Raw genomic sequence first — 57,671 nt, 5'->3', positions numbered from 1 at the left:
TACAATTCCTCATCATGTTGAGTAATATCTAATCCAAGTTCTTCTTCCACTTCATGTACACGAAGCGGCGTAATTAAATCCGTTACTTTAATTAAAAGAAGTGATCCAAAAAATGCAAAAACAGACACAGCAATGAGTGCTACGACATGTGCTATAAACAAACCCGTTTCACCGAAATATAAACCATTGGTCGTCACCACACTGTTAACACTGCTATTAGCGAAAACACCTGTAAGGATCATACCAACCATACCACCGACTCCATGACAAGGAAATACATCTAAGGTATCGTCAATACTTGTTTTGCTACGTAAGAACACAACTAAATTACTCACCAAAGCAGCTACAAGTCCAATAACAATGGAATGTGAAATGGTAACAAAACCCGCTGCTGGTGTAATGGCCACCAATCCAACAACAGCTCCAATACAAGCGCCCATAGCAGATGGTTTTTTGCCACGAATGATATCGACAAATATCCAAGCAATAGCCGCTACAGCTGATGCAGTTGTTGTTGTAGCAAAAGCATATGCCGCAAGACTATTTGCACCACCGGCAGAACCAGCGTTAAATCCAAACCAGCCAAACCACAGCAAAGCTGTCCCTAAAATCACATAACTAATACGAGCTGGAGAATGTGTTGGTTTTTTTCGTCCCTTGAGGTATATGGCAGAAGCTAATGCAGCCCATCCAGCAGACATATGCACAACAGTACCACCGGCAAAATCCAAAACGCCAAATTTGGCCAAGATACCTTCCGGGTGCCATGTTGCATGTGCTAAGGGCATATAAATAAAAACACTGAACAAAATAATGAATACCATAAACGAATTGAAGCGAACACGTTCAGCAAATGCCCCTGTAATAAGTGCAGGTGTGATAATGGCAAATTTCAGCTGGAACATCGCAAATAATACCAAAGGAATCGTAGGAAGAGCTGACCACGAAACATTACCTAACATGCCCTTCATCATATAAAAGGTTCGAGGATCTCCAATAATACCGCCAATATCATCTCCAAAGGCTAAACTAAAGCCGAAGATCACCCAGAGGACAGAAATAATACACATGCAGATGAAACTTTGCATCATCGTGGAAATCACATTCTTCTTACTGACCATCCCACCATAAAAGAATGCTAAACCTGGGGTCATAATCAAAACCAAAGCCGAGGAAGCCAGCAACCAAGCCGTATCACCTGTGTCAATCTGCACACCTGCTACATTAATGACTTCTAACGACGGTGTAAGTAAGCCGATAATCGCTAAACATACCAAAATAATAAGAGGAATGAATTTTTTCATAATATTCAAAGATTTAAGTTTAATAATTTCATAAATAATACTATTTTTTGTTACAAAATAACCAAAAACAAATGTAATTGATTTTATTTTATTCAAATATAAGTTCAAATAATTAAAAAATCAATAAAATATAAAAAAAATCATATATTTACAGTAGGATCCTAAACATAATCAACCTAAAAACACAAAAACAACTAGAATAAATGCTAAAAACAATAAATTTTAATTAAAAAAATATACATGCAGCACAAATACATATAACAACTAGAGGTTTTAGTGATTTTAAATGAGAAAAAAATTAAAACAAACATTTAAAAACATTAAAAAATGAAAAAAATCATCTCAACAACACTATTTTTAGTTATATTTTTCGGTAAAATATACGCACAAAGTAAAAAATATGACTTATTAGACTTGGAAATATCAGGTTCTGTAGACACTTATTGGAAGTATGATTTTCAAAAACAACCGAATATCAACACCTATTTTACGGAAGACAACAATTCTGTATCCATTGGAATGGTCGACCTTGCGCTTAAAAAAACTACTGGAAAAGCATCTTTTGTTGGTGAGTTATCCTTTGGACCAAGAGGTCAATATCGATCTATATTGAATGGAGATGGCCAAGCTGGAGATGACAAAAACAGTTTTCATATTCAAAATCTATACATATCGTATGCACTCACGGAAAAACTTAGTCTGACAGCTGGATTTATGGGTACATTTGTGGGGTACGAAGTCATTTGTCCTTCATTCAATTTTCACTATTCTACTTCTTATCTATTTGGCGCCGGACCTTTTCAAGATGCAGGATTAAAAGCTCAATATGCTTTTTCTGACAAAGTGGGACTTATGGTTGGCATCTTTAATGACTGGAATGTCTATCAAGATCTAAATGGTGTATCGCACATTGGATCACAATTATCCGTGACACCCAATGAAAAATCAAGTTTTTATCTAAACTTTCTTACAGGTTCTTCACAAGGAGGCGCAGCTAATTATAGCTCGGGAACCTTGATTGATTTTGTAGGAAATTATTCATTCTCCCCTTTGTTTTCATTAGGAGCAAATGCGACCAATTACGATAGAAAAGGAGAAGGTGGTTATTCGGGAGTAGCGTTATATCCAAAAGTGAATATCAATGAGAATATAGGTATAGGCATTCGTGGGGAATACTTCAAAACAAAGGAAATGCCCACAACAGAAACCAGCAGCAATAAAATTATCGCGACCACTTTAACAGCCAATTTCAAGCATCATGGATTTACATTTATCCCCGAAATTAGATTAGATAATAGCGACTCGCAAATGTTTGTGAAACAAGATCTTTCTCCAACAAAAAATGCTGGACAATTTTCACTAGCACTCGTATATGCTTTCTAAAAAAATAGGAACCAATAGCCTATTGTAGGATCAGAAAACAACTCTTATTTAAACGACAAATCATATTTATCTGAATAAATCAGGTATAGGACAAAATAAATGTACTTGATCGATAGGAAATCTGATTTGACAATGAGATACGAGCAAAATTAACACAAGAGGGATTGTCCATTTTCTTTGTTCAATCCCTTTTGTATTAAAAAACTCAGCAGAATAATCCAATACGATTACTAAAAAAAACAAACTCATTAGCCAACTCTTGGGATTTGAATAGTAACAGGCCCAGTATAAATCTGAAAACACACAGCAGTGACTAAGCGGTCACACAGGCTCAGCACAGTAAATAATCTTTCTATACAGCTTCTATGTATAGGAAACAAACAGTAAATATCTTACAGAGCTTAAAGGATGACTACAGAAAAATCATCTTTTTTTGAAATGATTAAATCATATCCATAAACATATTTGATCATTATACAATCAAAAATATCATCATGGTCCAATTTTTCAATTTTACACAACAGATCTCCATATTGTTTTTTAATAAAAACATCATTACATTCATTTCTTTTATAAAATGATTCTATAACACACCTGTTATATCATACAAAACACGCATATGAAAGAAATGGCAAAAACGAATGCTGCTCGGATACTGGACAACCTACACGTTACTTATAACTTAAAAACTTACGAAGTAAAGGATGAGCATCAAAGCGCAACCAATGTTGCTGAAACTTTAGGAATTGAACCAGAATTGATTTACAAAACCTTAGTGCTGACAGGACAAAAAGATCCCTATATCGTCGCTGTAATACCAGGCAATGCACAGGTAGACTTAAAAAAATTAGCTCATATTTCTGGTAATAAAAAATGTGAAATGCTCCCAATGAAAGACCTGTAGCATGTAACGGGCTATATCAGAGGTGGCTGTTCTCCTATAGGAATGAAAAAATCATTTCCAACATACCTGGAAGAACTCGCCTCCTTAGAAAACAAAATAATCATTAGCGCTGGCAAAAAGGGGCTACAGATTGAGATCAATCCCCATGACTTGATTAGCGTGACACATGCTAATTTTGCTGACATCATCTGTATCGCATAAAGCAATTCAACTGTATAAAAATACAATTCAAAAAATTATTGAAGGATTTCATTTTAAACCCTCATTAGCAACTAATACATACAATTCATTCCGAAAAGAATAGCAACCTTTTCAATTATAAATTCCTATTTTCGTGACTTCACCTTTGATTTCTGCGACAGGAAAACGGGATAAATGAATAGATATATACATGTAGACGGACTTGACAGCTGCATCATAGCTGACAAAAGCTAAGACAATTTCCGTAAAATAAGATATAGAAGTCATATGATATGGTTGCATTTATTTTGTTTACCGCTATAAAAAGAATAATGCTACTTCTTTCCGTTATGATCAAGGCAAGGTGAATGGATGAACTAAAATGAAGTCAGGCTCAATTGAGCTTGCGAAAGCTTACAATAAACACATATTATTTTACATACTATAAAAGTAAACTGCACCATATAATCATTAATCAAATGAAAAAAATTACTGAGAATCTTCTCTTTAAAGTAATCATTGCTATTATCTCCGGAATTCTACTAGGACTTTATCTCCCCGAATCACTAGGGCGCATATTGACAACATATAACTTTCTCTTTGACCAATTTTTGAAATTTTTGATCCCATTAATTATCGTTGGATTAATTATCCCATCAATTGCCCAACTTGGAAAAACAGCAGGAAAACTATTACTAACGACTGTACTGATCGCATACGGGTCTACTTTATTTGCCGGACTTTTTTCTTATACGGTCAGTATGAGCATATTTCCATCTTTGCTCCAAAATCAGATCAATACCGATCTCATTACCGAAACAACAAAGACGCTTAGCCCATATTTTACCATTGAATTTCCACCGCTATTTGACGTCATGTCTGCATTGGTGCTTGCATTCTGTATTGGCATCGGTTTATCAAAATTGGAAAATTCAGCATTAGAAAAAGTATTTATTGATTTTGAAAAAGTAATTAGTTTTATCATTGAAAAAATGATCATCCCGCTACTCCCCTTTTTTATTCTTGGTATTTTTTACGATATGACTTATACCGGTAAAGTATTCACGATATTGCATGTCTTCATTAAAATCATCGGTATTATATTCGTCATTCATATTCTTTTACTTGTCATTCAATTTATCATAGCAGGTATCGCTTCTAAACAAAATCCATTCAAATTATTGATCGGTATGTTACCTGCTTATTTCACTGCCTTAGGAACACAATCTTCCGCTGCAACGATTCCCGTAACGCTAAAACAGGCAAAAAAACTAGGTGTTGATGAGGATATAGCCAATTTCAGTATCCCTTTATGCGCGACAATACATCTTGCAGGTAGCACACTGAAAATAGTTGCTTGTGTACTTGCACTCATGATGATGCAAGGCATTGCTATAGATTTTGTACAGATGATGGGATTTATCTGTATGCTGGGTGTCACGATGATTGCAGCTCCAGGTGTACCAGGTGGAGCTATTATGGCTGCCATAGGAATTATTGGCAGTATGCTCGGATTCAATGCCGAAAATCAAGCTTTAATGATAGCTTTATATATCGCTATGGATAGTTTCGGCACTGCCTGCAACGTAACTGGAGACGGCGCAATAGCAATTGTATTAAATGCCATCTTTAAAAAAGAAAAAATAGACCAAGCACAGGAAGCAACTACTTAAAAAAAATAACGCTTTCAAAAAGTGGGACATGGATGTTTTAAAGATCAATTCAATATAATTACAACTTTAAAGATAATCCAATTGCATGCTAATAATAGCTGAATTAAATATTATTAGCACAAGCTAACAAAAATGTTAGAAATATATTTGTTAGTTCAATCTAACTTATTACTTTTGTCAAATACCATCGAAGACTGACTAAACTTTTGATACTTGAACTTTTAAAATATAGTTAAACTAAAATGGTCAGCAAAATCAATAGATTTCTGCCTTGTTAAAGCGATATCGCACCAATATAGGAATAGATCTTAAGATGGATAAAATAAAGAATTAGTATATATTATGATTGAATCAATTATCTCCTACCTTGAAAGCATCGACCCGATTGTAGCAGCTCTGTATGCAACATTGTTTACTTGGCTAGTCACTGCTTTAGGAGCTGCCTTTGTGTTTCTTTTTAAAGAAATGAATAAGAATGTTTTGGACGGCATGTTGGGGTTTACGGGCGGGGTCATGGTAGCTGCAAGTGTTTGGAGTCTCCTGATACCTGCTATCGACATGAGTGAGGGAACAGGTTTTATACAAGTTGTCCCAGCTGTCGTTGGATTTCTCATTGGTGCCGCATTCCTATTTAGCATAGACAAGGTTTTACCGCATCTCCATATTAATTTTAAAAAAGTAGAGGGTGTAAAGACCCCATGGCAAAAAACGACACTCATGATTTTAGCCATTACACTTCATAATATTCCGGAGGGACTTGCTGTGGGTGTTCTTTTTGGGAGTGTTGCTGCAGGTGTTCCAGAGGCGACAATTGCAGGCGCAGTGATATTGGCAATAGGAATCGGTCTGCAAAATTTCCCAGAAGGTATTGCTGTCGCTATGCCTTTAAGAAGAATGGGCATGAGCAGACGTAAAAGTTTTTTCTATGGACAAGCATCGGCAATTGTAGAACCGATTGCCGGCGTCTTGGGGGCAATGGCTGTCGTTACTTTTACACCTATACTTCCTTATGCATTAGCATTTGCAGCAGGAGCTATGATTTTTGTCGTGGTAGAAGAGGTAATTCCTGAAGCACAACAAAATAAAAATTCAGATATTGCAACAATTGGATTTATAGGTGGATTCATTTTAATGATGACTTTGGACGTAGCCTTGGGATAAAATATCATAAGGATGCATAAACGATCAACACAACCTACGGAAAAGTAACATCATTCGGGAGACCTCATTAAATAGCACATCTGGCAACAAAAAAGATCAGAGCTTATCAGCCTGATCTTTTTTATTTAATAGGGACAACATAAGTGTTCAATAATATCCAAGATTTCTTAATCAAGAATGCACACCTATACCAACATTCCTGATTTCTTTCAGAATTTCTATTATTAAACAACAGAATCGAAACTGCAACATTTTACCAACTCAATCACTTACATGGTACAGTTCAACTTTTATAAAAAATATTAAAATTATTATATCTATTCATATAAAGACTTGTTTCATACAAATACTCTATTACACAAATGCACTGAAACCAGTTATGCTTCGCCCAACGATTAGGGAATTAATCTCTTTCGTTCCCTCATAAGAATATATCGCTTCAGCATCTGCCAAGAATCGTGCAACATTATATTCTAATAAAATTCCATTTCCGCCCATTACTTCTCGTGCTTTGGACACAATATCTCGTGTTCTTAATGAACAAAAAACTTTAGCTAGAGAAGCATGTTCATCTTTTAAATCACCATTATCTTGCATTTCAGATAAACGATAAACCAAGGTTTGCATTGCCGTTAAATTAGAGAGCATTTCGACCAAATGATTTTGAATCAATTGAAATGAGGCAATCGGTTTTCCAAATTGTTCACGCTTCCGGGTATAATCAAGTGCATTCTCGTAAGCTCCCCGCGCACAGCCTACCGCCATCCAAGCCACACCGGCTCGTGTCATCTGCAACACTTTAGCTGTGTCTTTGAAACTATTGGCGTTTTGCAATCGGTCGGATTCTGGAACGAGACAACCAGTCAGCGTAATCAAGCCATTCTGAACAATACGAAGGGCCATTTTTCCTTTTATCTTTTCTACGGCAAAACCTGGATTTTCCTTACGCACGATAAAACCCTTCACCTGTCCATCATCCAGATCTCGTGCCCAAATAATAGTAATATCAGAAAAAGTACTATTTCCAATCCACTTCTTTTGGCCATTTAAAACCCAACCAGATTCGGTTTTTTTACAAGTACAGGTCAATCCTCCGGCTGCACCTGATCCAACTTCGGGTTCTGTTAAACCAAAAGCACCGATGACTTTCATTTGCTGCATACGCGGCAACCATTCTTCTTTCTGTGCTTCTGAACCACAGATATAAATCGATCCCATCGCTAATCCACTTTGCACACCGAAAAATGTCGCTATCGACGCATCTACTCGTGCAATCTCTGCAGCAATCACCCCCTCCATTAAAGAACTCCCTCCTGCACAACCATACCCATTATAGGTATATCCGCAAATATTTAATGCTGCAAACTTTTCAATAATTTCAAACGGAAATTCATCTCTCAACCAATAATTATTAACAATAGGGCTGATTTCCTTCTCCATGAAATCACGAACTTTCAACTGTACGATTCTGTCTTCAGTCGATAACTTATCTTCAATATGATAGAAATCTCCATTAATCGGAGGTAACTCTTTTTTCTTACCTGTTGCGGTTAGCAGCTTCATCGCTCCCTTCAATTGATTATCATCCATCTTAGATACCGCATTCAATACCTGACCCAAATCAATTTTTTGAGAAATCTCATTCAGTTTTTCTAAATCAACGACCTTTAAGAGGTCTATCATATTTTTCATTTTATCAAACATAGTCTCCTTCTTTAAAATTAACGATCAACAATTTGCCTTTTCAATATACGCTATTTAAAATAAAAAGTTCTTTAAACAGAAAATAGGGAGATAAATTTTAAAAATAATAAAATTTAAACAACTGATAATCAGCATTTAAATATTAAATAAAAAAATAATTGATTTTGAAGGTTACCTTTTAACATTCTAAGTATTAATGTTTAAATAACAATTTTGTTTCCATTAATTTAGAAAAATCAAAATGAAAAATTCATTCAAATTCGCTTTCTTAGGATTAGCTTTAACTGTAGCTTTCGCTTCTTGTGGTGGTGCTGAAACTAAAACTAACGCTGCTGCTGATTCAGCTGCTGCTTTAGTTGATTCTGCTGCTACTGTATTAGATTCAGCTGCTAACAAAGTTGACTCTGCTGCTGCAAAAGTTGATTCTGCTGCTGCGAAAGTTGATTCTGCTGTTACTAAAAAATAATTTAGTACTGTTGACAACATAAAAGCTTACATTTTAGTGATGTAAGCTTTCTTTTAAAAAAAATAAAAATAAATGGGTTACCTTTTCATATTTAAGGTATAAACCTATGAATAAAAAAATTTAATAAAATTTAATAACATCAAAATGAAAAATTCATTCAAATTCGCTTTCTTAGGATTAGCTTTAACTGTAGCTTTCGCTTCTTGTAATGGTACTGCTAACAAATCAGAAACTACTTCTGATTCATTAGCTATCGATTCAGCTAACACTGTAATTGATTCAGCTAACACAGCTATCGATTCAGCTAAAACTGTAGTTGATTCAGCTAAAGTTGCTATTGATTCAGCAAAAGCTGCTCACTAATTTCAGGGAACTGATTTTAAAAATATTAAAAGCTCCACTTGTTGGAGCTTTTTTTGTTATATACCTCTGATTTAAATTGATAAGCTCCCCTCATTTTTTTACCTTTGCACAAACAAAAACGTATTATGGCCTTATCATCACTTACCGCCGTATCTCCAGTAGACGGTCGTTATCATAACGCAACTCAAGAATTAGGGGCTTATTTTTCAGAATTTGCCTTAATCAAATATCGAGTTTTAGTAGAAGTTGAATATTTCATCGCACTTTCTGAATCAGGAATTGAACAATTAAGTCATTTTGATGGTTCGTTAAATGAAAAATTACGCGACCTTTATAGAAATTTTACAGAAGAAGATGCTACATGGATTAAAAATACTGAAAAAGTAACTAACCATGATGTAAAAGCAGTAGAATACTTCTTGAAAGATAAATTTGAGAAATTAGGATTACATGATTCTTTGGAATTTATCCACTTCGGATTAACTTCACAAGATATCAATAACACAGCCATCCCTTATTCATGGAAAGATGCAATTGCACATGTTTACACACCTGCGATTGAAGAATTGATTCAAGAATTAACACAATTGTCTACAGATTGGTCAAACGTATCCATGTTGGCACGCACACACGGTCAACCAGCTTCCCCAACTCGCCTAGGTAAAGAAATCAAAGTTTTTGTAGAACGTATTGAACGTCAGTTTGAGCAACTGAAAGCAGTGCCTTACTCGGCTAAATTTGGTGGAGCAACGGGTAATTTTAATGCGCACCATGTCGCATATCCACAAACAGACTGGGTAGCATTTGGAAATAAATTTGTCAATGAATCACTAGGTTTGAGCCGTTCGCAAACTACCACTCAAATTGAACATTATGACAATTTTGCTGCAAGTTGTGATGCATTCAAACGTATTAATACAATTCTGATCGATTTGTGTCGCGATATTTGGACCTATGTATCCATGGAATATTTTAAGCAAAAAATTACTGCTGGTCAAATTGGATCTTCAGCAATGCCACATAAAGTAAATCCTATTGATTTCGAAAATGCTGAAGGAAACTTAGGAATTGCAAATGCACTATTTGAACATTTAGCTGCAAAATTGCCGATCTCTCGCTTACAACGTGATCTAACGGACTCAACCGTATTGCGAAATATTGGTGTTCCATTTGCGCATACGTTAATCGCAATAAAATCTACACTAAGAGGTTTACGCAAATTGATTTTAAATGAAACGGCTTTACAAGCGGATCTAAACAATAATTGGGCAGTCGTTGCTGAAGCGATACAAACAGTGTTGAGAAGAGAAGGATATCCAAAACCTTATGAGGCTTTGAAAGATTTGACGCGAACTAATACACATGTAACAGCAGTAACAATTGCAGAATTTGTGGACAACTTAAAGGTCACAGACCAAGTAAAGGCAGAATTAAAATCAATCAGCCCTACTAATTATACTGGCGTAAGTCTATAAGCTTTTACGCTTTAATGACTAACATCATCTGATATTTAGCTTATATTTGTTATTTGAAATAGACACTGATTAATATGGCAACAATTAACGTATATACAGAATCCACTCCGAATCCATCTACGATGAAATTTTTGGTCAATAAATTATTGATCAACGGTAGTTTGGATTATCCGGATAAGGATAAAGCACAAGAATCTGCTTTCGCAAAGGAATTATTTAAATTCAACTTTGTAAACGGCGTATTCTTTGCAAGTAATTTTGTGACCATTACAAAAAGTGATGATGCTGAGTGGACGGATATCGAAGCGCTATTAAAAGACTTCATAAAAGGTGCTATAGAATCTGAACTTGCTGTAAAACCAATTGAACATACGGAAGATGTCACTTTTGAAGGATCAGATATCGAAATTAAGATCCAACAGGTATTACATGATTATGTGCGCCCTGCTGTAGAGCAAGATGGTGGTGCTATTGCTTACAAATCATTTGATAGTGGAGTTGTAACGGTAGAATTGCGTGGCTCATGTAGTGGTTGCCCTTCTTCAAGTATTACCTTAAAATCTGGTATAGAAGGTTTGCTTAAACGTATGGTCCCAGAAGTTGAAGAAGTTGTCGCTGAATCCATGTAAGGATAAAACGATATGAAGCAAAAGCCGTTCCACAGTGAACGGCTTTTTTTATACATTCGAATCTGCTATACAGATGTTATTGAGCTCGCTATAAACCCTAAATAATTGCCGCTTTAATATGAACAAGTACAACTATACTGATCAATCAATCAGACTAATAGCTATTCACATTACTCCTATTGAGATGTCTTTGGAGTACTTTCTCAAAGCATGCCCTCAGAAAAAATAGCTATTCTCATGACCACAGTATGAAGCAAGTTATTTGAATAGCTATTTTGTCCCTAAAATTTACAATTTATAACCCCTACTCTATTAAAAATGACTAACTTTACGGCTAATTGTGAAATCAATATATTAAAATGAGTGCAGATATCAATAAACTAGAACAAATTGCATCACAAGTAAGACGTGACATCGTACGCATGGTACATGCTTGTCAATCTGGCCACCCAGGTGGATCATTAGGTTGTACGGACTACTTAGTTGCTCTTTATTTCAATGCGATGAAACGTAATCCATCTTTCCATATGGATGGCATCGGAGAAGATTTATTTTTCTTATCAAATGGTCACATTTCGCCTGTCTTCTACAGTACACTTGCTCGTGCAGGATACTTTGAAGTTAGTGAATTAGCAACTTTCAGAAAAATCAATTCTCGTCTTCAAGGACACCCGACTACTCACGAAGGCCTTCCTGGTATTCGTATTGCTTCTGGATCTTTAGGTCAAGGACTTTCTGCTGCAATTGGTGCCGCTCAAGCTAAAAAATTAAACAAAGATACCAATTTGGTATATGTTTTAATGGGTGATGGTGAATTGCAAGAAGGTCAAGTATGGGAAGCTGCAATGTATGCTCCTCATAATAAAGTAGACAATCTAATTGCTGCGGTTGATTATAATGGCGCTCAAATTGATGGTTCTACAGATCAAGTACTTTCACTCGGAAATCTTCGCGCGAAATGGGAAGCTTTTGGATGGGATGTATTAGAAGTAGCAAAAGGTAATGATATGGCTGCTGTAGTTGCTGGAATTGAAGAAGCAAAATCCCACACCGGAAAAGGTAAACCAGTCGTGATATTATTACATACTGAAATGGGTAATGGTGTTGATTTCATGATGGGATCTCACAAGTGGCACGGTGTTGCTCCAAACAATGATCAATTAGCTTCTGCTTTAGGTCAATTAACAGAAACTTTGGGCGATTATTAATTATATTAGATATTAGTATTTAAGACATTAGTATTTAGAAGTTGACCGATAAACGTCATTTGAACAGATCTAAATACTAGCTACTCCATACTAACTACTCCATACTAGTAAAAAATGAAAAAATATACTTTCACAGAATCAAAAGATACCCGTTCAGGATTTGGTGCTGGATTATTAGAAGCAGGTAAACAAAACGAAAATGTTGTTGCTTTATGTGCTGATTTAATCGGTTCATTAAAAATGAACGATTTTATAAATGAATTCCCAGAACGTTTTTTCCAAATTGGTATTGCTGAAGCAAACATGATGGGAATTGCTGCTGGTTTGACAATTGGTGGTAAAATTCCTTTTACAGGTACTTTTGCTAACTTTTCAACAGGTCGTGTTTACGATCAAATCCGTCAATCGATCGCTTATTCTGACAAAAACGTAAAAATAGCAGCTTCACATGCAGGATTAACTTTAGGTGAAGATGGTGCTACACACCAAATCTTAGAAGACATTGGTTTGATGAAAATGTTACCTGGAATGACAGTGATCAACCCTTGTGATTTCAATCAAACTAAAGCTGCTACAATTGCCGCTGCAAAATTTGAAGGTCCCGTTTACTTACGTTTCGGACGTCCTGTTGTTCCTAACTTCACTCCTGCTGATCAAGAGTTTGTAATCGGGAAAGCAGTGACATTAAACGAAGGAACTGACGTAACAATTATTGCGACAGGTCATTTAGTATGGGAAGCGATTCAAGCTGGTGAGCAATTAGCTGAATTGGGCATTGATGCTGAAATCATCAATATACACACCATTAAACCTTTGGACGAAGAGGCTATCTTAAAATCTGTTGCTAAAACAAAATGTGTAGTAACGGCTGAAGAACACAATCGTTTGGGCGGTTTGGGTGATAGTGTTGCTCAAGTTTTAACGAAAAATTTACCAAGTCCACAAGAATTTGTAGCAGTTGATGATAGCTTCGGTGAATCCGGTACGCCTGCTCAATTAATGGAAAAATATGGTTTGAATGCTGCTGCCATTGTTGCTGCCGCACAACGTGTTATTAACAGAAAATAAAAAAATAAAGATCACAACGTCACTATATGGAAGATGGTTTAATTATTTCAAAATTTGCTAACGAAAGTACGCGTGAAGAAGCATTTAATCATCTGCTGACCAAATATCAGCAAAAAATATATTGGCATGTGAGAAGAATGGTCATTGATCATGATGATGCGGATGATGTTGTTCAAGACATATTTATCAAAGTATGGCGCAATTTGGCAAACTTCCGAGAGGATTCCCAATTGTATACTTGGCTTTACCGCATCGCAACCAATGAATGTATCACATTCTTGAATAAGAAAAAACTGAAGCAGAACGTATCGTTGGATGACGATAGTTCTGCTTATTTAGCCGACTCTTTATCAAGTGGTAGTTACTTTAGTGGTGATAAAGCGCAAATGAAATTGCAACAAGCTTTATTAACATTACCAGAAAAACAAAAACTTGTTTTTAACATGAAATACTTTGATGATATGAAATATGATGAGATCTCACAAGTATTAGGAACAAGTGTGGGAGCTTTAAAAGCATCCTATCATTTAGCGGTAAAAAAAATAGAAGCTTTTTTTCATAACAACGATTAAACCTTTTTTGATTTAGATACTCTAATGATTTACTATGAAGGAAAATAACACATATCATGAGGGAATGGAAGCTAATAATCTACCCGATTCATTACGTGTAAATCCTTTTGACGTACCTAAAGATTACTTTAACCATTTAAATGAATCTTTAATTTCTCAAGTCAAATTGGAATCCTTACAGAAAAAAAATCTAGATGTACCCGTTGGCTATTTTGAAAAACTTCAACAAAATATATTAAGTAAAGTAGCTGAAGAAAAACTAAAAGATCAGATTAAAACCGATGGTTTCAGTTATCCAGATGATTACTTCTCTTCTTTGCAAAATGATATACTAATAAAAGTAACGGAAGATAAATTAAAATCTAAAGTGACTCAAGATGGATTTGAAACCCCGTCTTTATATTTCAATGAATTTAATGATCAAATATCCGCAAAAATAATTACGGACAATTTAAAGCAATTAGTTCATGTAGATGGCTTTGAAACTCCTAAGGGCTATTTTGAAGCATTAAATGCTACAATTACTAAAACGATTCATGCAGACTTGGCTTCAAACACTCCTGTTAAAACCCCTATTCGTTCTATAAAAAGAAGAATATCTTGGAACAAATATGCTGTCGCTGCATCTCTGGTAGCCGTTTTAGGTATAGGTAGTTACTTTGGAATACAAAATAACAACGTTCAAGATGAACAAAAAAACCTGAGTCATGTTTCTGATCAGGAAATTATTAATTACTTGGCACAAACAGGAAATAGTGACGATCTACTCTATGTTGCTAAATATATCGACGATGAAGATATAGTAGGAACAAATAGTAAAGTTAAGGACGAAGATATTGAGGATTATCTTAAATATACGTTATAATGATGTCGAAAATTAAGAATATAATGATCATATTTTGTTTCTGTATCATAGGTTTATCAACTACTTATGCACAGGACAATGAACGTTTTCAAATCATTGAAAATGAAAAAATTGCTTTTATCACAAGAGAGCTAAATTTATCACGCAAAGAAGCTCAAGATTTTTTCCCTATTTATAATGAATACTCCAAGGAGATGTGGAGTGTTAAAAAAGCTAAAACGGGAAACAGTCCTTCCCGAAATAATCTAAGAGGAGGGTCTCGAGATGTCATCGCTTATGATGCCAAAGAATTGGAGATCAAGAAAAATTATCGTGAGAAATTTTCTAAAGTTATTGGAGCATCACGTTCCTCTCAATTTTTTCAAGTTGAACAGGAGTTTCGAGAATATTTGATCAAATCTCTCAATAATCGAAAAAACAATAATTAATACGCATATGAGAAGAAGTCCAAAAGACTTCTTCTTTTTTTTAAACAAATCATAAGATGCTAAATAATCGCCAACTTTTTCTGCTCAATACCGCACAGACTTCTAATTCACCTAGAATGATTGAAATAGCTAAAGCAGAAGGAGTTTATTTATATGGACCGAATGGTGAAGAATATATGGACTTGGTGTCTGGTTTCAATGTCAGTAATATCGGACATAGAAATCCTAAGGTAATCCAAGCGATCCAACAACAACTGGAGAAGTACCTACATGTTACTGTATATGGTGAATTTGTACAAGCCCCACAAGTTGAATTTGCAAGCGATTTATTAGCCGTGCTTCCAAAACACTTTGAATCTGTTTATTTTACAAATTCAGGAGCTGAAGCTGTTGAAGGAAGTATGAAGGTCGCAAAGCGTTTTACGGGTAGAAGACAAATCATCGCTGCAAAAAAAGCTTACCATGGGAGTACACAAGGAGCCTTAAGTCTTATCGGTAATGAGGAGTACCATACGGCTTATGCACCACTACTGCCGGAGATTGAATTCATAACCTTCAATGATATCGCAGACCTAGCGCACATTACACCTAAAACTGCAGCAGTCATTATTGAAGCCATTCAGGGAGAAGCTGGAGTACGTGTGCCCGATGTTGCCTATATGCAGGCTTTACGTAAACGTTGTGATGAAACAGGGGCACTACTGGTATTCGATGAAATCCAAACTGGCTTTGGTAGAACCGGCAGATTATTTGCTTTTGAACACTATGGTATAGTTCCTGATATTTTAATGCTTGCTAAGGGTATTGGCGGGGGCATGCCACTTGGTGCATTTGTAGCGGCTAAGCAGGTGATGGATGTGATCAAAGATAATCCTATGCTGGGCCATATTACAACATTTGGTGGACACCCTGTAAGTTGTGCTGCAGCAAAAGCTTCTTTAGAAGTCATCCTAGAAAATCAATTAGTGGAACAAGTAGCTGAAAAGGAACAATTATTTAGAAACCTATTACAACATCCTAAAATTAAAGAAATTAGAGGTAAAGGATTAATGATGTGCCTGCAGCTTGAAAACTTTGAACAGGTATATAATGTCAGCAATTATTGTGCACAACAAGGAATCATGATTGATTGGTATCTACACTGTGAAACAGCGTTGCGTGTCGCTCCCCCATTGACCATTTCAAATGAAGAAATTGAGAAGGCATGTAAAATTATCCTTGCTGGCATAGAAAAGTATGGTTAGTTTTTTTTATATTTAGTCTATCAATGTATAACCAAATATGAAAACAAATCGGAGATCATTTATTACAAAAAGTATTGTTGGCGCTGCTTTACTAACTAACGCTAATTTATTTTCTGCTCAGGCTGAAAGTATGGTCAGTTTAAAGAAATCGAAAAAGATTAGTATAAATCAGAACGATATTATCCTGTTTCAGGGAGACTCGATCACCGATAATGGTCGAGATCGAAATAATAAAAATGTGAATGATAATGGAGCTCTAGGATCAGGCTATGTCAATCTTGCTGCTGCAAATCTGCTTGAAAAATATGCGGACAAAAATCTAAAAATATACAATCGCGGTATCAGTGGCAACCGAGTACCTGACTTGCAAAATAGATGGCAACAAGATACCCTAGATCTTCAACCTACTATTTTAAGTATCCTGATTGGTGTAAACGATTTTTGGAGAACAAAAGATAGTGGAGCAACAAATACACCTGAACAGTTTAAAAAACAATATCAAGATCTATTGCAACAAACACTATCCAAATTACCTCAGGTGAAATTGATCATTGGGGAACCATTTGGAGTAAAGAATGTAAAACATGTCACAGACGATTGGTATCCGGACTTCTTAGCTTATCAAAATGCTTGTGTTGAGATTTCCAAAGAATTTGATGCGGCACTAATTTCTTACCAATCGATTTTTGATCAGGCACAGCTTAAAGCTTCCGGATCTTATTGGACAACAGACGGTGTCCATACTTCATTGGCAGGCGCTAGTCTAATGGCGAAGGGGTGGCTTGATGTTATAAAATAAATAAAGCGCTCCATAGAGCGCTTTATTTATTTTATATACTGCTAAGCTGATTTACAAAACTTCTCTATATGGAGTCTTTTGCAGATTGGGCAAGAAATAGGCAACTACACCTATCAAAGGCAAATAAGAACAGATATGATAAATAAACTCAATCGATGTATGATCAGCCTGCCATCCTAATAATGCAGAACCTAAACCTCCCATACCAAAAGCAAAACCATAGAACAATCCAGATACCATACCTAATTTCTTGGGCAACAGCTCTTGGGCATACACAATAATGGCAGGAAAAGCAGAAGACAAAATTAAACCAATGATCACAACTAAAACCCCTGTCATGGTATAATCAACATAAGGCAGCAGTAAAGAAAATGGTGCTACTCCTAATACGGAAAACCATATCACGTATTTTCTTCCAAAACGATCTCCAAATAAACCACCTAATAAAGTTCCAGCTGCGACAGCAATTAAGAAGTAAAATAAATATACCTGTGCTTGAATTTCTGTTATACCGAACTTTTCCATGGTATAAAACTGAAAGTAATTGGTAATACTAGCGATATAAAAATACTTAGAAATAATTAATAACATCAATATAATAACAGTCGTCAGCACTCGGGTTTCCGAGAGATCAGGTATTTTTATAGCATTTAAAGCATTTTTTGCTCTATTTTTTAGCCTCCTACTATACCAGTTCCCAATGTAAAACGAAACAACCTGACCGATAAGTCCAATCGCACAAAACCAAGCAATAGAAGATTGCCCTTTTGGTAAAACCAAATAAGCAACGATAATAGGTGCTAATGCTGTTCCTGCATTGCCCCCTATCTGAAAAATAGACTGCGCCATACTCCGTTTACCCCCTGATGCCATATAAGCTACACGTGATGATTCAGGATGAAATATAGATGATCCTATTCCAACTAAAAATACAGCACATAAGATCAGTGCGTAACTAGGTGCATAGGCAAATAAAGCCATGCCCGAAATCGAAAAAGTCATACCAATAATTTGGGAATAAGGAATCGGCTTTTTATCCGTAAAAGAACCAACGACAGGTTGGAAAATCGATGCTGCGATTTGATACACAAAAGTGATCATACCAATTTGTGAAAAACTCAACTGATGTTCTTCTTTCAATAACGGATAAACTGACGGGATGACTCCCTGAATCAGGTCATTTAATAAATGTGCAAAACTAACTGCGAGTAAAATAGAAAACTCGGGTCTGATCTTATTATTTGATACTTCCATAACGTAAAAAAGAGGTTCCTCATAGTAGAAACCTCTTTTGTTTTTTTTAAATAACTCTTACTAATAGTCCCTTTAAATACTCACCCTCTGGGAATGATGCTCTCACCGGATGGTCATCGGGTTGATGAAATTGTCTGATGAATTGTATTTCTTTGCCTGCATCCAAAGCTGCCCATGCCAACACTTGTTTAAAAGTATCAATATCCATGGCTGAAGAACAAGAAAAAGTGGCCAATAAACCTCCTGATTCCAAAAGCAACAAACCTCTCCTATTCAGATCTTTATAGGCACGTGATGCACGTTCCAGTGAAGACCGTGAAGGTGCATATTTCGGTGGATCTAATACAATGACATCAAATTTTTGTTGCTCTTCAGCAAAAACTTTCAACTGCTTATTCACATCCGACTGGATCGCGATATGGTTCTCTTCATTATAGCCATTTAACAGTATATTGCGTCTCAATGTTTCGATTGCTAAAGCGGAGCTGTCTACAGAAGTAACACTTGCCGCCCCTTCATGAAAAGCATTTAATGTAAAACCTCCAGAATAACAAAAGCAATCCAAGACCTTTTTGCCTTTCACATATTGAGCTGTCAACGCCCTATTCTCTCGTTGATCACAATAGAAACCTGATTTTTGTCCATCTATAATATTGACCTGATAGCGGATACCATTTTCAATAATCTCTACAAATTCAGGAGGGAGTTCACCAAAAAGTAAACCATTTGTATCGGGCAATCCCTCATGTTCACGGGATTTAAGGTCTGAACGCTCATATATTCCCTTAGGACTTAATAATTTATTCAGCTCATCTATAACCACATCCTTGATTTTTTCAACACCAGCAGCATGAACTTGTATCGAAATATAATCAGCATATTTATCCACAATCAACCCCGGTACAAAATCTGCTTCCGCAAAGATCAACCTTGCCGTATCATTCTTTCCTTCAATCAATAAATGGCGGCGTGCTTCAACAGCCTTTTGAATACGTTTTCTCCACCAGTGTTCGTTGATTTGTTGATCAGGGTGCCATTCTAATAAACGAACAGCTACACGAGATGAATCGTGAAAAAGTCCGAAAGCAATAAACTCATTTTCAGCATTAAAAACAGTAACCACATCCCCATTATCGGGAGCACCGTCTATACGCTTTATTGCACCAGAAAAGACCCAAGGATGAAGTTGCCAAGCTGCCTTATCTTTTCCCTTATTCAGAATAATTTTTTTCATCGCAACAAAAGTACAGGTTTTCAAGTTATTTGAAACATCTTGTGTCCGAAATTTATCATAAGATGAAAAGGAAAAGTTAAACCAGACTTTATCTATGATGAGATTATAAATTGAAAAGGCTCATTTTAGTGAGCCTTTTCAATTATTTATGTGTGATTAAGTAATTTTTAAAAACAGCATAATCAACAGAAAAAGCTTCAACAACTTTAGCTTTGCTGTGTAACTGCTCTACCCCTACAGGCAATTTAATTTTACTGAATACCTGCTCAGAAATAGCATCTGGAAATTTGCAAGGATGTGCTGTGGATAAAAATACAGATCCATAAGAACCTGGATGTTCGCCACGATAGGCTTGTGACCCTAACCAAGCAATAGCCGTATGCGGACAAGCGACATAGTGGTAAGTATGATGTAACTGTTCCATAGCAGCCTTAGTTTCCTTATCCGTATACGTGTAAGTGGTGATCATGCTCTTTAAGTCATCCAGATTATGATCAAATAAATCTTGAATACGAACCCAATTACTAGGATCACCTACATCCATAGCATTGGCTAAAGTTTGTACAGATGGCTTGGGTTCATATTTTCCAGATTTAATAAAACGTGGAACGGTATCATTTGCATTGGTAGCAGCAACAAACTGCTCAACCGGAAGACCCATTTTGAAAGCCAATAACCCGGCACCGATATTACCAAAGTTACCACTTGGAACCGTGAAGACAACTCGGTCTGAACCCTGTGCCTTCAACTGTGCATAAGCATAAAAATAGTAAAATGTCTGAGGGATCAAGCGTGCAATATTAATGGAATTAGCGGAAGTTAATCTCAGATGTTCATTAAGTTCAGGATCATTAAAAGCACGTTTAACCAATGCTTGACAATCATCAAATGTTCCATCAATTTCAATGGCTCTTATATTTTGTCCATTGGTCGTCAATTGTAATTCCTGAATTTCCGAAACCTTACCTTTTGGATATAAAATGGTGACACGTGTGCCTGCAACTCCCAAGAAACCTAAAGCAACAGCCCCGCCCGTATCTCCAGATGTTGCAACTAGAACATCCAACAATGCATCATCTGCACCTGAAAAATAAGCCATTACTCGACTCATAAATCGTGCTCCAAAATCTTTAAAGGCATACGAAGGACCATGAAATAGTTCTAATACCGCAGTATCTGGACTCAAAAACTTAACAGGTGCTTCAAAATTAATAGCATCCGCGATAATATCCCTCAATACATCTGCAGGAATATCATCTTCAATAAAAGCCTGAGCTATCGTAAATGCAATTTCCTGCAGCGAATATTGCTGTATATTTTTTATAAAATAAGGATCCAATTGTGGAATCACCTGAGGCATATAAAGTCCTTTATCGGCAGGCAATGAATTAAAAACTGCTTCTTTGAAAGAAACACGTAATGCTTTATTATTTGTACTGTAAAATTTCATAATCATCTTAATTTAATACTTTAGGGCCATCAACATTTACACCCGATACATAACCATAACTTTCAATCTCTGATTCGGAAAGATGAGCTTTAATCTGTTTAACAATCTGCTTCGCGACCTCCTTATCTCGTGTTATGGCTACAACTGAAGGACCAGAACCCGATATTCCAAAACTTAAAGCACCATTTTCTAATGCAATTTGCTTCATCTCATAAAACTGCGGAATCAAAATCGCTCGTGTTGGCTCTATCAATACATCCTGCATGCTTCGGGATATTAAATCATAATCTTTTTTAAAGAGTCCGGCCACCAGTCCTGCAATATTCCCCCACTGGATGACAGCATCTTTTAACAGCACCTTTTCTTTAATCAATTGACGCGCATCGCGTGTGGGAACATCGACCTGCGGAAATACTACAGCAGCAACTAATTCTTCCGGTACGGGTAAAGGAATTAAATCTAATGGGTCATGTCCTCTGATCAAGGTAATTCCACCAAATAATGAAGGGGCCACATTGTCCGCATGACCATGTCCACATGCTAACCGTTCACCTTCCACGCAAAAAGGGAGTAGTTCTTCTTTTGAAAGCGGATCACCCAACATTTTATTAATAGCAAATAGACCTGCCACAGTACTTGCCGCACTTGATCCTAAACCTGATCCAATAGGCATATGTTTATGCAGTTCAATTTCGACTCCTACTTCATCTTGTAGCTCCAGATGCTGCAATAGAAACTGTACACATGCCGAAACCGTATTTTTATCAGCATCCATAGGAAGACGTCCATCATCACCCGTTATTTTAGTAATGACAACACCTGCAGCACTTGTTTTCCGCATGATTACTTCATCTCCTGGTTCATCTAAAGCGAACCCCAAAATATCAAAACCACAAATCATATTCGCTACGGTCGCTGGAGCGAAAACATGGACGTGATCCAACATGTTATCCAGATTTATCTTTTTCTTCGATAGAGAAGTTTTCATATTTAATTTTTATGCCTGTTATCCAAAGCTGTAACAGGTCTAGTGAAACTTTTAATTACGCACCTACATTTACTAAATCTGCAAATACTCCTGCAGCTGTTACTTCAGCTCCGGCACCTGGTCCTTTGACCACCAATGGTCTTTCCTTGTAACGTTCTGTCGTGAACGAGATAATATTATCACTTCCAGACAGGGCATAAAATGGATGCTTGTCATCTACAATCTGGACGGAAATAGACACAACTCCATCTTCCAATTTCCCGATATAACGGATCACCTTATTTTCAAGACGAGCCTTTTCTTTTAGGGCCTCAAAATAACTGTTCTCATTTTTAAGTTCTACATAGAAAGACTCCACAGAATCTGCTTTCAAACATGCCTCAGGTAATATAGCACCTAAGTTCACGTCCTCGGCTTCGATTGTATAGCCTGCATCACGTGCTAAAATCAACATTTTACGCATAAAATCTACTCCACCTAAATCGTCACGAGGGTCTGGCTCTGTATAGCCTAAATCCTGTGCTTGTTTGACTACATCATAAAATGATACATCATCTTTAAAATTGTTAAAGATATACGAGATCGTTCCAGAAAGTATAGCTTCGATTTTAACGATACGGTCACCACTTAACATCAGGTCTTTCAAAACACGCACGATCGGCAGACCGGCACCAACATTGGTTTCGTAGAAGAAGTCCACACCATGCTTGTGAGCAGTTTCCCGTAAAGTTTTGTATTGTTCGTATTTTCCCGAATTAGCAATTTTATTACACGTAACAATGGAAATATTAGATTGAAAAATTCCCTCGTAATAGGTAGATGGCAATCGACTTGCTGTATTATCAATAAATACACAATTAGGAAGATTAAAACCTTTCATACGTTCTACAAAGACTGCAAGATCTGCATCTTCGCCCTGCTCAAGCAGTTCTGTATCCCAATTTGCTAAATCAATACCATCTAGTTTAAACAACATTTTCTTGCTATTTGAGATACCCACAACTTTGATCTCCAGATCGTTTTTACTCAACAAGAAATCATATTGACTCTCCAATTGTTTAAATAAGGTTGAACCAATATTTCCTGTTCCCAAATTAAATACATAAAGCGTTTTTTTAAGTTCCGCAAAAAAGGCATCATGCACAGCATTAAGTGCCTTTGATAAGTCATTCTTTGAGATAATAACAGATATATTATACTCCGAAGATCCCTGTGCTATAGCGCGTACATTGATTCCATTTCGGCCTAATGAAGAAAATAATCGACCAGACATTCCAGGAGTTTTCTTCATATTCTCACCAACAATGGCTAAAACTGATAAGTTGTTTTCGATTTCTGGTTTGATGAGTTTGTTAACTTGTATTTCCAGTTCAAACTCATTCTCAATCAAACTCTTCGCACGTAATGCATCTTCTGGATTGACCGCAAAAGTAATACTGTGCTCGGAAGAAGACTGTGTGATTAAAACGACATTGATCTGCTCTCTTGCCAATAAAGTAAATAATCGACCGCTAAATCCAGATTTTCCGATCATGCCTGAACCACTCAGGTTGATGACAGATATTTCGCCAATAGAAGAGATACCTTTTATTGGTAATGTTGTTTTTCCACTTTCAAATTGAATAAAAGTACCTGCAAAATCAGGTTCAAAAGTATTGCGGATGACAATTGGTATTTTCTTTAGAAAAGCAGGAATCATAGTGGGCGGATAGATGACCTTAGCACCAAAATAGGACAACTCCATAGCTTCTGTATAAGAAAGAACAGGCAAAGAAAATGCTTTTTTAACAATACGTGGATCTGCAGTCAGCATACCATTAACATCTGTCCATATCTCAATCGCTGAAGCATTTAGAATAGAACCAAAAATTGCGGCTGTATAATCTGATCCGCCTCTACCTAACGTGGTCATACGTCCGTTCTCATTAGATGCTATAAATCCAGTTACGAACATAAGCTTATCACTATTTGTTAGATACAAAGACTTAACGAGTTGCTCGGTCAACTGATCATTAACGTGTGCATGTCCAAAATGAGAATCTGTTTTGATATAATGCGATGCGTCGACAAATAAAGATGCTGCTAAATCTTGTTCAGAAATCTTGGATACCATAAAAGTAGAACAACGTTCGCCATAACTGACGATCAAATCCTTACTTTGTTCGCTTAACTCTCTAAGCGCATAAATACCTTGCAATAATTCTTCAATTTCATTGAAAAATAATTTTAGTTTCGTGAATACTGGATTTTGATATTTAACCGTGATTAATTTCTTAATCACCTCAAAGTGCTTGGTTTCGATTAATGCTAAATCTTCATGAAATGATTTTCCTTCGGACGCATCAACGGCCATTTTACATAATAAATTTGTAACTCCCGACATGGCCGATAGGACGACTAATGGCTGTTCTCCGGAATCATATGATTTCTTCACAATACGAAGTACTGCTTTGATACTATCTGCAGATCCGACCGACGTTCCTCCAAATTTTAAAATTTTCATAATGTATACTGTTTAGTTGTTTGTTTTAGAGCATAAAAAAAAACGCCTTCACTCGGAGAGGAAGGCGTTTGCGAAATATCTTGTCTACATTTCTATACAACGAAACTACCTCCTCCTAAGTTTTATCCCGGTGGTAATAATAATCGATGTAATAATGGTAGTCGTTTTCATTCTTTTTTATTTTACTTTCGTAAATATAAAGCATTATTTACCAAGTATCAAAATAAATTAACGTTTTTTTTGATATTTATTAAGAAAACCACTCCTTATATACGAAAAACATATTATTACTAGAAAAAAAATAATTTTGTTACGCTAGTGAAGTTGTAGTGGTAAGCTGACAATTTATTCTGCTTCGATAAATTGCGTTTCAATAAAAAAAGTGTTAAAAACGTTAAAACTTCGTTAAATACTTGTCATATTTTTTGCAAAGTAAGATGAGTTGTATTATATTCGCAACAGTGATGTCCAAAATAGTTAACATCCAACAACAAAAAGAATAAGTTAAAGTTGTACATAAAAGCGATTTAATGAAAACAAAGAAAATATTAGCTTCAATGCTATTTATAGGCTTATGTCTAGTGTCGCAGGCACAATCAACCAAAACCCAATCTAAACCGGAATCAGACCCGGACAATCTCGCTAAAGAATACTTCTCCCAAATCATGGGTGTTGCGGTTTCAGCAACTACAAACACAAAATTATATCAATTTGTTTACGAATGGTTAGGAACACCTTACCGCTTAGGAGGTGACTCCAAAAGAGGTATCGATTGTTCAAAATTCTCTTTTGAATTGTACGACAAAGTGTTCAATACTACTTTAGGCTATAATAGTCGTAACCAATATTCTCAAATAAAACCAGTTAAGAAAGATGACTTGAAAGCTGGTGACTTGGTATTCTTTAAAATCAGAAGTAAAAGTATTACGCATGTTGGTGTTTATATTGGTGATAATAAATTCGCTCATGCTTCTTCAAGTAAAGGTGTTATGATTAGCAACCTAGGAGAAGCTTATTGGAGACGCTATTATTATGATGGTGGTCGATTACCTGATGATAACAAATCACTTACTGCAGAGATATTAAATGCTGAAAAATCAGATAAATTCAATTAATTTGATTTTTTCACATCATGATAAGAAGTCCGAATGTCAATACATTCGGACTTTTTTTTGCAAAGATTTTAGTACTTTTACGCTTAAATAAATTAATACCATTATGTCGTCAAAGAAAACGCTCATACTAGATAAAGAACAAATCAAACAAAAATCGATACGCATTGCTTATCAGATTTTAGAAGATAATTTTGAAGAAAATACATTAGTGTTAGTAGGTATTGCGGATAGAGGTTATGTTTTTGCACAACGCTTGCAAAAAATATTAGAAGAAATATCAGACAAAAATATTGAGCTTTTAAAGGTGACAATGAGTAAAACAAGTCGCTCTTTAAAAGCTGAGACCGACCAACCCATTGAAGGTGCTAAAAATAAAACGTTAATCTTAGTTGATGATGTATTAAATAGTGGTAGAACGCTTGCTTATGGGTTAGGTGTGTTCTTAAATGTTCCCATAAAAAAAATGCGGACTGCCGTACTTATTGACAGAAGTCATCCAAAATTTCCTATTGTAAGTGATTATTATGGATTAAAGCTATCGACCATCCTGAAGGAACATGTAGAAGTTAACCTACAAGGTTTTGAAGCTGAGGATGATGCAGCATGGCTGGTATAGTATAAAGATATAAAAGCAAAAGCCTTCCATATTAATATGGAAGGCTTTTGCTTTTATATGTAAACAAATAGATGCTATCTTTTATTGATCTGGAGTTTCATTCCAGGTTTTAACCTCGTATGGGATAAATTGTTATCAGCTTTCAATTTAGATAAAGAAACGCCTTTATTATTCGCTATGTCAGAAAGTGTATCACCTTTCTTGACCGTATAAACTAGGATAGTTGATTTTTTGGATGCACTTGTATTTACCTTTTGAGCTAAACGGCTATTTATTCCATTGCTATTGACCACTAAAGAAGTGCCTGCCTTTAAAGAAGATCCACTTACCTTATTCCAAGCTTTTAAATTTTGGACACTCACATCATACTTCTTCGCAATCATAGCTAAAGTCTCTCCTCTACTCACTTGATGACGGCTAGGCTGAGCAGTATGCTTACTGCCCCTTCGAATATCATCCTCTACCACTGCAATGACTTGATTAGGAGTTTCTACTGTTGTGTTGAGCGCTAGATAAAGCTGGTCCTTATTTATTCCTTCACCCAATGCAGGAATGATCAGACGACGGCGAATTTCATCAGAACCATTAACTACTCCTTTTTTATAAGCTGGATTTAGCAGTTTTAAGCTCTCTTCAGTCACGTTTATTGCTTTAGCCACCTCAGCTATAGAAATAAACTTGTCAATTTCTAATATCTGCGTATTTAAAGCCATCTCACTTTCCTTGGCTTCGATCCCATGTTCCTGAGCATATCCTAAAGTATAGGTCATCGCAATATAAGCGGGAATATAATTTCTAGTCTCTTTAGGGAGAAAAGGTGCGACTTCCCAGAATGTAGGTTGAATCTTTCCAGATCGTAAAATTGCACGTTTGACTCCACCTTTTCCACAATTATAGGAAGCAATAGCTAACAGCCAATCACCAAATTCGGCATAAGCTTCTTTCATATATTTAGCAGCTGCATAACTTGATGCAATGGGGTCTTTACGTTCATCAACATAGGTATCCATCGTTAAGTTATAAATCTTAGCCGTACCATACATAAATTGCCAAGGTCCAGTTGCTCCAACACGTGAAACGTCATGTGGATTTAAAGCAGACTCAATGATCGATAGGTATTTTATTTCCTTAGGAACGCCCACTTCAGCCAAAATACGTTCGTAAAGTGGGAAATAATATTGTGCCAGTCCCAACATTCGAGACATATGCCCGGAATAATTTTTAGAATTATAAAGATCAATATACTTGCGAACATGTTGGTTGTAGTCTAAGGGGACTTCACGTTCTAAAGAATTTAATTTTCGAACAACATTGACATCTTCAATATCAAATACGATCGATTGGGCTTCCTTCTCGCCTACATGAACAAACTTAATGCTATCAAGCTGTTGCAGGATCGATGCATTTTCACGATCAATACTCGCAGACATAATTGCTTGCGTAGAATTTCTCATCTCATCAATAGACCTTTCTTGTGCAAACAAACAACATGTCGTGAATGCGAAGCCTATGGTGAATAGAGTCCTCTTTTTTTCAATCATCTTTTTTAATTATGGTTGACAATTAGAACTAAATCGTCCTAAGAATAAAGTATATATTTTTCGAATACGCGCTTTATTTTACAATATTAGAAATGGTAGAAAATGAAATAAGATTTTACGAAGAAGTAAAATCTTATCTCTAACACACAGTAGAATTATTTATTCTCTGTTGTTTTCTCTTTAGTATCATCTGTAGAATCCTCTTTCTGTCCGTCTTTGAATTCTTTTACACCTTTACCTAATCCACGCATCAATTCAGGAATTTTTTTACCGCCAAATAATAGTAATAATATTACAACGATTATAATTAATTCCTGACCCCCAATACCCATTATTAATAACCCTGATGTCAACATAACTTATGATTTACTGTTTTTCAATATTCTCTTTTAGTATATACACTTATACCTTAAAAACAAATGTACATAATAATTTTTATTTCTATATTTTTTTAATTTGCTAACCAAGACTGTGGATTCATCGGAATTTGACCCTGCCAAACTTGAAAATCCAAGACCGGAGCGTCCAAATCAGGATCATTAGCTACCGTTCCAATTGACTGACCTGCAGATACTTTCTGTCCTTTCGACACACTAAAACTTGCTAAGTTGCTATACACCGAGAAGAATTCACCATGTGAAATGATGATCACCTTAAGTCCATTCAACGTTAACGTACTTGTTACAGTTCCAGAAAACACCGCTTTGACGGTTGCTCCACTTGCAGTCTGCAATTTCAAGGATTCATGGCTTACCGACACATTTCTACCTGTTCTATCCGTACCAAAACTTTGTAATATTTTAGCATTGGAAACTGGCCATGGCAATCGTCCACGATTAGATCTAAAATCAGCAGAAAGACGAGCTGCCTCTGGAGTAGCACGCAGTACCTCTGAATCCGATTTACGGGCAGTAGATTTAGATGATTCTTTATCATCAACCTTAGTGTCATTTTTCTTAGCACTTCTTGCAGCCGCTGCTTCTGCTGCTCTACGAGCAGCTTCTTGTCTTCTACGCTCGGCTTCAATCTCTCTTTTAATGATTGCTTGAATGGCAGATCTTAACTTACGCTCCTCTTTTTGTTTCTGCGTAATATCGCGTTTGACACCTCTTTCAGTGGTAATCAAAGAGCTTAATTCATTAGAGAAAACAGCACGTTGTTGAGCTATTGTCTTCTTCTCTTGCTCTTGTTCATTTAACAACTGTTTATGCTTATTACGATCTGCCTGAAGTTGGGCGATCTTCTGCTCAATTTGTTTTTTAGTCCCTTCAATTTCACTCGCCTTTAACTTTCGTGAATCATTGAATTGCTGTAAATATTTTACACGACGAAATCCTTGGTTAAAATCTTTTGAAGCAAAAATAAACATAAGCTTATTATAAGCGTTGCGGTTTCGAAAAGCAAACATGATCATTTTTTCATAATCATTACGCATCTTTTCCAGCTCCGCTTTTAACTTATCAACGGCACCAGTATTGACATTAATCTGGCGATTAATCAAGCTGAGCTCAGAACTAATTGTTGATATTTTTTCTTGACGAAGATTAATCTGACTACTCAGCGCACTTACCTGCTTCTGCGTCAATATCTTCTCCGTAGTAGTTTCCTTTAGCGTCTTTTGCAGTTCCGCTATTTCACGATTTATTTTTTCACGTTTCTTTTCAAGCTCAGCCCGGGTCTGTGAAAAACCGATTCCCAGCATCAAAAAAAACGCAAGTAGACTTAGTGTTATTTTTTTTAAATTCATCTATAGTAATCTTTTACTAGCAGTTGAGTCCGAATTAACATGTTTCCAGTAAAAACAGTCCCAAATGCGAAAGTAATAAATCTTAAGGATTATCGTACTAACATTAATTAATTACTTTGTATTTGTTAGAGATTGTAAAAGGCATTTCTACAGCTTCATTAAATGATACTCTGCTATAATTAAAATTAGCACTAATACTGGTATCTCCTCCTGATATCAGTAATTCAAGAGCCATCGGAAACAACATACCACCGTTATTTGAATAGCTAGCATAGTTTGCTTCCAATTTTTGTCCCTTTGCAGCTTGCTCTAAACTGAATGAGTCTAACTTATTTTGTTGATTAACTAAATATAAATAGCTGAGTTCATTCTTTTGACCCCTTAATTGTATCGGTATACTTTTCAGATCAACTTCAAAATTATGGGCATTTAACAGATTTGTTGAAAAATTTGCTAAAAGCAAATCTTGAACATTGGCAAAAGTCAAGTCTTCACTCGCATACTGATACAAATAACTGAATGGTTTTCCAATGTATTCACCTTGAAATTTATTTAAGATCTGAACACTATCTGGGGTAATCAAAACTCGTCCTACTTCAAGACCTAATAATGCCGTAATGGAAATCCAGATTTTCTTATCTTTCTCGATTCTGATATTAACAGTCGCATCTTGAGATGATTTTCCAATGCTTATTTTACTCTTAGCTTTACCCGAGAACGTCGTAAACTCCAAGTTAGATAATAAAAATTTTTGAGCAATCTCAGTTCTGGAATCTTTTTTATCTATCGTCGGAATTTCTAAAGGTGTATAATCTACTTTCGCAATTTTCTTCTTTGTACTACAAGATACAAATATAAAAAGCACAGCTATGATGACAAGAGATCTACTCCACATAAGATTTTGTATTTATTTTTTCTTTCAACTTATCTAAATCAATTTCAGATTTACCACCTCTATTTAACGCAAGTTTCCACTGCTTCATTGCTTCTGCAGATTTTTTATTTTTAATCAAAATATCACCATAGTGTTCTAATAAAACTGCAGAAATCGTATTTGAATTTTTAATTGCTTTTTCAATCCATACCAGTGCATCAGCATACTTTCCTTGTTTAAACAACACCCATGCATAAGTATCCTCTAAAGTCGCATCATTTGGTCTTAATTTATTTGCTGTCTCAGCAAAAAGAGCAGCATCTTCTAAATCCTGATTTCTTAACGACAAATAGTAAGCTAAATTGTTCATGGCACTGACATTTGTACTATCTAAATGAATGGCTTCTCTATAAGCCACATCAGAAGCAGATTCCATTTTGAGGGAATGATAAATATCACCTAAACCACTATATATATTGGATTGAAAAATAGCATTTTCATTTTGACCATTATTCAGTGCAGCTTCCATCAAATTACGCGCAAGCTCATAATTACCCTTTAATGTGTAGGCAATCGAACTGAAATACAATAGAACAGGATTATTTGGGATATTGTGTAAAGCCTCTCCCCCATGTGCTATCGCTTGGTCATATTGTTCCATAGCCAGATCAACATTCATCAACATACGCCATGCATCAATTTGATATGGATTGATGCCAACTGCAATCGAAAATGATGATTGTGCCCCAACTAGGTCATTACGCATCCAGTTTACCTGCCCCTTAGCAACATGGCTCTCTGCTACACGGGGGTGCATATCAACTAAAATATTAGCCAATTCTTGAGCTTGATCGAGTGTAAAACTGCTATTGGGAGCTAACAAGGATAAAATGATTCTATTTTTTTCTGAGAAATCAATAGTTTTAGACGAAAAAGCCTGTTTAAGATAATCAAATGAAAGTTTTCCTTTACCCGACAGACGGTATTCATCAGCCAAGTCTAAAAAAAGATAATCATCTTTTGTATTCAGTACACCTGCATTTAAGATGGCAACCGATTTTTTTGCTTCTTTATTTTCTCGATATGCTTGCGCCAATTGACTATATACTTGTGCTAAAGGGGATTTTTTATTTGCCCACGGCTCCAAAACATTGATTACAGCAGGAAAATCGTTTTTATCCAATAACAAAGTAGCACCTATGACATCTAATGTGTCGGTAGCTCCTGTTCTTTCGCGAACATTTTTATAGAGTGTAAAAGCCTCTTCTTTTTGTTCACTATTGAACAATAACATGATCTTTTCCCTATTTAAAGCGGCTACATTGACATGTTCCTTATTCATTAAAATATCTAATGATCGGATCGCACTCTGGATATCGCCTTTTCCTTTATTGACATCAATATTAAAACTTAGGTATTCGTTTTTAGGATCTATTTCTAGCGCTTTATTTACTTCCTCGAGAGCGCGATCGGCATTTCTCATCTGTCCAAATAATACCGCTTTTGTAAAATATACATCATCTGCTTTGGGATAGCGTACTGTAATCGCATCCAAGGAGTCCATGGCTTGCTTGTAATCCCCCTTCCTTAAAAAAACTTCTATATTTTTTAATTGTTGCGAATAAGGTTTTTCTGGGGTGCTATTTTGTGCTGATACCGTTTTTCCAGCTGCAGATAACATTGTTACTAATAGCGCATACTTCAAATATTTTTTAAACATAAATAATCCTTCTCGTTCACCAATTACTGTGTTAATTATGTTGCAATATACTAATAAACGACAATTGTAAATAACAGTATTGCAATTGAATTGGTTATTTTTGACGATCTACCCGTTAATCGGAATTTAAATGCTGGTAAAAAGAGGCCTATCCATAATCAAAGTCTCTAAAATAAAGTAAAATAGATTTTCGTAATCAAAAAATTAAAAGTACCTTTGCAGACCCTTGAGACACAGGGAAAAGAAGTGAATAAAATTTTATTAATTATTTAATTAAAAGCAAGTGAATACGTTAAGTTACAAGACTGTCTCTGCCAACAAGAACACCATCAACAAAGAATGGATCGTTGTTGATGCTGAAGGCGAGATTTTGGGGCGCTTGGCAAGCGAAATTGCGAAAGTAATTCGCGGAAAGCACAAGCCATCGTTTACCCCTCACGTAGATTGCGGAGATAATGTTATCGTTATCAATGCAGAAAAAATTAGATTGACAGGTAATAAATTGGGTGACAAAACTTACGTTCGCTACACGGGATACCCGGGTGGTCAACGTTTCATCACTCCAAAAGAATTATTGGCAAAACACCCTGAGCGCATCATTGAGAAAGCTGTTCGTGGTATGCTTCCTAAAAACCGTTTAGGTCGTCAATTGTTTAAAAATCTTTATGTTTATGCTGGAACTGAGCACAAACAAGAGGCTCAAAATCCAAAACCAGTTAAATTTTAAGGAGAATCGACATGTCAACAACTAATACTTCAGGAAGAAGAAAAACTGCTGTTGCCCGCATTTACTTAACTGCTGGTAGCGGAGTCCTTACTATTAATGGTAAAGACTACAAAGAATATTTCCCAACATTGCCATTGCAATACATTGTTACTCAATCATTAGAAGTAGCAGGTCAAGCTGGGAATTTTGATGCGAAAGTGAACGTTAATGGAGGTGGTGTAAAAGGACAAGCTGAGGCTGTTCGTTTAGCTATTGCGAAAGCATTAGTTGAATTAGACCCAGAAGTTAAACCAGCTTTACGTGCTAAAGGTTTAGTTACACGTGATGACCGTATGGTTGAGCGTAAGAAACCAGGACGCAAGAAAGCTCGTAAGAGATTCCAATTCAGTAAACGTTAATCAAAGGAGGATCAAAAAATGGCAAGAACAACTTATCAAGACTTATTGGATGCAGGTGTGCACTTTGGTCACCTTACTCGTAAATGGGATCCGAAAATGGCTAAGTACATTTTCATGGAACGCAACGGGATCCACATCATTGACTTGAACAAAACGCTTACGAAATTGGAAGAAGCTGCTTCAGCTATCAAACAAATCGTAAAATCAGGTCGTAAGGTTTTATTCGTAGCAACGAAAAAACAAGCAAAAGAAATTATCGCTCAACAAGCGAAAGCAGTTAACATGCCTTTCGTTACTGAAAGATGGTTAGGTGGTATGCTTACAAACTTCACAACAGTGCGTAAGTCTATCAAAAAAATGTCTACAATTGACAAAATGCAAAAAGATGGTACATACGATGTATTATCTAAAAAAGAGAAGTTGATGATTCAACGTGAGCGTATCAAATTGGAATCTCTATTAGGAGGTATCGCTGATTTGAACCGTTTACCGGCTGCTTTATTCATCATCGATGTGAAAAAAGAACACATCGCTGTTACTGAAGCAATCAAGTTAAGCATCCCTACTTTTGCAATGGTAGATACAAACTCTGATCCTTCAAACATTGATTTCCCAATCCCTGCAAATGATGACGCTAGTAAATCTATTAGCTTAATCGCTGGCATCATTGGTCAAGCAATACAAGAAGGTTTGGACGAACGTAAACGTGATAAAGAAGACGAAGCAGAAAAAGAAGCAGCTGCAGCTAAGGCTAAAGTTGATACTACTGAAGCTTCAGAAGCTAAACGTCCTCGTAAAGCGAAAGACGGAGAATAATATTTTTTATTCCAAACCGGATAGCGTAGCGTTGGTTTCTGGAAAAGAATTCTTTTCTTGGACTAACCTATCTGTCCGGTTTTTTGGTTTATCCTTGCCCTAAAAAGAAATGATAAACTTTATATTAACTTAACAAGAGTTAGGTTAATATTGTCAAGAAAATAATAAGTCAAAAATTTAAAAAAGAAATATATCATGTCAGTACAAATTTCTGCATCAGATGTAAACAAGCTGCGTCAACAAACAGGCGCAGGTATGATGGATTGTAAAAAAGCGTTAGTAGAAGCAAACGGTGATTTTGAAGCTGCTGTTGATTACTTACGTAAAAAAGGAGCTAAAGTTGCTGCTAGCCGTCAAGACCGTGATTCTAACGAAGGTGTTATCATTGCTAAAGCTGCTACTGATGGTAAATCAGGTATCGTAGTTGAAGTAAACTGTGAAACAGATTTCGTAGCTAAAAATGCTGATTTCGTAGCTTTCGCTGAGTCAGTCGCTGAAGTTGCTTTGGCTAACAAACCTGCTTCTTTAGAAGACTTAAAAGCTTTAGAAATCGGTGGTACTAAAATCGCTGATTTATTAATCGATCAAACTGGTAAAATCGGTGAGAAAATTGACGTTTCTAAATACGAAACTATTTCTGCTGAAAAAGTTGTTGCCTATATCCACGCGAACTACCGTTTAGGTGTATTAGTTGGTTTATCTGCAACTGCTGATGGTGTTGAAGAAGCTGGTAAAGATGTAGCAATGCAAATCGCTGCAATGAACCCTATCGCTATTGATAAAGATGGTGTTGATGCTCATACAATCGAGCGTGAAATTGCTATCGCTAAAGAGCAAATCATGGCTGAAGGTAAACCTGCTGAAATGGCAGAAAAAATCGCTGCTGGTAAATTGAACAAATTCTTCAAAGAAACGACTTTGTTGAACCAAGAATTCGTGAAAGATAACTCTAAATCTATCGCTCAATTCTTAGATTCAGTTTCTAAAGGCTTAACTGTTACAGCATTCAAACGTGTTCAATTAGGAGCATAATAAACATAATTCTTATAAAGAAGACCTATTTCCAAAAGAGATAGGTCTTCTTATTTTAATTCAAAACTGTATAATTAAAATTCATCTGCAGAGAACCAGTTTTTCAACATGTTCATCTCCTTTTCCTTATTCTCCATCATCACCCTTTCCATTTCTTTCCTATCTTCTTCTCTTAAATTTTTAAAAAACGGATGCTGAAGAAAAACATTCAAATAATCTGCTTTTACAGGATCAACCGTTTTGAAATACTTAACCATTATTGGAGTAGCCTCAAAATAGAAATACTCACTCACAGGTATAAAATTTCTTAAAATTTTATAGTAAACTTTATTACAGCCCAGATCTTTCAATAAAGGATATAAAATCTTATCTTTTGATGAGTTTATGATCCTAATTTTATAAACATTATCATATACCCGCTCCCCAAACCGGATATATAATCCAAGTAAAAATGAATATTTTCTACTTTCATCTTTATCAAAATTTTCATTAATTAAATGACCATCATCAGTATAAAACGTATTAAAATATTGAGCCAATTGTGGATTATTCAATTCGCTATCGAGATTATTGTCGACTTTCTGTTCAACTTTTACATGATAATTATCATGTAAATATGCCACTAAATACGCTACTAATTTCTTTTCCGTAGAAGTATATTCATCAATATTAATTTCCTTATTACGACCGTTAAACCGATCCAAATAATCACTAAAAGTGCCTAACATAAAATAGTCCGGTATCACATTTAAAGTATAATTTGTGGAATCTTGCCATTTATGTAAATTAGATCTCATTCCAGGTATCGTATTTATTGAACTTGATCCAAAAAGCTGTCGTATATGTTGCCCAAACTTGGTCGCCCAATAAACAGGATAAGAATAATAAAAATATACTTCTTCATAATTTTAAAATTTAGGTCAAACAAATATACTTTTTATTTTATATCAGCCGTTACAGTCTATCTCTTCAATCTCCATGACTAACAATTGCTTATTTCAATTTATTTACCATTCAAAAACTCATTAAGATGAATGAAGCTATGGTAAATTGAATAAACAGAATTAATCAAAACCAACGTTAGAAATGGAAGAGATCAAATTATTAGGGTTGAAAATAAATAGTACCAAAAGCACATATTTTTTGTAAATTGGTTGGTAACATTGATTATAGATCACTAAATAATATCACATGAGTACAACACAAGGCATGCTTCGTGATGATGCATTAAAAGGAAAAAACATTTTAATTACCGGTGGTGGTACTGGACTTGGTAAAGCCATGACCAGATATTTTTTACAATTAGGGGCACAATGTCTTATCACAAGCCGCAAGGATGATGTCATACAGCAAACCGCAACGGAACTAAGCCAAGAAACAAATGGCAAATGTATCGCTATAGCTTGTGATGTCCGTGATTACGAATCTGTGGAGAAAGTCATCGCTTTTGGTATACAAGAACTAGGTTCCATAGATGTATTAGTCAATAATGCTGCTGGAAATTTCATATCCCCTACAGAAAGATTAAGCCACCGTGCATTTGAATCTGTCTTAGGCATTGTCCTGCAGGGTACCATTAATTGTACCTTAGCTCTGGGAAAGATCTGGATTGCGAATAAAGATCAAGATAAAACCATTTTGAATATTGTGACCACATATGCGAGCACAGGTTCTGGATATGTAGTTCCTTCTGCCTGTGCTAAATCAGGAGTATTAGCGATGACAAGATCACTGGCGGTGGAATGGGGACGTAAAGGAATCCGATTGAATGCAATCGCACCAGGCCCATTTCATACAACTGGCGCTTTTGACCGTCTTTTTCCAAGTAACCTTAGTGATACCCTAAACCCTATCAATAGAATCCCCCTAGGTCGCACGGGTGATCTACAAGAATTGGCCAATTTAGCCGCATATCTTGTATCCGATTACTCAGCTTATGTCAATGGTGATGTCATAACAATAGATGGCGGAGAATGGTTAAAAGGTGCCGGAGAATTTAATGGACTCGATGCCGTAACAGACGAACAGTGGGATACTGTTGAAAAATTAACTCGCGGAGCAAAAAGCACATAAACGACGAGCTATAAATACGATTGTTTTTTATACAAAGGCTAGACAATTGTTGTTTTATTTAGATATTTGACAATAATAATAAAGGAATGAAAAAAATAGCCTTCATAGCACTCCTATTTTTTAGTGGATCAACTTTATCTGCTCAGCAAATAGAAGAAAGTACAGTGGACTCTCTTGTTCAACAAACATTGTCTACGTTCAATGTGCCAGGAATTGCGGTAGGTATTGTCAAAGATAATCAAGTCATACTAGCCAAAGGATACGGTATTGCAGATTTAAATCGAAAAAACAAAGTTTATGCAAGTACAAATTTTGGTATTGCATCCAATTCCAAAGCTTTTACAACATCTGCACTAGCTATGTTGGTCGATGAGGGGAAAATAAATTGGGATGATCGCGTTCAAAAATATATTCCAGAATTCAAACTTTACAATGACTATGTCAGTCAAAATTTTACGATTAGAGATTTATTAACCCACAGAAGTGGCTTAGGCTTAGGTGCCGGAGATTTGATGATATGGCCCGACGGACATGATTTTACTCCTAAAGACATCATCCACAATATCCAGTATTTAAAACCAACCTCTGGATTTCGTACAAAATATGATTATGACAATCTCCTGTACATCATCGCTGGTGAAATATTAGAAAAAGTATCTGGGCAAAGTTGGCAAAAATTCATTCAGAACAGAATTTTTAACCCACTTGGCATGAATCATTCTGCACCGAACTGGAATTTATTGCAAGATCGAGCGGATGTCATTTCTCCGCACGTGCCTTTATCAGGAAAAAATAAAGTCAGGATAAGGTATACCAATACAATCTTAGATGCTGCTGGCGGAATATATTCAAATGTTGAAGACCTCAACAAATGGATGATCTTTCATTTGAATAACGGAGAGCATCATGGAAAACAATTGATATCTAAAAAACAGCTGAAAGAATTGACTAGCGCTCAGACCATCATGCCTGTCCGCACAACAGCACCTTACTATTCTCTATTTAAGAATTACGGGCTAGGCTTCGTTCTTACTGATGTAGTAGGTAAAATGGAAGTTTCGCATACTGGCGGATTAGAAGGGATTGTCACACAAATCGTTATGCTTCCCCAGTTAAAATTAGGCATCGTCGTATTGACTAATCAGCAAGAAGGTGCCGCATTCAGTGCCATAAGCAATAGCATAAAAGATTTTTACCTCGGTATACCTGATCAACATTGGATCACGACCTATGAAGCATTAATAGCAAAAAATAATGCAGAAGCTGATCTGATAACACAAAAAACATGGCAGATCGTAGATGATCATAAAAATACAAAGCATCTGACCATAAAAGGCAAATATCTGGATAATTGGCTTGGCGAAGTGTCTATTCATATGAATAAAAATGGAAAGTTAACATTTGCTTCCAAACGTTCACCACAGCTTACTGGTGAGCTATTCTACTATCAAGATAATACGTATACTGTCAAATGGGATAATCGCTTTATGTATGCTGATGCATTTGTATATTTTGACATTCAAGACCATCAGGTGAATGGATTTAGAATGAAACCCATATCACCACAGACAGATTTTAGTTTTGACTTTCAAGATCTAAATTTTAAAAAACAGACAAAAAATGGAACAAAAAAATAATCCCCTTCATGGACAACGATTAGACGCAATATTAGAATATCTAGTTGCTTACTTTGGAGGTTGGGAAGGTTTAGGTGAGCGTATCAACGTTAAATGCTTCAATGAAAATCCAAGTATAAAATCTTCATTGGTTTTTTTAAGAAAAACACCTTGGGCAAGAAAAAAAGTAGAAGAATTGTATCTCAAGATATATCTGTACGAAAGTAAATAGTTGCGATCATGCGATCCACTTTCTTATAAAGAATGTACTTTCATTGTTATAAAAAAGATAATTTATTCGATTCGTCTACAAGTTAGCAGATAGGTTAAAATTATCTTTTCTTGTTTTCATAACGTATTGATTTAAAATTTAATATCAAAATATATAACGATACAGATGATAAAAACAAACTTAAAAATGAGTTGTTATATCTGTTGTAAACTTAGAACATATGCATCATAAAAAAATAGGCTGGATCGGGCTAGGAAACATGGGATTTCCGATGGCAAAAAATCTCGAAAATGCTGGATTTCCGCTTTCTGTTTTCAATAGAACTGCGAGTAAATCAGAACCTTTTACAGCTCGATCGGAAGTCTATATCAGTGCCATTGAACTGGTTAAAAACTGTGATATCATTTTTACAATGGTCTCAAACGATGCTGCAATTATAGATCTGTACGCAGATATTTTTCGACTTGAAGATATTACGGAAAAAATATTCGTCGACATGAGTACGATCTCCAAGGAACTGACCCTAACCATTGCACAACAATTAAAGGAAAAACAAGCACGTTTTATCGATGCTCCAGTTGCCGGTAGTACAGTACCTGCTAAGGAAGGAAAGTTAATTATTATGGCAGGTGGTGAAGAAAAGGATCTTCAAGAAGTATTACCCTATTTGCAAAAACTGGGTAAATCAGTTAAACATCTAGGTCCTGTTGGTCAAGGTATCGCAGCTAAACTTGCCATCAATTACTTTCTATCCATTATTTATCAAGGGCTTGCCGAAACCGTACTATTTGCAGAACAAAGTGGTATAAAAAGAGATGATATGCTAGCAATAATCAATGAAAGCGCAAGTGGTAGCGGTGCAACTCAGGTTAAAACTCCACTTCTTCTGCAACAGGATTATTCAGCTGCATTTGCTTTAGACCTGATGTTAAAAGATATCAATCTAGCTAAAAAAGAAGGTGTTAACAGTCCGTTGAGTAAGGTGTTAATCGAGACTTATCAACAGGCACATGATGCGGGCTTTGGAAAGCAAGATGTCATTGGTATTATCAATTATTTGAAACAAATTCAATAATACCTATCATGAAAATCGTCAACAATCAAAAAGGCTTTTATCAAGTTAATGATTGGTGATAGGTATCAATTGATTCAGCTAGTGGATTGAGGATAGTATGAGGTGACGGTAAAGAATCTATAGAACACGAAATCAATTTGAATCTAATCGCTGATAAATTTCTAAAGAAATGGTGTTGTAAACTCTTAAATCTACCAATATGAAAATTTTAAAAACAATAGTAATTGCATTACTTTTCATCGTAGCCCTACTTTTGATCATAGCACTATTTGTAAAAAAAGATTATGCTGTCCAAAGAGAAATTACAATTAACAAAACGAATCAAGAGGTATTCGATTATATTAAATACCTTAGAAATCAAAATAACTTCAGCAAATGGGCAATGATGGATCCTCTGATGAAAAAAACATATCAGGGCACTGATGGAACTGTCGGTTTTATTTCTGCATGGGATAGTAAAGCGGATAGTGTAGGAAAAGGTGAGCAGGAAATTGTCAAAATTGAAGAAGGAAAACGAATTGATTTCGAAATCCGATTTATCAAGCCATTTGAATCAAAAGATAAAGCGTATATGATCACAGAATCTCTATCTTCCAATACGACAAAAGTAATTTGGGGATTTGATGGACATATGAATTACCCTATGAACCTCATGCTACTAGTTATGGATTTTGACCACATGTTAGGTGGAGATTTAGAAATAGGTCTGCAGAGATTAAAAACAAAACTAGAAACCGAATAAATGTAAATCCTGCTCTGGAAACTATTTGAATAGTACGGGAATCATCCATCACGATTGCCTTTTTTGTATCATCAAACAGTCTAAAAGCACCTTTTCCCTAACTTTTGAAAATCCATATCTAATTTTAGATTTATTCTTTCAATTTCCTCATATGATAAAAGAGCATTAATACCAGCAAAAAATAACTTGAACAGGCAATCTCGGTAAGGATACAGCATCCTATCGAGACTATCAACGTGATTTTGAAATTAACATACCAAAAAAAGCATCGATTTTAGGTTCTTCAGACCCTGAATTTTTGGGAGATCCAACGAAGCACAATCCTGAAGATCTATTTTTAAGTGCGATATCAAGTTGTCATATGCTCTGGTATTTGCATTTTTGTGCTACATCGGGAATTCACGTGGTAAGATATGAAGATCAGCCCATAGGTATAATTACAGAAGAACAATCCGGCGCAGGACAATTCACTAAAATAACGCTATATCTAACCATGAGGATTAGAAGAGCAAAACAAGTAAACCTAGCTAAAGAATGGCATACCAAAGCAAATGAATTTTGCTTCATCGCAAAATCCCTCCATATTCCGATTCACCATCAACCCATTGTTATGGTGATGGAATAATAAATTGAAATTAATAAAAAGATGCACTTCATGATATTAAACAACGATACAAAGTTATATTAAGCAGATTTTTTTAAATAAAATAGGAATTCTTACATAAAATAAAGGAATTGATTCTTGACATATTCTTGATTTAATTTTTTTACTTTTGAATATGACTAGTGAATATTACGAAGGAGAGAAAATAGTTTCGATTGATTATAAAAATAATCTATTTGAACAAGCAGAATACGATAATTGTCGCTTCGAGACATGCGATTTCTCTAACAACAAACTAAACAACAGCATATTCACAAATTGTACGTTTGTAGATTGTAATTTTTCTCTAGCGGAACTTTCTGGGACTACGTTCCAACAAGTAATTTTCAAAAACTGTAAATTATTGGGTTTACAATTTCAGCAGTGTAATACTTTTGGTTTATCCTTTACCTTTGACAATTGCAATATTGATCATGCTTCTTTTTATCAGCTCAAGATAAAGAAGACATCCTTTAAAAATTGTCAATTGAGAGAAGTAGATTTTTCAGAATCAGATCTAACAGGATCATCCTTTCATTACTGTGACTTAAATCAAGCCATATTCGATCAAACAAATCTAGAACAAGTAGATTTTCGTGATGCATTTAATGTAACTCTTTCGCCCAATAAAAATAAATTAAAAAAAGCAAAATTTACACTTATCAATTTACCTGGCTTGCTAACTGAATATGATATTAAAATCGAATCTTAATTTTTAAACTTTTCGGCTTTTCCTTTGTTTTCTTATTAGAAAGGAGAATATAGCATGTCTAATGATAAAAATAAAAAAGTTGAAGAAGAAGATATTAATAATTCAAACCCAGATCAATTAGCCTATGACGAGGAAAAAAAATCATTTTCCTTGGATGTAGATGACGACGATCCGGACTATGATCACCCAAGTGATTATGAAACTGTTGCCGAAGGTGCAGCTGATGATGATTCGACGTACGACAACTCAAATCCCTATGTTGGTGATGAATATGCTGATTTGGAGGATTTAGAGGAAGATGAACTAGATGAGGATGGAATGCGAATAGAAGGAGAAGTTAAGGTAAGTGCAATAGATAAATTACTATCCGAAACACCGGAAGATTTACGCGACGATTTAGATGACGAAGGCTACCCCATCAACTATGACTAATTCACCTCATGAATAAAATCACTTGTGTACAATTGCTAAAAAATAGACTAATAATTATTTTTTAGCAATTGTACGCAATCTTAATCATCACCAATGGTATATCATGATGTCCCAACTATTGAATGCCATTTATCATTTCCTGAAAAACAAACTTTACTTCTCCCCTAAATTCATGTAATTAGCTTTCTAATTTTATATCTTTAGCTCATAATTATTTATTTTATGGAATTGAGCAAACCAATTATTAAAATTTCAAATCTTCGCAAATCTTACGGATTCAAAGAAATATTAAAAGGAATCAATTTAGACATATATCCAGGTCAGGTAATCGGTTATATCGGTCCAAACGGTGCAGGAAAATCAACTACTGTTAAAATTTTAACAGGGTTGATCAGTGATTTTGAAGGAGAAGTGATGATTAACGATATCGATATTAAAGAAAATCCCCTTGCTGTAAAAAGTCAAATTGGATATGTTCCTGAAAATGCGGAACTCTATGATGTACTTACTCCTCTGGAATATCTTGACTTTGTTGGTAAACTGTACGGGATGGAAGATACACTTATCCAACAAAGGGCTCAGCAATTGCTTCAAGCATTTGGTCTTAAACAAAATATAAATAATAGAATGGATACCTTTTCAAAAGGTATGCGTCAAAAAGTATTATTGATATCAGGCATTATCCACAATCCACAAATCATCGTATTGGATGAACCTTTATCTGGTCTGGATGCAAATGCCGTTATAATTGTCAAAGAATTAATTTCACTTTTAGCTAAAGAAGGTAAAACAATATTCTACTGTTCACATATGATGGATGTCGTTGAAAAAGTATCTGACCGTATCTTGTTAATCTCGGAAGGCCATATCATTGCAGATGGAACATTTGAGCAATTAAAAACACATCAATCCGAATCTTTGGAACAAATTTTCTCCAAACTGACAGGAAAAGAAGATGGAAATGCAGATGCATCAAATATAATTTCAGCAATTCGTTAATATCCTATGCAAAAACTAACGTTAAAATTTATTTTGCTTTTCAGCAAATTATGGGCAAATATGGGAATTGATGTTACTCAATTAAAAATAATTATAGAAACAAAATTGATCATCGATGATCGTCGCCCTTTAGCATCATTTACAAAAAATCAAAACAAGAAACCATCCAAATATTCAACGTGGTTTCAATTTTTCATTTTCCTCCTTATGGGGTTGATGTTCCTAGCATTTGTTATTGTCATCCACGACAAATTTTTAGCTACATCATTGTTTTTGACACTGATTTTATCCATGCTGTCTTTATCCCTGATCACTGATTTCTCAACAATATTACTTGACAATAAAGATCAATACATCATATTGCCAAGACCTGTAAATGATAAAACAGTGGCATTCTCAAGAGTACTTTATATGCTCATCAAGATTTCAACACAGTTGATGGCCATGTCCTTACCAGGATTAATTTTTGTATTTATCAGTTGGGGTATTCTAGCCGCTTTTACTTTTTTGATTCAATTAATAATAGCCACTTTAATAGCTGTTTTTTTTGTTAATATTTTTTATTCCTTATGTTTACGATTTCTATCGATTCAAAAGTTTAAAGATGTTATCAATTACATCCAAATATTTTTTTCCATTTTTATTTTTCTAGGTTATCAAATTGGTCCTAGAGTGATGGAAAGTTTCACAGAAGGACAAACCAGTGTTCACAGTATTAAATTACTTTGGCTTTCTCCAGGAACATGGATCGCTTCATTCCAAGCCTTACTTGTACAAGATTTTAGTACGCTTACACTTTCATTCACTGCACTCAGCATATGTTTACTGATTATAGCCATTTCAGGATCTTCACAGTTATTTTCTAAAGATTTCAATTCAAAAATCGCACAATTGGCAGGTGGAGATAACCCTGTTGAGAAAAAACAACAATATCCAGAAGGTCAAGTTCCATTATACAAGAAAATAGAAAAAATAGTGACCAACAGTCCTCTAGAAAAGGCTGGCTTTTCCATCATTTGGTTGATAACGGCACGATCTCGCGAATTTAAGATGCAACTATATCCTACCATGGCTTATTTACCCATCTATTTTATATTTCTATTTTTGCAAGGGAAAAGCGATACATTCTCCGAGCGAATCGATCGTGTCAATGGATCAGGTTTATATATTATGATCTTTTATCTATCCTTATTTACGGTATTAACCGTCTTCCAACTGATCACTAAGAGTGAAAAATACAAAGCAGCATGGATCTATTATGCGGCACCTATTCAACAAACTGGAGAGTTAATGTCTGGAGTACTTAAATCTGCATTCCTGAAATATTTTATACCCTTCAATCTGATTTTTTTAATCATTTGTGTACCGCTTTTTGGAGCGCATGTAACCAATGACATTCTTCTAGCTACAGCCATCGGAGGTATTGAGAGCGTGCTTGTGATGCTCTTTTTAGTTAAGTCCTATCCTTTTTCTCAAGCAGCTGAAAATGGAAAAAGTAGGGTGTTGATCAATCTTTTAGTATTGGGGCTGCTGGCACTTGTAGGTTATTTGCATATTGTGATCCACGAATACGAAATGATTATTTGGGTAGCAACTATTATCGCCTGGATAATATTTTTAATCATGATAAAATACCTAAAAAAAGAAAACTGGAAAAGTTTAGCTTTTGATGACAATTAAAAAGGAAATAATAATGAAAACAATACTCACGTCTATATTTTTAATAACATTATTTTTCCAAACCTCGCAAGCACAAGTTAACTTGCAAGACACTGTACGGCATGTACCCATTATTGCTTATTGGGATCAAGGAGATACTTTCAAATTTAAAGTCACTAAAAAAAATACGGATAGCGTTGATCACAAACTTGTAAAACATGAAGAGCGCGCCTATATTGCACAATTTATTGTCTTAGACTCTTTAGAAGATGGATATCGCATAGAATGGAAAATTATTGAAAATTTAAATCCAGAAAAAAAAGATATTCCAGAAGATTTACTCTTGGATGCAATGGCCTTAAATAGTGCTCAAATTATCTTCAAAACGGATACATTAGGTCGGTTTTTAGAAATAGAAAATCATAAAGTAATCAGTGAATTTTCTATTAAATATTTTAAAAGTTTTTTGAAGAATAGTCCAAATCAACAGGACAATGAGTTAATTTTAGAAAAGTATACTAAAATGTTCGAGTCCAAATCTGGAGTCGAAAACTTTATCCTGCCTGAAATACCATTATTGTGCAGTTTATATGGCGGCGTATACGACACTAAAGATACTATTTATTCAGAAGTTGAATTACCAAACCCGTTATCAAATCATCTTTTAGTTAGTAAATCCGAGTTTTACAACGATTACATCGATGAAAAATTTGTTAGTTTTTATAATAACTATTACGCTGATCAAAACTCTTATATAGAAATGGTCAAATCCCTATACGATGATGAAGATGAAATTGTGAAAGAAGAAATAAATAAAATACAACCTACCATCATATTCACAAACTATTTCAGCTATCATCTCCCATATGGAATTCCAGCAGATTTTTTTTCAGGGAGATTAATAAAAATAATCGATGAAAAAGGTATCCTCAATATTAAAGAAACAACCATAGATGTTGAGATGCTATATGACGAAGATTAAAAAAACGTTATATTTAAAGAAGTTTACAATTTATAAATAAAAAATTATGTCAACAATAACTGTCAGTGCCGATATCAATGCTCCTTTAGAATTTGTTTGGAAACTCTTCACGCTGCCTGAACATATTATGCGTTGGAACACGGCGAGCGATGATTGGGAAACTACATCAGCAACCAATGATCTTCGTAATGGAGGCAGGTTTAGTTTTCATATGACTGCAAAAGATAAAAGCTCTAGTTTTGATTTAGGAGGGCAATACGATGAAGTAAGGCCTTTAAGACATATTTCATACAGTCTCGAAGATAACCGAAGAGTAAGCACAACTTTTTTCGAAAATAAAAATGTAGTTACGATCGTTCAAAGTTTTGATAGTGAGACCACACATACAGAAGAGCAGCAACATAAAGGTTGGCAAGCTATTCTTAATAGTTTTAAAAAATACGTCGAATCACAATTATAAATAACCATACCGCTACTCCCCATCATGAAGACTAAGTAGCAGTATACTGCATCTTACCACTCGATCATCCTAAGTTGTTAGATCTCCATAAAAAGGCTCTCGTGAAGACAAAAGAGAGTGCCACCGTACCGCGCTGGCTTATTCTCCATCCTTCATCCATAAACGTATTGAATCTAAGATAGAATCCCCTCATTGTACAGTGACTTAGAATTATATAAAAAGGGAAAAAGAGACAAAAACAAAAAAGCTTCAAGTAAACTTGAAGCTTTTAGTAGCGGGGAGCAGGATCGAACTGCCGACCTCAGGGTTATGAATCCTGCGCTCTAACCATCTGAGCTACCCCGCCGTTTTTCGGTATGCAAATATAGCAATTACCCATCAAATAAAAAGCTTTTTTTTATTTTTTTTCATTGTTTTAACGCCTTAATGTACAAAAAAAACGCAATTCCTTTATAATGAAACAAATAGTAATAGTAAAAAATTAAAAGTGGGCACATAAAAAATGTACAGGCCAAATGGTCCATATTTTTTATTTTTTTTAATCCAAAACTTTTTTATAAAATAATTGCAAAGACAAAATAAATATGTATTATTACATATAATACTATAAAAGTATACCCCATACGCAATTAATAAAGAGGGGCTTTTGAGTTTAGTAGCGGGGAGCAGGATCGAACTGCCGACCTCAGGGTTATGAATCCTGCGCTCTAACCATCTGAGCTACCCCGCCGTTTTTGGGAATGCAAATATAGATTTTTTTTAATAAATAAAAAATAAATATTCATGCAATATGGCAGAAAAAATAAAATTAAACTTAGAATATATTGTAAATTCATCACCTAGAATTCTGTTCCCATTTTTACAAGAACCTAATGCCCTATCACAATGGCTTGCTGATGATGTTAATTATCGCGAATCTGTTTATGAATTTGTCTGGGATGATGAAGGCCATAAAGCTAAAATCGTAAATATTAAAGAAAATAAGCTAATACGCTATAAATGGCTTGATGATGAGCCTTATTACTTCGAATTGGAAATCGACCAAGACGAACTCACAAATGATGTTGCATTGCGAATAACAGATTTCGCAAAAGAAGATGATGTTGAAAACCGTAAAATGATTTGGAATAATTCAATTGAATATCTCCAAAGTGTAATTGGAGGATAAAAAAGTATATCTTTGCATCTAAATTAGGTCTTTTTAAAATAGACCTCTAAAGCTTCAAACAAAATAAGCTTTAGAAAGGAACTTGTGATCGGATGAAAAAGATTTATTTACTTATTCTTAAATCCTTTATAAAGCCATTTTTCGTCACTTTTTGTATTGTGATGTTTGTGCTTTTAATGCTTTTCTTATTTAAATATATCGATGATTTAATAGGAAAAGGCTTTGAATGGTATGTCATACTGAAACTAATCGGCTATCAATGTGCGGTTCAGATTTCTATGGCTATGCCCCTTTCTATGCTCTTGTCATCTATCATGACATTTGGCAATTTAGGAGAAAGCTATGAGCTTGTAGCCATTAAAGCTGCAGGCGTATCGCTCAGAAAAGCCATGACTCCCTTATTTATCTTAGTTGGCTTTTTTAGCTTAAGCTCCTTCCTATTTTCAGATTATATACTACCTATTGTCAATTTGAAAATGGGTTCATTGCTGTATGATGTGCGAAATAAAAAAGCAGACTTTCTAATTAAACCCGGTATTTTCAATAACACAATCCCAGGTTATTCCATCCGTGCTAAAGGTAAAAATGAAAATGGAACCATTCTGTATGATTTAATGATTTATGACAATCAAGGTGGAAATGCTGGAAATACGGTGTTAATCGCTAAAGAAGGATTTATCTACAATTCTCCTGACAATAGCTATATGATCTTAAAACTTAAAGATGGTATCCGTTATGAAGACGCACGTGTTAAAAGCTCAAAAAGTTATGACCCCCGTCAACAGTTCACCCGATTTAAATTCAAAGAAACAGAGCAAAAATTTGATATGGAATGGAATAAGATGCAACGAACTGATGAAAATCTGTTCAAGAGCCATCATGCTATGTTAAATTTAAAGCAACTAAAAGTGTACACAGACTCCAATAAAATGAAATTGGATAGTGTCAAACACCTGTTATCTAATACCATGGATCATCGTTTTAATCTATATTCACCCTATTTCAATAATAAACAAGGGGATGAAAAGTTTAAACCTGCCAAAATCAAGCCCTTCAACGATTTATTACAAGATGTGATCCCGGTGGAACAGCGTGCACAAATTACAGGTAATGCATTGAGTCAATTAAACTACATGAAGGACGATCTGAATAATAAATTGCCAGACTATAAAGACCTGAATGGAAAAGATATACGTTATCGGATTGAGTTTCATAGAAAATTCACGCTAGCTGTGTCGTGTTTATTATTATTTGCCATAGGTGCACCTTTAGGTGCGATTATCCGAAAAGGAGGATTGGGACTACCCGTCATCATGGCTATCATATTCTTTTTAATTTATCATATCATCTCTACGGTGGCAGAAAAATCTGCAAAAGATGGAGCAATCTCTCCTATTCTTGGAATGTGGATGGCAATTATTGTATTATCCCCCTTGGCTGGATTCCTAACTTACAAATCCACAACAGATTCGGCTCTATTTGATATCGACCAGTATAAGATAAAAGCTGAAGCTGGCTTGAATTGGATCAAAAGTAAGATTGGCAAAAAAAAGGCAAAAGCGCAATAATAAGCTCATTTTGACTTATACATTATAAATAAAATAGAATTCTATATTAACTTTGTATATATACATTTAAGATATCGATGGATTTCAAATTAAATACGATTGAAGAAGCAATCGAAGATATAAAAGCGGGCAAAGTAATCATCGTAGTAGATGATGAAGACCGTGAAAATGAAGGTGATTTTGTCACAGCAGCGAGAAATGCCACACCAGAAATAATTAATTTTATGGCTACGCATGGTAGAGGATTAGTATGTGCACCTTTGACAAGAGAGCGCTGTGAGGAATTGCAGTTAGACCTCATGGTCGGAAAGAATACTGCTGTATATGAAACAAATTTCACCGTTTCTGTCGATCTACAAGGTTATGGCTGTACTACGGGTATTTCTGCATCAGATCGCTCAAAAACAATTAAAGCCCTTATTGACCCCAATATTGATCCTGTCGAATTAGGACGTCCTGGACATATTTTTCCATTAATAGCTAAAGATGGTGGCGTATTACGTCGCACGGGTCATACAGAAGCTACTGTAGACCTAGCACGCCTTGCTGGCTTCGAACCTGCTGGTGTACTGGTTGAAATCTTGAAAGAAGACGGCGAAATGGCACGACTTCCAGAATTAATGGAAGTAGCAAAAAGATTTGATTTAAAAATTGTCAGTATTGAAGATTTAATCGAATACCGCTTAAAGCATGATTCACTGATCGTGGAAGAGGTGAAAGTGGATATGCCAACAGCATTCGGCGATTTCAAATTAAAAGCTTACACACAAAAAGATACTGGCGAGCATCATCTTGCGCTTTATAAAGGGGAGTGGAATGAAGATGAACCCATTCTTGTACGTGTACACAGCTCTTGCCTTACCGGTGACATCTTTGGATCTTGCCGTTGTGATTGTGGACCCCAATTACACAAAGCCATGGAAATGATCCAACAAGAAGGAAAAGGGGTGATCGTATACATGAACCAAGAAGGTCGTGGTATAGGCCTAGTTAATAAATTGCAAGCCTACAAACTTCAAGAAACTGGAGTCGATACCGTAGATGCAAATATTCAACTCGGATTCAAAGCCGATCTACGAGATTACGGAGTAGGAGCTCAAATATTACGTAATCTTGGCGTGACAAAAATGCGTTTAATGTCCAACAACCCATCAAAACGAGCTGGTTTAGTTGGTTATGGACTAGAGATCGTTGAAAATGTTGCGATCGAAATCAAATCTAATCCTTTTAACGAGGTATATTTAAAAACTAAAAGAGATCGAATGGGTCATACCATTATGAAGAATCTTTAATCATACTTGTAAAAGGGAGTTCGTAAGTTCTCCCTTTTTATTTATTACGTAAAATGATAAAAGAAGATATAAAGCAGCTTATTTTATTTGATGGAATTTGCAATTTTTGCAATAGTACCGTTAATTTTATCATTAAAAAAGATAAGAAGGACCAGTTTAAATTTGCGTCACTACAATCAGCACTTGGGCAAACTTTCATTCATAAACTTCCATCAAATACAGATTCGATTGTATACATTAGAAATAAACAGGTTCTAATAAAAAGCACTGCAGCACTCTATATTGCCCAAGATTTAGGATATCCCTATAAACTGCTCGCCATTTTCAAGTTTCTACCAACATCCTGGCGAGACTGTTGTTATGATTATATAGCAAAGAACAGATATCGATGGTTTGGTAAAAAGGATCATTGTGAAATACCCTCTGCGCAAAATCGAAAAAAATTCATTTCATAAAAATTCATAAACTATGAAAAATCCCTTATTGCTTAATCAAGCATATATAAATGGAAAATTCATTTCCCATAAAAAGACATTTGATGTCATCAATCCTTCCACAGGAAAAGTCATTGATTCAGTTGCGGATCTTGAAATTTCTGCATGCAAAAAAGCAATAACTGCAGCAGAAGCAGCCTGGATATTGTGGCGTAAGACATCAGCCGCAGAACGCAGCTCCTTAATTCGAAAATGGTACGAAATCATTTTACAAAATAAGGCTCATTTAGCTGAAATAATAACCCTCGAAAGCGGCAAACCGTTAAAAGAATCGTTGACCGAAGTAGATTATGGTAATTCATTTGTCGAATGGTTTGCTGAAGAAGGTAAGCGCGCTTACGGAGAGACTATACCATTTGCTCAAAATGGAAATAGACTGATGACGATCAAACAAGGTATTGGCGTAGTAGCAGCAATTACCCCTTGGAATTTTCCTTTAGCCATGATTACACGGAAAGTAGCTCCAGCACTTGCGGCAGGTTGTACCATTATTCTAAAACCGGCTTCACAAACGCCATTTTCAGCAATTGCCCTAGCAAAATTAGCCGAAGAAGCAGGTATACCAAAAGGTGTTTTCAATGTCGTTACCAGTAAAGATAGCGCAGGATTTGGAAAAGAACTGGCAAGCAATCCTATGATCAGAAAATTATCATTTACCGGTTCTACAGAAGTTGGAAAAACACTCATAACGCAAGCTGCTTCTAACATCAAAAAGGTATCGATGGAACTGGGTGGCAATGCCCCATTTATTGTATTTGAAGATGCTGATATCGAGGCTGCCGTAAAAGGAGCTATAGCGGGTAAATTTCGAAATTCAGGACAAACCTGTGTATCAATCAATCGCTTTTATATCCAAGAAAACATCTACGATACCTTTGCTCAAAAACTTACTGCAGCAGTAAAAAAACTTAAAGTAGGAAATGGCTTGGATAAAGGAGTAGAAGTTGGTCCACTCATCAATCTTAAAGGGCTTGAAAAGGTCAAACATCATATTGAAGATGCGGTTGAACAGGGAGGGAAAATCACAACAGGAGGAAAACCTATGAAAGGACTTTTCTTCGAACCTACTGTATTGACAGACCTCTCCCATGATGCCCTTATAGCACAAGAAGAGACATTTGGACCGGTATGTGCTTTGTTTAAATTTACTACTGAAGAAGAAGCTATTCAATTAGCTAATAACACTCCATTTGGTTTGGCATCTTACTTTTATTCACAAAATGTAAACCGCTGTTTTCGCGTTTCTGAACAATTAGAAGCTGGAATGGTCGGGATCAATACGGGATTGATTTCAAACGCTGCAGCCCCTTTTGGAGGGGTAAAAGAATCAGGAGTAGGCAGAGAGGGATCCAAACATGGTTTAGATGAATATATGGAGCTAAAATATCTTTGCTTCGCCGAATAATAAATCAAAAAAAAGCACGCATAAAAGAAAAGCACGAGTTAATAAACCGTGCTTTTCTTTGAAAATATTAATACTTAATCCGAGTAATTACTTCGAATAACTTGTTTGAACATACGGAGCAGCTAAAAGATAATCAATACTTTCTTTTAAACCTTTATCTAAATCAACTGTAACTTCTTCAAGTTCAACAAAAATATGTTTCACACCTGCAGTTTTAGCATTTTTAAAGATCGCATCAAATCCGACCATTCCACTTTGACCAATTTCACGATGATCTTTTATATGAAGTGCAGTAAATCTTCCAGGGTACTTATTGAAATAATCTACAGGACTCGATTTACCAATAACCGTCCAATATACATCCATTTCAAAAAATACATCTTCAGGATTAGTATGTTCAATCATATAGTCTAACATGATCACTTTATCTTCCACTTTTTGAAATTCGTGTGCGTGATTATGATAACCATATTTCAACCCGTTTTGACGACAAAGTTTACCAACCTCATTTAAGTACTTACATTGTGTATCCAGATCTTTTATTGTTTTTGGAACTTCCATCCAGGGAGTAACAATATATTGCATCCCAGCAGCCTTATGTGCCTCTATGGCCTTCACCCACCACTCTAAAGCTTTTGAAAAATCACCAGTAGCCAATTCTTCTTTTGAAAGATTTCTTGTAGCATGTGATGAGATAACTTTCATACCTGCTTTCTCCACTTTACTTTTAAACTCTTGCGGCGAATTATTATAAAATTTTCCATCACTAAATCCTGCCGCCTCAACAGCAGTATATCCCATAGCGGACAACTTTTTCAATACAGGAAAGTAGTCTGTATCATTTTTGATCTGACTTCTAACAGAATACAATTGGAGGCCTATATCTTTCTTTTTCAATGTTTGCGCAAAACTCTCGAACCCACAAAGACTCGATCCTGTCACTAAAAGAACAGCAACCAAAAATTTAAATTTCTTCATAATGATTATTCTAAAAATACGACTCCCTCTTTTGCACAATAATAAAGTTTCAATAAAACATTGATAATTTTCTATTTAGCTTTACAGGCATTTGGAAGATTAAATGTAATATTATACATAATTTCAAAAAGATACAACAACAACTCCTAATTATTAGATAACAATTCAAGTACAATTGTGATAAATATTTAAAAATCTTATTTTAGAGGAGAGAAATCCAGCTAAACTATTTAGTATAAAATTCATATTACAAAAAAATAGTGCTATGATCATAATTGCTCAAAATAACCGCTGATCTTATCTTTACAAAATCCAATGAAAAATTAAACAATATCATATTTTAAGTCATGAAAATTTATTTAACGGTAGTATTACGAGTGAAAGAAACACATCGTGAACAGATTAAAAATACTTTACTAGAAATGGTTCGCTTAACACGGCTTGAACCTGCAGCAGAACTTTACAACCTGCATCAAGGTATAGAAGATCCAAATGTATTTACGTTTTATGAGATTTGGACAGATCAAGCGGGTCTAGATGCACATAACGAACAACCATACATCAAAGATTTTGGACCTAGCTATGGAACCCTATTAGCAGATCAACCAAATGTGATAAAAACGACTTTAATTTAAAATTCAGCATGAGATGATAATACCAATAATGACCTCTCCTATTTAAAACTTACTGAGACATCTAGATGCAAAATATATTATTTATTTGTAGCCGCAACCGCTGGAGAAGCCTAACTGCAGAAACCATTTATAAGAAGCACAAAACAATACGAGCAAAATCCGCTGGTACAGAAAGTAATGCCCGAATTAGAGTCAATGGGAAACAATTATCCTGGGCTGATCTTGTATTTGTAATGGAAAAACATCATAAAGAAAAAATAATACAACAATTTTCAAATGAAACTCAGAGTTTAGAAATAATAATTTTGGACATACCTGATGAATACAAGTACATGGATCGAGATTTAATTGAAGAAATACAAAATTCAGTTTCATACTATATATCAGAATGATCAGTGTATAGCGTCAAAAATACCACGATCGTATACATACAATTTATATATCTACATTTCTATGTTATATCCTGATACAATGTTATCTAAGCTCATTTTAAGATGTTCCTGTCTGATCCTGATATTATTAATCATAGGTTGCCATTCTAATACAGCAGATTTTCCTGCAAAATACTATTTGGCAATTTCAAAACGAGATACAGCATATCTTAAGATTACCAAACGAGAAAATTATTTTTACGGCAAATACATCGTACAATATGGCAATAGTGCTAAAGACTCTGGTGAAATTAGAGGTAATATTCTAGGAGATACATTACTTGGAGACTATTTCTATATACCCAGTAGCGGTGCGGTAAAAAAAAGAAAACCATTTGCATTACTACAAAATGGCAAGACTTTGAGACTGGGTTCTGGGGCTGTGATGAGTTTTATGGATATACCTTATTATGCCCCTGAAGTTGCCATAAACTATGACAGCGTCAAGTTTGTATTCAACGAAATCGAACAAATGGATTTTTAATCAGATGCAGATGATAACAAATTTTGATATTTTTTAAAATCGAATAAGAATAATTAATGATACTCACCAAGCCCCGTTATAACGGGGCTTGGTGAGTATCATTAATATCCATGCAGATTGACCTCATCTGTAGATTTTACCGTTACCGTTTTACCCATTTTCTTTTGGATAACGGAAAAATGATGTAGATCTTCATCTGTTAATAGCGTAATGGCAGTACCAACATCATGGGCACGACCAGTCCTACCGATACGATGCACATAGTCCAAAGGAGAACGAGGCAATTCGAAATTAATCACAACAGGTAAGCCATCAATATGAATTCCGCGACCGATCAGGTCTGTCGCGACTAAAACTTGTACATCACCCTTTTTAAAATAGTCTAAATGATCTCTTCTACTCCCTTGTGATTTTTGACCATGTATCGAAATGGCTCTAATTTTATTTTTTAATAATTTATCCACTAATTTGTCCGCTGTACGCGTAGAAGATACAAATACCAAAACCTGAGTCATCTTGTTTTCTTTGATCAGATAACGTAAAAAAGGTCCTTTAGTTTCGGCAGTGACATGATAAGCGATCTGATCGATATGGTCGATATTTGCTTCTTCACTTTCAACCTCTACCACCACAGGTTTAATTCCAAGAAGCTGATTGATTTCTTCTATTTTATCATTTAACGTTGCCGAGAATAAAGTGGTTTGTTTTTTCTTAGGCATTAATGCTAAAAGTTGCTTCAGCTCATCCTCAAAACCCAATTGAAACATCTTATCCGCTTCATCGATCACTAAATGCTGAATATGACTAATGCTCAATGCTTTATTATTGATTAGATCTAACAATCGACCAGGAGTAGCGGTCAAAATTTCAACCCCCAGCATACCCTTCATCTGTGGATTGATAGATACACCCCCATATACCGCCATCGTTTTGATTTCGCGCTTCAAATTCGTAGTAAAAGCTCTAAAAACTTCATCAATCTGAATGGCTAATTCACGTGTAGGAACAAGAACTAGTACTTCAATATTTCGATCACGCTTAACGACCTCCACTTGCAATTTCTCTAAAATAGGCATCACAAAACATGCGGTTTTTCCAGAACCTGTCTGTGCAATTCCCATCAAATCTTTACCCGATAAGATAACTGGAATGGCCTGTTGTTGAATAGGAAAAGGTTTTAGATAACCTAACTGCTTAACAGAACTAATGATATTGTGTGATAATCCTAAAGACTCAAATGACATAAAAACGTTTATTTACTGCAAATGTACACTATTATTTATTCTCAAAAGTTAATGACAGTGATCAATTGAGAATATGAAGTACGAATCTTGTTAAATTAAAAAATAGGTGGATAAAATTCAATACGTTATAAGTTGACTTAGATCAGAATGGAAATTATTTACCGCCTTTTGAGATGCGGTATTTTTTATATGCTTTAATGAGAACCATCAATAAAATCGCTAAAGAAATAAGTCCAACAACACCGTAAATCCAATTCAACGCTGATTTTAGAACCACTGTAAAAACAATAGAAAACAACAGAACAGTAGATACTTCATTCCACATTCTAAGTTTTGTAGAGCTAAGCGTAGATTTTTCATCTCTTAGATTAAACATCATGCGTTGACTGACAAAATGGTAAGCGATCATACCTGCAACAAATAGCAGTTTTACGTGCATCCACCCCATTTGCAGTAATCCAGGATTTACATACAACATCACTAAAGCTGAAATCACAGTGATATACATCGATGGAGTAGTAATGACCCACCATAGACGATTTTCCATAATGGAAAACTGCTTATGCAGGACATGATAGGCTTCTTTGGATTGATCTTTTGCTTCGGTATGGTAGATAAATAAGCGAGGCATATAAAATAAGCCTGCCATCCAACAAATGACAAATATAATATGAATGGCTTTAGCGTACAGGTATATCATAGTTGTATAAAAATGAAGACAAATATAGTCGAATATTTATTACTTGAAAAAGTGTCCATTGTCTTTAAACAAAACAAGGAACAAAAATATGTTCCTTGTTTTGTTTAATAATTGTAAGTTATTAATATCTAAATTCCTTAACAACTTCAATTGCATATTTTACATGATCAAAAGGGATATCAGGCATAATTCCATGCCCTAGATTG

At 35.3% G+C, this 57,671-nt stretch carries 57 protein-coding genes, 2 tRNA genes and 1 pseudogene (2 of these 60 cut by a window edge); 41 read left to right on the top strand and 19 right to left on the bottom strand.

Annotated features, from left to right (window positions below):
- Positions 1-1,304: the 5' portion of an ammonium transporter gene (locus C8N37_RS08570; protein WP_108159039.1), read on the bottom strand. It extends 1 nt beyond the left edge of the window; 1,304 of the gene's 1,305 nt are visible here — the first part of the coding sequence; its start codon is at positions 1,302-1,304; only part of the stop codon is in view: it crosses the left edge, with 2 bases visible at positions 1-2.
- 327 nt (positions 1,305-1,631) lie between these two features.
- On the opposite strand from C8N37_RS08570, the gene C8N37_RS08565 reads away from it, so the two are divergent.
- From C8N37_RS08565 to C8N37_RS08550, 4 genes and pseudogenes are all read left to right on the top strand, one after another.
- Entirely contained in the window at positions 1,632-2,687 is a 1,056-nt protein-coding gene (locus tag C8N37_RS08565; protein ID WP_108158537.1) for an outer membrane beta-barrel protein, read from the top strand.
- Positions 2,688-3,306: 619 nt separating this feature from the next.
- Positions 3,307-3,792: pseudogene (gene ybaK / locus C8N37_RS23265) on the top strand (Cys-tRNA(Pro) deacylase).
- A gap of 458 nt (positions 3,793-4,250) precedes the next feature.
- Positions 4,251-5,444 carry a dicarboxylate/amino acid:cation symporter gene (locus C8N37_RS08555; protein WP_108158536.1) on the top strand — a complete coding sequence of 398 codons (1,194 nt, stop codon included), beginning with the start codon at positions 4,251-4,253 and terminating at the stop codon, positions 5,442-5,444.
- 342 nt (positions 5,445-5,786) lie between these two features.
- The gene (locus C8N37_RS08550; protein WP_108158535.1) at positions 5,787-6,605 is read left to right on the top strand and encodes a ZIP family metal transporter; all 819 of its coding nucleotides are present in this window, start codon (positions 5,787-5,789) and stop codon (positions 6,603-6,605) included.
- Positions 6,606-6,959: 354 nt separating this feature from the next.
- On the opposite strand, the gene C8N37_RS08545 is transcribed toward C8N37_RS08550, so the two are convergent.
- On the bottom strand, positions 6,960-8,309 hold the full coding sequence (locus C8N37_RS08545) for an acyl-CoA dehydrogenase family protein (protein WP_108158534.1): 1,350 nt from the start codon (positions 8,307-8,309) through the stop codon (positions 6,960-6,962).
- Between the two features lie 241 nt (positions 8,310-8,550).
- Between C8N37_RS08545 and C8N37_RS08540 the strand changes: the two genes are divergently transcribed.
- The 11 genes from C8N37_RS08540 to C8N37_RS08490 all read left to right on the top strand — a co-directional run bounded on the left by C8N37_RS08540 (position 8,551) and on the right by C8N37_RS08490 (position 17,426).
- Entirely contained in the window at positions 8,551-8,775 is a 225-nt protein-coding gene (locus C8N37_RS08540; protein ID WP_108158533.1) for a PG1828 family lipoprotein, read from the top strand.
- A 144-nt stretch (positions 8,776-8,919) separates the two neighbouring features.
- Positions 8,920-9,138 carry a hypothetical protein gene (locus tag C8N37_RS08535; RefSeq protein WP_094771375.1) on the top strand — a complete coding sequence of 73 codons (219 nt, stop codon included), beginning with the start codon at positions 8,920-8,922 and terminating at the stop codon, positions 9,136-9,138.
- Between the two features lie 125 nt (positions 9,139-9,263).
- Positions 9,264-10,613: an adenylosuccinate lyase gene (purB, locus tag C8N37_RS08530; protein ID WP_108158532.1), complete on the top strand. Its 1,350-nt coding sequence runs from the start codon at positions 9,264-9,266 to the stop codon at positions 10,611-10,613.
- A 74-nt stretch (positions 10,614-10,687) separates the two neighbouring features.
- A complete protein-coding gene (locus tag C8N37_RS08525) occupies positions 10,688-11,242 on the top strand; it encodes a NifU family protein (RefSeq protein WP_108158531.1) in 555 nt (184 codons plus the stop codon).
- 359 nt (positions 11,243-11,601) lie between these two features.
- Entirely contained in the window at positions 11,602-12,450 is an 849-nt protein-coding gene (locus C8N37_RS08520) for a transketolase (RefSeq protein WP_108158530.1), read from the top strand.
- Positions 12,451-12,564: 114 nt separating this feature from the next.
- A complete protein-coding gene (locus C8N37_RS08515) occupies positions 12,565-13,518 on the top strand; it encodes a transketolase family protein (protein WP_108158529.1) in 954 nt (317 codons plus the stop codon).
- Positions 13,519-13,544: 26 nt separating this feature from the next.
- Positions 13,545-14,090, top strand: a complete 546-nt coding sequence (locus C8N37_RS08510) for an RNA polymerase sigma factor (RefSeq protein ID WP_108158528.1) — start codon at positions 13,545-13,547, stop codon at positions 14,088-14,090.
- A gap of 34 nt (positions 14,091-14,124) precedes the next feature.
- Positions 14,125-14,955, top strand: coding sequence for a hypothetical protein (locus C8N37_RS08505; protein ID WP_108158527.1), 831 nt, complete (start codon positions 14,125-14,127; stop codon positions 14,953-14,955).
- A 23-nt stretch (positions 14,956-14,978) separates the two neighbouring features.
- Positions 14,979-15,383, top strand: coding sequence for a hypothetical protein (locus tag C8N37_RS08500; RefSeq protein ID WP_244914372.1), 405 nt, complete (start codon positions 14,979-14,981; stop codon positions 15,381-15,383).
- Between the two features lie 56 nt (positions 15,384-15,439).
- The gene (locus C8N37_RS08495) at positions 15,440-16,627 is read left to right on the top strand and encodes an aspartate aminotransferase family protein (protein WP_108158525.1); all 1,188 of its coding nucleotides are present in this window, start codon (positions 15,440-15,442) and stop codon (positions 16,625-16,627) included.
- Between the two features lie 37 nt (positions 16,628-16,664).
- Entirely contained in the window at positions 16,665-17,426 is a 762-nt protein-coding gene (locus tag C8N37_RS08490) for an SGNH/GDSL hydrolase family protein (protein ID WP_108158524.1), read from the top strand.
- A 51-nt stretch (positions 17,427-17,477) separates the two neighbouring features.
- On the opposite strand, the gene C8N37_RS08485 is transcribed toward C8N37_RS08490, so the two are convergent.
- The 5 genes from C8N37_RS08485 to thrA form a co-directional block, all read right to left on the bottom strand.
- Complete coding sequence (locus tag C8N37_RS08485; RefSeq protein WP_108158523.1) at positions 17,478-18,680, bottom strand: MFS transporter; 1,203 nt, start codon at positions 18,678-18,680, stop codon at positions 17,478-17,480.
- Between the two features lie 46 nt (positions 18,681-18,726).
- Entirely contained in the window at positions 18,727-19,914 is a 1,188-nt protein-coding gene (locus C8N37_RS08480) for a class I SAM-dependent rRNA methyltransferase (RefSeq protein WP_108158522.1), read from the bottom strand.
- A gap of 142 nt (positions 19,915-20,056) precedes the next feature.
- Positions 20,057-21,364, bottom strand: a complete 1,308-nt coding sequence (gene thrC / locus C8N37_RS08475) for a threonine synthase (protein ID WP_108159038.1) — start codon at positions 21,362-21,364, stop codon at positions 20,057-20,059.
- Positions 21,365-21,371: 7 nt separating this feature from the next.
- Positions 21,372-22,352, bottom strand: coding sequence for a homoserine kinase (locus C8N37_RS08470; RefSeq protein WP_108158521.1), 981 nt, complete (start codon positions 22,350-22,352; stop codon positions 21,372-21,374).
- A gap of 55 nt (positions 22,353-22,407) precedes the next feature.
- Positions 22,408-24,855: a bifunctional aspartate kinase/homoserine dehydrogenase I gene (gene thrA, locus C8N37_RS08465; protein WP_108158520.1), complete on the bottom strand. Its 2,448-nt coding sequence runs from the start codon at positions 24,853-24,855 to the stop codon at positions 22,408-22,410.
- Positions 24,856-25,385: 530 nt separating this feature from the next.
- On the opposite strand from thrA, the gene C8N37_RS08460 reads away from it, so the two are divergent.
- Positions 25,386-25,970 carry a C40 family peptidase gene (locus tag C8N37_RS08460; RefSeq protein ID WP_108158519.1) on the top strand — a complete coding sequence of 195 codons (585 nt, stop codon included), beginning with the start codon at positions 25,386-25,388 and terminating at the stop codon, positions 25,968-25,970.
- Positions 25,971-26,073: 103 nt separating this feature from the next.
- Complete coding sequence (locus C8N37_RS08455; RefSeq protein WP_045755329.1) at positions 26,074-26,586, top strand: phosphoribosyltransferase family protein; 513 nt, start codon at positions 26,074-26,076, stop codon at positions 26,584-26,586.
- A gap of 74 nt (positions 26,587-26,660) precedes the next feature.
- Here the strand turns inward: C8N37_RS08455 and C8N37_RS08450 are convergent, their stop codons facing one another.
- The 5 genes from C8N37_RS08450 to C8N37_RS08430 form a co-directional block, all read right to left on the bottom strand.
- The gene (locus tag C8N37_RS08450; RefSeq protein ID WP_108158518.1) at positions 26,661-28,127 is read right to left on the bottom strand and encodes a lytic transglycosylase domain-containing protein; all 1,467 of its coding nucleotides are present in this window, start codon (positions 28,125-28,127) and stop codon (positions 26,661-26,663) included.
- A 155-nt stretch (positions 28,128-28,282) separates the two neighbouring features.
- Positions 28,283-28,483: a twin-arginine translocase TatA/TatE family subunit gene (locus C8N37_RS08445; protein WP_045753019.1), complete on the bottom strand. Its 201-nt coding sequence runs from the start codon at positions 28,481-28,483 to the stop codon at positions 28,283-28,285.
- A gap of 95 nt (positions 28,484-28,578) precedes the next feature.
- Positions 28,579-29,874: a murein hydrolase activator EnvC family protein gene (locus C8N37_RS08440; protein ID WP_108158517.1), complete on the bottom strand. Its 1,296-nt coding sequence runs from the start codon at positions 29,872-29,874 to the stop codon at positions 28,579-28,581.
- 103 nt (positions 29,875-29,977) lie between these two features.
- Positions 29,978-30,769, bottom strand: a complete 792-nt coding sequence (locus tag C8N37_RS08435; RefSeq protein ID WP_108158516.1) for a DUF4292 domain-containing protein — start codon at positions 30,767-30,769, stop codon at positions 29,978-29,980.
- Entirely contained in the window at positions 30,759-32,468 is a 1,710-nt protein-coding gene (locus C8N37_RS08430; RefSeq protein WP_108158515.1) for a tetratricopeptide repeat protein, read from the bottom strand. The genes C8N37_RS08435 and C8N37_RS08430 overlap by 11 nt, the downstream gene beginning before the upstream one ends.
- Positions 32,469-32,751: 283 nt before the next feature.
- Here C8N37_RS08430 and rplM point away from each other — a divergent pair, with 283 nt between their 5' ends.
- The 4 genes from rplM to tsf all read left to right on the top strand — a co-directional run bounded on the left by rplM (position 32,752) and on the right by tsf (position 35,441).
- Complete coding sequence (gene rplM / locus C8N37_RS08425) at positions 32,752-33,195, top strand: 50S ribosomal protein L13 (protein WP_045753023.1); 444 nt, start codon at positions 32,752-32,754, stop codon at positions 33,193-33,195.
- An 11-nt stretch (positions 33,196-33,206) separates the two neighbouring features.
- The gene (rpsI, locus tag C8N37_RS08420; RefSeq protein WP_021188575.1) at positions 33,207-33,593 is read left to right on the top strand and encodes a 30S ribosomal protein S9; all 387 of its coding nucleotides are present in this window, start codon (positions 33,207-33,209) and stop codon (positions 33,591-33,593) included.
- Between the two features lie 18 nt (positions 33,594-33,611).
- Positions 33,612-34,409 (top strand): 30S ribosomal protein S2, encoded by a 798-nt coding sequence (rpsB, locus tag C8N37_RS08415; RefSeq protein WP_021188574.1) that lies wholly within the window; start codon positions 33,612-33,614, stop codon positions 34,407-34,409.
- 195 nt (positions 34,410-34,604) lie between these two features.
- Positions 34,605-35,441: a translation elongation factor Ts gene (gene tsf / locus C8N37_RS08410; RefSeq protein WP_108158514.1), complete on the top strand. Its 837-nt coding sequence runs from the start codon at positions 34,605-34,607 to the stop codon at positions 35,439-35,441.
- 74 nt (positions 35,442-35,515) lie between these two features.
- Here the strand turns inward: tsf and C8N37_RS08405 are convergent, their stop codons facing one another.
- Entirely contained in the window at positions 35,516-36,238 is a 723-nt protein-coding gene (locus tag C8N37_RS08405; RefSeq protein ID WP_108158513.1) for a hypothetical protein, read from the bottom strand.
- A 394-nt stretch (positions 36,239-36,632) separates the two neighbouring features.
- Between C8N37_RS08405 and C8N37_RS08400 the strand changes: the two genes are divergently transcribed.
- The 12 genes from C8N37_RS08400 to C8N37_RS08345 all read left to right on the top strand — a co-directional run bounded on the left by C8N37_RS08400 (position 36,633) and on the right by C8N37_RS08345 (position 47,066).
- Entirely contained in the window at positions 36,633-37,514 is an 882-nt protein-coding gene (locus tag C8N37_RS08400) for an SDR family oxidoreductase (protein ID WP_108158512.1), read from the top strand.
- 86 nt (positions 37,515-37,600) lie between these two features.
- Complete coding sequence (locus C8N37_RS08395) at positions 37,601-39,151, top strand: serine hydrolase (protein ID WP_108158511.1); 1,551 nt, start codon at positions 37,601-37,603, stop codon at positions 39,149-39,151.
- Positions 39,135-39,362 (top strand): VF530 family protein, encoded by a 228-nt coding sequence (locus C8N37_RS08390; RefSeq protein ID WP_108158510.1) that lies wholly within the window; start codon positions 39,135-39,137, stop codon positions 39,360-39,362. The genes C8N37_RS08395 and C8N37_RS08390 overlap by 17 nt, the downstream gene beginning before the upstream one ends.
- A gap of 220 nt (positions 39,363-39,582) precedes the next feature.
- Positions 39,583-40,437 carry an NAD(P)-dependent oxidoreductase gene (locus tag C8N37_RS08385; RefSeq protein WP_108158509.1) on the top strand — a complete coding sequence of 285 codons (855 nt, stop codon included), beginning with the start codon at positions 39,583-39,585 and terminating at the stop codon, positions 40,435-40,437.
- A 199-nt stretch (positions 40,438-40,636) separates the two neighbouring features.
- Complete coding sequence (locus C8N37_RS08380; RefSeq protein WP_108158508.1) at positions 40,637-41,179, top strand: SRPBCC family protein; 543 nt, start codon at positions 40,637-40,639, stop codon at positions 41,177-41,179.
- Positions 41,180-41,477: 298 nt separating this feature from the next.
- Positions 41,478-41,804, top strand: a complete 327-nt coding sequence (locus C8N37_RS08375) for an OsmC family protein (RefSeq protein WP_244914371.1) — start codon at positions 41,478-41,480, stop codon at positions 41,802-41,804.
- A 154-nt stretch (positions 41,805-41,958) separates the two neighbouring features.
- Positions 41,959-42,534, top strand: a complete 576-nt coding sequence (locus tag C8N37_RS08370; RefSeq protein ID WP_108158507.1) for a pentapeptide repeat-containing protein — start codon at positions 41,959-41,961, stop codon at positions 42,532-42,534.
- 54 nt (positions 42,535-42,588) lie between these two features.
- The gene (locus tag C8N37_RS08365) at positions 42,589-42,966 is read left to right on the top strand and encodes a hypothetical protein (protein ID WP_108158506.1); all 378 of its coding nucleotides are present in this window, start codon (positions 42,589-42,591) and stop codon (positions 42,964-42,966) included.
- 222 nt (positions 42,967-43,188) lie between these two features.
- The gene (locus C8N37_RS08360; protein WP_108158505.1) at positions 43,189-43,965 is read left to right on the top strand and encodes an ABC transporter ATP-binding protein; all 777 of its coding nucleotides are present in this window, start codon (positions 43,189-43,191) and stop codon (positions 43,963-43,965) included.
- Positions 43,966-43,971: 6 nt separating this feature from the next.
- Positions 43,972-45,645 carry a hypothetical protein gene (locus C8N37_RS08355; RefSeq protein WP_146171035.1) on the top strand — a complete coding sequence of 558 codons (1,674 nt, stop codon included), beginning with the start codon at positions 43,972-43,974 and terminating at the stop codon, positions 45,643-45,645.
- 13 nt (positions 45,646-45,658) lie between these two features.
- Positions 45,659-46,606, top strand: a complete 948-nt coding sequence (locus C8N37_RS08350) for a hypothetical protein (protein WP_108158503.1) — start codon at positions 45,659-45,661, stop codon at positions 46,604-46,606.
- A gap of 46 nt (positions 46,607-46,652) precedes the next feature.
- A complete protein-coding gene (locus C8N37_RS08345) occupies positions 46,653-47,066 on the top strand; it encodes an SRPBCC domain-containing protein (protein ID WP_108158502.1) in 414 nt (137 codons plus the stop codon).
- 272 nt (positions 47,067-47,338) lie between these two features.
- Here the strand turns inward: C8N37_RS08345 and C8N37_RS08340 are convergent.
- Together C8N37_RS08340 and C8N37_RS08335 are read right to left on the bottom strand one after the other, a co-directional pair.
- Positions 47,339-47,412: transfer RNA gene (locus C8N37_RS08340), tRNA-Met, on the bottom strand.
- Between the two features lie 310 nt (positions 47,413-47,722).
- Positions 47,723-47,796: transfer RNA gene (locus C8N37_RS08335), tRNA-Met, on the bottom strand.
- Between the two features lie 60 nt (positions 47,797-47,856).
- On the opposite strand from C8N37_RS08335, the gene C8N37_RS08330 reads away from it, so the two are divergent.
- The 5 genes from C8N37_RS08330 to C8N37_RS08310 all read left to right on the top strand — a co-directional run bounded on the left by C8N37_RS08330 (position 47,857) and on the right by C8N37_RS08310 (position 52,993).
- Positions 47,857-48,234 carry an START-like domain-containing protein gene (locus C8N37_RS08330; protein WP_108158501.1) on the top strand — a complete coding sequence of 126 codons (378 nt, stop codon included), beginning with the start codon at positions 47,857-47,859 and terminating at the stop codon, positions 48,232-48,234.
- 92 nt (positions 48,235-48,326) lie between these two features.
- On the top strand, positions 48,327-49,802 hold the full coding sequence (locus tag C8N37_RS08325; protein ID WP_108158500.1) for an LptF/LptG family permease: 1,476 nt from the start codon (positions 48,327-48,329) through the stop codon (positions 49,800-49,802).
- A 77-nt stretch (positions 49,803-49,879) separates the two neighbouring features.
- A complete protein-coding gene (locus C8N37_RS08320) occupies positions 49,880-51,094 on the top strand; it encodes a bifunctional 3,4-dihydroxy-2-butanone-4-phosphate synthase/GTP cyclohydrolase II (RefSeq protein ID WP_108158499.1) in 1,215 nt (404 codons plus the stop codon).
- A gap of 53 nt (positions 51,095-51,147) precedes the next feature.
- Positions 51,148-51,549 carry a thiol-disulfide oxidoreductase DCC family protein gene (locus C8N37_RS08315; RefSeq protein ID WP_108158498.1) on the top strand — a complete coding sequence of 134 codons (402 nt, stop codon included), beginning with the start codon at positions 51,148-51,150 and terminating at the stop codon, positions 51,547-51,549.
- Positions 51,550-51,562: 13 nt separating this feature from the next.
- Positions 51,563-52,993 carry an NAD-dependent succinate-semialdehyde dehydrogenase gene (locus tag C8N37_RS08310; RefSeq protein WP_108158497.1) on the top strand — a complete coding sequence of 477 codons (1,431 nt, stop codon included), beginning with the start codon at positions 51,563-51,565 and terminating at the stop codon, positions 52,991-52,993.
- An 87-nt stretch (positions 52,994-53,080) separates the two neighbouring features.
- Here C8N37_RS08310 and C8N37_RS08305 read toward each other — a convergent pair whose 3' ends face one another.
- Positions 53,081-53,971 carry a sugar phosphate isomerase/epimerase family protein gene (locus C8N37_RS08305; protein ID WP_108158496.1) on the bottom strand — a complete coding sequence of 297 codons (891 nt, stop codon included), beginning with the start codon at positions 53,969-53,971 and terminating at the stop codon, positions 53,081-53,083.
- A gap of 347 nt (positions 53,972-54,318) precedes the next feature.
- Here C8N37_RS08305 and C8N37_RS08300 point away from each other — a divergent pair, with 347 nt between their 5' ends.
- The 3 genes from C8N37_RS08300 (at position 54,319) to C8N37_RS08290 (ending at position 55,521) form a co-directional block, all read left to right on the top strand.
- On the top strand, positions 54,319-54,606 hold the full coding sequence (locus tag C8N37_RS08300; protein WP_108158495.1) for a putative quinol monooxygenase: 288 nt from the start codon (positions 54,319-54,321) through the stop codon (positions 54,604-54,606).
- A gap of 65 nt (positions 54,607-54,671) precedes the next feature.
- Complete coding sequence (locus C8N37_RS08295) at positions 54,672-54,998, top strand: low molecular weight protein tyrosine phosphatase family protein (protein WP_108158494.1); 327 nt, start codon at positions 54,672-54,674, stop codon at positions 54,996-54,998.
- A 79-nt stretch (positions 54,999-55,077) separates the two neighbouring features.
- The gene (locus tag C8N37_RS08290; protein ID WP_146171034.1) at positions 55,078-55,521 is read left to right on the top strand and encodes a hypothetical protein; all 444 of its coding nucleotides are present in this window, start codon (positions 55,078-55,080) and stop codon (positions 55,519-55,521) included.
- Between the two features lie 101 nt (positions 55,522-55,622).
- Here the strand turns inward: C8N37_RS08290 and C8N37_RS08285 are convergent, their stop codons facing one another.
- The 3 genes from C8N37_RS08285 to hemE form a co-directional block, all read right to left on the bottom strand.
- Positions 55,623-56,765 carry a DEAD/DEAH box helicase gene (locus tag C8N37_RS08285; protein WP_108158492.1) on the bottom strand — a complete coding sequence of 381 codons (1,143 nt, stop codon included), beginning with the start codon at positions 56,763-56,765 and terminating at the stop codon, positions 55,623-55,625.
- A gap of 154 nt (positions 56,766-56,919) precedes the next feature.
- A complete protein-coding gene (locus tag C8N37_RS08280; RefSeq protein ID WP_108158491.1) occupies positions 56,920-57,465 on the bottom strand; it encodes a CopD family protein in 546 nt (181 codons plus the stop codon).
- Between the two features lie 121 nt (positions 57,466-57,586).
- Positions 57,587-57,671, bottom strand: the final stretch of a protein-coding gene (hemE, locus tag C8N37_RS08275) for a uroporphyrinogen decarboxylase (RefSeq protein WP_108158490.1). The gene runs 953 nt beyond the window's last position; 85 of the gene's 1,038 nt are visible here — the last part of the coding sequence; its start codon lies off the right edge, out of view — the gene reads right to left on this strand; the stop codon is at positions 57,587-57,589.

It is taken from the genome of Sphingobacterium faecium (genome assembly GCF_003054045.1).
GTDB lineage: Bacteria > Bacteroidota > Bacteroidia > Sphingobacteriales > Sphingobacteriaceae > Sphingobacterium > Sphingobacterium faecium.
The sequence above is the reverse complement of the archived record's forward strand: the minus strand, read 5'-3'. Positions and strand labels throughout refer to the sequence as shown.

What these genes read in the sequence shown, in the direction of transcription:
- C8N37_RS08315 (WP_108158498.1), top strand. Translation starts at nt 51,148, where the DNA reads ATGATAAAAGAAGATATAAAGCAGCTTATTTTATTTGATGGAATTTGC.
- C8N37_RS08305 (WP_108158496.1), bottom strand. Translation starts at nt 53,971, where the DNA reads ATGAAGAAATTTAAATTTTTGGTTGCTGTTCTTTTAGTGACAGGATCG.
- C8N37_RS08285 (WP_108158492.1), bottom strand. Translation starts at nt 56,765, where the DNA reads ATGTCATTTGAGTCTTTAGGATTATCACACAATATCATTAGTTCTGTT.
- C8N37_RS08500 (WP_244914372.1), top strand. Translation starts at nt 14,979, where the DNA reads ATGATCATATTTTGTTTCTGTATCATAGGTTTATCAACTACTTATGCA.
- C8N37_RS08455 (WP_045755329.1), top strand. Translation starts at nt 26,074, where the DNA reads ATGTCGTCAAAGAAAACGCTCATACTAGATAAAGAACAAATCAAACAA.
- rpsB (WP_021188574.1), top strand. Translation starts at nt 33,612, where the DNA reads ATGGCAAGAACAACTTATCAAGACTTATTGGATGCAGGTGTGCACTTT.
- purB (WP_108158532.1), top strand. Translation starts at nt 9,264, where the DNA reads ATGGCCTTATCATCACTTACCGCCGTATCTCCAGTAGACGGTCGTTAT.
- C8N37_RS08385 (WP_108158509.1), top strand. Translation starts at nt 39,583, where the DNA reads ATGCATCATAAAAAAATAGGCTGGATCGGGCTAGGAAACATGGGATTT.
- C8N37_RS08350 (WP_108158503.1), top strand. Translation starts at nt 45,659, where the DNA reads ATGAAAACAATACTCACGTCTATATTTTTAATAACATTATTTTTCCAA.
- C8N37_RS08345 (WP_108158502.1), top strand. Translation starts at nt 46,653, where the DNA reads ATGTCAACAATAACTGTCAGTGCCGATATCAATGCTCCTTTAGAATTT.
- C8N37_RS08430 (WP_108158515.1), bottom strand. Translation starts at nt 32,468, where the DNA reads ATGTTTAAAAAATATTTGAAGTATGCGCTATTAGTAACAATGTTATCT.
- C8N37_RS08370 (WP_108158507.1), top strand. Translation starts at nt 41,959, where the DNA reads ATGACTAGTGAATATTACGAAGGAGAGAAAATAGTTTCGATTGATTAT.
- C8N37_RS08400 (WP_108158512.1), top strand. Translation starts at nt 36,633, where the DNA reads ATGAGTACAACACAAGGCATGCTTCGTGATGATGCATTAAAAGGAAAA.
- C8N37_RS08445 (WP_045753019.1), bottom strand. Translation starts at nt 28,483, where the DNA reads ATGTTGACATCAGGGTTATTAATAATGGGTATTGGGGGTCAGGAATTA.
- C8N37_RS08545 (WP_108158534.1), bottom strand. Translation starts at nt 8,309, where the DNA reads ATGTTTGATAAAATGAAAAATATGATAGACCTCTTAAAGGTCGTTGAT.
- C8N37_RS08295 (WP_108158494.1), top strand. Translation starts at nt 54,672, where the DNA reads ATGCAAAATATATTATTTATTTGTAGCCGCAACCGCTGGAGAAGCCTA.
- tsf (WP_108158514.1), top strand. Translation starts at nt 34,605, where the DNA reads ATGTCAGTACAAATTTCTGCATCAGATGTAAACAAGCTGCGTCAACAA.
- C8N37_RS08520 (WP_108158530.1), top strand. Translation starts at nt 11,602, where the DNA reads ATGAGTGCAGATATCAATAAACTAGAACAAATTGCATCACAAGTAAGA.
- C8N37_RS08440 (WP_108158517.1), bottom strand. Translation starts at nt 29,874, where the DNA reads ATGAATTTAAAAAAAATAACACTAAGTCTACTTGCGTTTTTTTTGATG.
- C8N37_RS08290 (WP_146171034.1), top strand. Translation starts at nt 55,078, where the DNA reads ATGTTATCTAAGCTCATTTTAAGATGTTCCTGTCTGATCCTGATATTA.
- thrA (WP_108158520.1), bottom strand. Translation starts at nt 24,855, where the DNA reads ATGAAAATTTTAAAATTTGGAGGAACGTCGGTCGGATCTGCAGATAGT.
- C8N37_RS08535 (WP_094771375.1), top strand. Translation starts at nt 8,920, where the DNA reads ATGAAAAATTCATTCAAATTCGCTTTCTTAGGATTAGCTTTAACTGTA.
- C8N37_RS08435 (WP_108158516.1), bottom strand. Translation starts at nt 30,769, where the DNA reads ATGTGGAGTAGATCTCTTGTCATCATAGCTGTGCTTTTTATATTTGTA.
- C8N37_RS08330 (WP_108158501.1), top strand. Translation starts at nt 47,857, where the DNA reads ATGGCAGAAAAAATAAAATTAAACTTAGAATATATTGTAAATTCATCA.
- C8N37_RS08485 (WP_108158523.1), bottom strand. Translation starts at nt 18,680, where the DNA reads ATGGAAGTATCAAATAATAAGATCAGACCCGAGTTTTCTATTTTACTC.
- C8N37_RS08525 (WP_108158531.1), top strand. Translation starts at nt 10,688, where the DNA reads ATGGCAACAATTAACGTATATACAGAATCCACTCCGAATCCATCTACG.
- C8N37_RS08310 (WP_108158497.1), top strand. Translation starts at nt 51,563, where the DNA reads ATGAAAAATCCCTTATTGCTTAATCAAGCATATATAAATGGAAAATTC.
- C8N37_RS08395 (WP_108158511.1), top strand. Translation starts at nt 37,601, where the DNA reads ATGAAAAAAATAGCCTTCATAGCACTCCTATTTTTTAGTGGATCAACT.
- C8N37_RS08555 (WP_108158536.1), top strand. Translation starts at nt 4,251, where the DNA reads ATGAAAAAAATTACTGAGAATCTTCTCTTTAAAGTAATCATTGCTATT.
- C8N37_RS08365 (WP_108158506.1), top strand. Translation starts at nt 42,589, where the DNA reads ATGTCTAATGATAAAAATAAAAAAGTTGAAGAAGAAGATATTAATAAT.
- rpsI (WP_021188575.1), top strand. Translation starts at nt 33,207, where the DNA reads ATGTCAACAACTAATACTTCAGGAAGAAGAAAAACTGCTGTTGCCCGC.
- C8N37_RS08515 (WP_108158529.1), top strand. Translation starts at nt 12,565, where the DNA reads ATGAAAAAATATACTTTCACAGAATCAAAAGATACCCGTTCAGGATTT.
- C8N37_RS08380 (WP_108158508.1), top strand. Translation starts at nt 40,637, where the DNA reads ATGAAAATTTTAAAAACAATAGTAATTGCATTACTTTTCATCGTAGCC.
- C8N37_RS08320 (WP_108158499.1), top strand. Translation starts at nt 49,880, where the DNA reads ATGGATTTCAAATTAAATACGATTGAAGAAGCAATCGAAGATATAAAA.
- C8N37_RS08510 (WP_108158528.1), top strand. Translation starts at nt 13,545, where the DNA reads ATGGAAGATGGTTTAATTATTTCAAAATTTGCTAACGAAAGTACGCGT.
- C8N37_RS08450 (WP_108158518.1), bottom strand. Translation starts at nt 28,127, where the DNA reads ATGATTGAAAAAAAGAGGACTCTATTCACCATAGGCTTCGCATTCACG.
- C8N37_RS08550 (WP_108158535.1), top strand. Translation starts at nt 5,787, where the DNA reads ATGATTGAATCAATTATCTCCTACCTTGAAAGCATCGACCCGATTGTA.
- C8N37_RS08495 (WP_108158525.1), top strand. Translation starts at nt 15,440, where the DNA reads ATGCTAAATAATCGCCAACTTTTTCTGCTCAATACCGCACAGACTTCT.
- C8N37_RS08490 (WP_108158524.1), top strand. Translation starts at nt 16,665, where the DNA reads ATGAAAACAAATCGGAGATCATTTATTACAAAAAGTATTGTTGGCGCT.
- C8N37_RS08300 (WP_108158495.1), top strand. Translation starts at nt 54,319, where the DNA reads ATGAAAATTTATTTAACGGTAGTATTACGAGTGAAAGAAACACATCGT.
- thrC (WP_108159038.1), bottom strand. Translation starts at nt 21,364, where the DNA reads ATGAAATTTTACAGTACAAATAATAAAGCATTACGTGTTTCTTTCAAA.
- C8N37_RS08405 (WP_108158513.1), bottom strand. Translation starts at nt 36,238, where the DNA reads ATGAGATCTAATTTACATAAATGGCAAGATTCCACAAATTATACTTTA.
- C8N37_RS08565 (WP_108158537.1), top strand. Translation starts at nt 1,632, where the DNA reads ATGAAAAAAATCATCTCAACAACACTATTTTTAGTTATATTTTTCGGT.
- C8N37_RS08505 (WP_108158527.1), top strand. Translation starts at nt 14,125, where the DNA reads ATGAAGGAAAATAACACATATCATGAGGGAATGGAAGCTAATAATCTA.
- C8N37_RS08280 (WP_108158491.1), bottom strand. Translation starts at nt 57,465, where the DNA reads ATGATATACCTGTACGCTAAAGCCATTCATATTATATTTGTCATTTGT.
- C8N37_RS08460 (WP_108158519.1), top strand. Translation starts at nt 25,386, where the DNA reads ATGAAAACAAAGAAAATATTAGCTTCAATGCTATTTATAGGCTTATGT.
- C8N37_RS08470 (WP_108158521.1), bottom strand. Translation starts at nt 22,352, where the DNA reads ATGAAAACTTCTCTATCGAAGAAAAAGATAAATCTGGATAACATGTTG.
- C8N37_RS08355 (WP_146171035.1), top strand. Translation starts at nt 43,972, where the DNA reads ATGCAAAAACTAACGTTAAAATTTATTTTGCTTTTCAGCAAATTATGG.
- C8N37_RS08360 (WP_108158505.1), top strand. Translation starts at nt 43,189, where the DNA reads ATGGAATTGAGCAAACCAATTATTAAAATTTCAAATCTTCGCAAATCT.
- C8N37_RS08325 (WP_108158500.1), top strand. Translation starts at nt 48,327, where the DNA reads ATGAAAAAGATTTATTTACTTATTCTTAAATCCTTTATAAAGCCATTT.
- C8N37_RS08480 (WP_108158522.1), bottom strand. Translation starts at nt 19,914, where the DNA reads ATGAAAAAAATTATTCTGAATAAGGGAAAAGATAAGGCAGCTTGGCAA.
- C8N37_RS08540 (WP_108158533.1), top strand. Translation starts at nt 8,551, where the DNA reads ATGAAAAATTCATTCAAATTCGCTTTCTTAGGATTAGCTTTAACTGTA.
- C8N37_RS08390 (WP_108158510.1), top strand. Translation starts at nt 39,135, where the DNA reads ATGGAACAAAAAAATAATCCCCTTCATGGACAACGATTAGACGCAATA.